The sequence below is a fragment of the Psychrobacter sp. TB20-MNA-CIBAN-0197 genome, from assembly GCF_040309765.1.
Classification (GTDB): Bacteria; Pseudomonadota; Gammaproteobacteria; order Pseudomonadales; family Moraxellaceae; genus Psychrobacter; species Psychrobacter submarinus.
Map to the genome: position 1 here is coordinate 57,672 of NZ_JBEOPC010000007.1, position 44,846 is coordinate 102,517.

A 44,846-nucleotide genomic window follows, 5' to 3' on the forward strand; every position below is an offset into this window, starting at 1 on the left:
GGTCACTGATTTTTGCTGACTGCCCACGTGGAACGAAACTCCATAAGGCACTAAGCCAAGCTCTTTAGCTTGGATGAGCAGATCAACGGCCATATCAGGATGGCAACCAAACTTGCGCGATAATGGCCATTCAGCAGTGTCTGAGCCTTCTACCAAAATACGTACAAACACCTTTGAGCCAGGAGCCTGCTCAGCGATATTTTTGAGATCTGCTTCTGAGTCGGTTGCATACAGATCGATACCTTTATCAAAAGCGTATTTTACATGCTTTGCTTTTTTGATGGTATTGCCATAAGAGATACGCGAGGGCGCCACACCGCAGTCGAGCACCCGATCCAGCTCATAGATGGACGCGCAGTCAAAGTTTGAACCTAGCTCTGCTAATAGCTCAATCACTTGCACCGCAGGGCTAGCTTTCATTGCATAATGGACTTTTGCTTCGGGAAACAGGCCAATCATTTCATTGAATTTCAGTTTGATACGATTCAGATCAACGATCAAAAAAGGCGTGTCGCGACCCTCAGCGGCTTTGGTAAATTTGCCCCAAGCAGCAGGGTCAAAATATTGGTCAATTTTGATCATAGTCATAGCAATAAGCCTTTAGTAAAGATAAAAAAGAGGAAAGGGGTTTTTAGAAAGGAGGCATAAAAATGCATGTCAACATGAAGGTTTTGACATGCACTCAAAGGTTCGCTATTTAGACATTTGTAGCTTCAGGCTGTTTTGCGGCTTGTTGGCTTTGCTTTTCGCGTATCTTAAGCACTTTTTTGACTTTATCGCGGGCGCGAGTTTGTTTTAGGCGTGATAGATAATCGACAAAGATAACCCCATTGAGATGATCCATTTCGTGCTGAATACAAACAGCGAGTAAGCCTTCTGCTATCTCGTCAATAGCCTCACCATCAGCGTCTAAAGCTTCGATACGCACTTTACTTGGGCGCTCAACTTTATCATAGACATCAGGAACCGACAGACAGCCTTCTTCATAAGGCTGCTTTTCTTCGACTAGTGGCGTCACTTTAGGATTGATAAAGACCATGGGAGTATCTCTGTTTTCAGATAAGTCCATCACGATCAGTTGAATATGGCGATCCACTTGCGAGGCGGCAAGACCGATACCATCAGCGGCATACATAGTTTCAATCATGTCACTGATTAATGTTTTTATCTCAGCATCGACCTCTTTTACAGGGGCGGCGATAGTGCGCAAGCGCGGATCAGGGTAACTTAAAATAGGGAGTACTGCCATAGTGGCTTACCTCAGTCATGCAAATAGAATTGGCGTTATTATAAGGTAAATGGGGGCAAAAGTAACGATTATCAACAACTTGAGGTCGATTTCGTATTAGTAGATTTATGGGCAGTAACTAAAGCCTTCATAAAAAAAGACCTTATAATAATAAGGTCTTTTCAAATCGAGAGTGTAGCTAAACACTTGTTATAAAAGTGCTTATATTATACGCGGCGTTTATTGACAATCATCTCATACAAGAAGAGTAAGATAATAGCGCCAATCACTGAGAATATCAGACCGATAAAGCCGCCATCAGCATCGATACCGATTAGACCGGCAATAAAGCCACCAAGCATTGCACCTACAATACCGAGTACAATAGTCATAATCCAGCCCATCGCATCGTTACCTGGCTTAATAGCGCGCGCTAATAGACCTGCGACTAAACCAACAATGATCATCCATATAAAACCCATTATTATTCTCCTAATTGATTGAATGAATACATTGTAATCACTCCTTCGCCAGAAGAGTAAGCACGAAATGTTAGTAGTGTAGGGGCTGTGTGATAAAAGGTCCTGATTTGCTATCATTTGAATTGAATGCGTAAAGGGCTTGTAAAAACGATAAAAAAAGCGCCACTCACAATTTGAGGACGCTACATAGACTATGGCATGAGCTAAGAGTAAGGTTATTAGCGCTGAGTCGTTGCCAATGCTGCTAATAGGCGTTGGTGAATACCTTCAAAACCGCCGTTGGACATGATGATAATAGCATCACCCGCTCTAGCATGAGTAGTGAGATGCTCGATTATAGCGTCGGTACTACCAAGCACTTGCTGATTGCTTAAGTTGCTATTATGCTGCTGCGCTTGCGCTATGACGTCTTTGAGGCCCCACTCAAGGCCTGTAGGCTCGTACCAAAGTGTCTGATCGGCAAGCGCGGCCGAAGACGCTAGGCTGTCTTGATGAATACCCATCTTCATCGTGTTGCTGCGCGGTTCGATAACGGCCCAAACCTTTTGATTAGCCATTTTCTTTTTGGCACCATCCAACGTGGTGGTAATCGCGGTCGGATGATGAGCGAAATCATCAAAGACTAAGATATCCCCCACCTCACCGATCAGCTCCATACGCCGTTTGATACCGGCAAACTCAGATAGTGCGGCGCAGGCAGTTGCGATATCGACGCCAATATCATAAGCCGCTGCGATAGCGACTAGCGCATTATTGACATTATGCAAGCCGTTCATCGCCCAATCGACTACGGCCGTATTAATACTAGCCGCTTCATTACCAGCTATATTTTTAGCGCGTTTATCGCCATGAAAGCTCACTTCAAACTGGCTACCATCAGCACTGATAAGTCGGGCTTGCCATTCGCTCTTAGCTGCCGCGGTTTGAGCTTGCGCCGGATTCTTATCAGTATTATCGACAATAGAGGTGCGCCAAACGGGCGTCCAAACGCCTTTAGCTAAGGTATCTTCGAGGCTTGGCGTATTGACTGGCATAATAATTTGTCCGCTGCTCGGGATCATACGCAGCATATGATGAAACTGCGTCTGAATCGCTCCTAGATCAGCAAAAATATCAGCGTGATCAAACTCCAAATTATTCAAAATAGCGGTACGCGGGCGATAATGTACGAACTTTGAGCGCTTATCAAAAAACGCTGAATCATATTCGTCGGCTTCAATAACAAAGTAACCTAAATCCGAGGTATTTGTAAAATCAGCGCCTAAGTAGCTACTATGAGCGAAGACTTGTTGTAGACGCTTATCATCAGTATCGACTAACGGCACGCCGCCAATCAAAAACCCGCTATCAATCCCAGCATATTGTAATATCCAAGCGAGCATCGTCGTCGTTGTGGTCTTACCATGCGTGCCCGCCACTGCTATCACATGGCGCGATTGTAGTACTTGCTCCGATAAGAACTGCGGCCCTGAGGTATAGCGCAGTCCTTGATTGAGCATATACTCGACCACATCCATCCCGCGCTTCATCGCATTACCGACAACGACCAACTCAGGCGCAGGCTGTAGATGCTCGATATGATAGCCTTCCATAATCGTCACGCCAGCCTCTTGTAACTGAGTGGACATCGGCGGATAGACATTGGCATCTGAGCCCGTCACTTCATGCCCAAGCTCGCGGGCCAATAAGGCTAGTGAGCCCATAAAAGTGCCACAAATACCAAGAATATGAATATGCATAGACGTTTCGCACCGAATGATAAAAAGAGAAGAGTAAGTCGTGATATTTAGGACATTATTGTAAAGTAAAGCCTACGGTATAACCAATAAAATGCGTAAAAAAACGCCTAAAAAAACGCCTAGTCTATAGGCGTTAACATTATCTAAAGTTTACCGATTATTAGGGCGTGTTGAACATTCGACCATGGCACTGACAGAGACTATTTTTTAGGCGATTTGCAGATAAAAATGGTAAGTTTAGTCGTTCTAAGCGTCTATTTTTATCAATAAAGCGGCAAAAAATAGTCCTGTCCCTGTTGTTGTAGTTAGGGCTGATGCTAAAATCGCCCTAGTCGTTGCGAAAATCTAGCCAATGCAATAAGCATTATCTGCAATTTTCACTTAGACTAGAACTATTTTAGCTATCAGCAGTGCGCATTTGTGAATGTTCAACACGCCCTATTATGAACCAAAAAATATATACAAAGACTTATATTACTGGCGCGATAACGTGTAGTCATCGTCAGCGATGTTGTTATCATCTAGTAATACTAAATGGTTATTTTGAATAATATAGCTCTCTATACGTTGATCATCGTAAACAATCGTGATCTTGTCATCATCTTGACGATAAATACCGTTTTCAATTAACGAGTCGGTCGGCTCTTTTGGATTATCATAAATACTGGTTTTTACCACAGAGCCATCAGCAAATAAGTTTAGCAACACCTCTGTGCTGCTACAAAAAGAGCAGGGCATTACTCCCTTATAATCACCGATTAAAGTAGCCTGCATTTGACTGTCGTTTGTTGTAGTAGCATCCGAAGATGAGCGATCTACGGAGGATTTTCTATCCGATTTAGCCGTACTAATCAGCGACTCATCCTCTTCGCTACTAGTCCCATCGCTATTTGAGTTGGGGTCTATGGTCTCCTGCTCTGCAGCAATAGCATCGCTCTGCTTACTTGCAATCATCATTCTTTTATCAGTGCTAGGAGTCGAGGAGTGGCTATCACAGCCCGCAAGTAAAGCACAAATAGACAAAGGTAATAAGAGTTTCAAAGTCGAGCGAGAGCCACAATGAGCAGTCGTTGTGGCAAATTTAGAAAAAGAATATATCATGATCTTACCAACAGCAAACAGATGAGGATTAAGTGCAAGCTGACAACTAAGGTTAGCTCTACTTACAAAAGCTAGTATTAATGTCATTTAAGATGACAAGAGTGGCAAAGTAACCATACCTGCTTCTGATGTACTCACAGGACTGGTGTGCAGAGCCTTATTGCCACATTTTGTATATCTTTTGAAGATAAACGATTATTTATTCACCATCAACGGAAAAATATTATCGTAAGATAACAAACTGGAATGACCAAAATGTGTGGTTTTTGTTATAAAAGGAGGAGATTTGTATTTTAGGATTTGCCTCTCAGTGACAGACTTTTGATAAAAAAGTTACTGATACAGAGGACATTAATACGTAAAAGATAGAGTTAAGCGGTGATGCTGCAGCGAGACTGCGGGAGTACTAACTGCTAACTGCAGAAGTAGAAGACACTAAGCGAGGTTGCTATTTAGGAATAAGTTAGTTTAGGCATAAGTTAGTGCCGATTAGCCCGAGTGGGCACTATCAGCACTGATAGCACTGACAGCCTTTAAGTTTTTGAACGCAATATATTCATCAGTATGAGCAAGTGAACGATAATAAGAAAGCTAAAAAATATCAAAGATTGCTCTGGGATACTTAAACCCAAAAATGTCCAGTCAATAGTAGCGCACTCTCCAGAACCTGCGAACACTTGTTTTAGTACTTGCTGCATCGGTAGCGTATCAAGCCAATAGTCTAGGCCAGGGCCACAAGCAGGCACTTGATCAGCTGGCAGATGCTGGAGCCAGACATGACGAGCAGCAACGCCCGTCGCCCAGCCAATACCGACTAAGCTACCTAACCACAGACCAAACCTGATAAGTTTCGATTTTGGATTAAAAATAGCCGCTACGAGCGCAAAGCCGCCCATCACCATCAAACCGATACGCTGAAAGATACATAAAGGACAGGGAGAAAGCCCCATAGACTGCTGCAAAAAAAACAAGGCATAGCCCATGCCGATAGCGCTCATAATTACCAAAAACACTTGCATACTGCGATAAGAGGGTAGGCTTTGCATCAAATAAGTACTCTTAAAATAGGGGCTGGAGCTATGATTAGTAGCTAATTATGGCTGATTTCAGTTAAATGACTCATCCGCTAAGGCCATCTAGGCTTAACGGTACTGCTCAATGAAGTCCATAAAGTCTTCGGTGTCATTGGCTTCGATCTCGCTTTGTTGCAACAGCGACTTTTCAGCCAATACTTCATATTTTGCCTGCATATTAGGGCTTAAAGTATGCTGAAGGATAGCATCGCGATGCTGCTGCGCTAAGGTAAAGCCTAACTTCCACATACTGCCTAAGCGCATACTATCGGCATTAACTTGTGCTGAGATGGTCGACTCTGAATTACTCGCTTTACCTTGCATCAAAGCTACTGCTACGCGGTAATCATTACCGCCATGATGGGCGTCAAGTAATGCGGCTAGCGGTTGCATACTTGATAAATGTGCCAGCATCCAGCTTTGTAGCGACTGCTCTTCGCCATTATTTAGAATATGTAGATTATCCGAGCGGCCTTCGTTAACTACGCGCTCTAGATTAATCGCCAGCTCCTCTTCTTCTGCCGGCAACAAATCTGGCGACTCATTGAGTAAGCAGTACAGCGCCATAACCTCTAAGAAGCAAGCGCTTGAGAGGCGAATACCTACATCGCTATAAGGATCTAAGTCGATGGCACGAAATTCCACATAAGCGATACCGCGACGCTCTAGCGCTTCTGTCGGCGTCTCACCACGCGCGGCAATTTGTTTGGGGCGAATAGGACTGTAGTATTCGTTCTCTATTTGCAATATATGATCATTGATCTGGATAGGGTTACCCGCTTCATCATTTAGCCCAAGTGCCTTAAAGCTCTCATGCGGCGTTTGAATCGCGCGGCGTAGGCCTGCGACATACTCAGTGAGATCGTTATAGCGGATATCCAAATGTTCTTGAACGCTATTGGTATAGCCAAGCTTCCCCATACGTAGGCTCGTGGCAGCTGGTCTATAATAGGTTGACTCGTTCATCAGCTCCAAGTCATGCTCGCGGCCTGAGATGAAGCAAGGACAGACGCTAGGGCTAGCGCCTAGCAGATATAGAACTAAGCTTGTTAAGCGCTTAAAGTTACGGATGAGGCCTAAATACTTCTCGTTTTTGAACTCGGTCAGCGTCTGCGTCTGCGCGTCTGCAAGCTGCTTTTGCCACTGTATAAATAAACCATCGCCAAAAGATAGGTTATAATGCAGCCCCGCAATCGTCTGCATACGGCGACCATAACGAATACCAAGTCCACTACGATAAAGCGTTTTGAGCTTACCGGTATTGGAGCTACCATAATCAGCCAGTGGAATATCGGCATCATCTGCTGAGAGCATACAAGGCATAGACAACGGCCACATCAGCTCACCCTCTGGCAACGCCTGATAGACTAAGACATGCAGCTGACGCAGCATAGCCAAAGTATCTTTTGGCGTCGCTCTTGGGTCAGTGATAAGCTCAAGTAGACTCTCAGAGTAGTCCGTAGTGATGAACGGGTGGGTCAATTTTGAACCAAGCTTTGAAGGGTGCGGCGTTTGTGCCAAAAACCCATCTGATCTAACGCGCAGACCTTCTTTTTCGATACCGCGCAGCATGCCCATCAATAATTGGCTATCAAACCAACTTGGTATTTCAAAATCCACAAAGCTACTTGCAAAATTACTCATAATAGTCATCTATTGTTATTCATTATGGTAGAGCAACCCTTTACTAAGATTGGTTCAAATAGGGTTTGCTCAAATAAAACCGGCGCAAAACTGCAGCCAATTTGGCACTGTCGTTGCTATAAACCGTCGTCGCTATCAATTATATCAAAAGAGCGCTCCGTTTAGTTCAAAAGAGCGCTCCGTTTAGTTCAAAGTCAGTTTAGCCCAAAGATAATGCAAAAACCACGCACAATTACAATTTCAGTAACCTTCAGCGGTGAAAAAATCAGTTGGCTTAGCCAAAAAAGCACCTATAAAAAATAGATGCTTTAATAAAAACGTTTGATAAGCGGGCAGTGAAAAAAGCATTGTTAGATAGAAAACGAAGAGCCGCAGCCACAAGACGTGGTTGCATTGGGGTTATCTACGATAAAGCGCGCGCCCTCTAGCCCTTCAGTATAGTCAACGGTAGAGCCTTGTAAGTACTGATAACTGAGCGAATCGATCACCAAAGTGACATCACCATTATCAAAATTGGCATCGTCTTCATTCATATCACTGTCGAATCTAAAGCCGTAAGAAAAACCAGAACAGCCGCCGCCTGTCACATAAACGCGCAGCATAAGCTCCTTATCGCCTTCTTCTTCGCGTAGACGGCGCACTTTTTGGGCCGCGCTATCGGTTAGACTTAGCATAGTAGGATCGACCGGCTGACTAGCGCTTGGATCATATTGAGTAGTAGTTTGGGTCATAATCACCTCATTAGCGAATGCTTAACTGCTTGATGTCAGTAGTGTTTTGGCAGTATACCATAATTGGGGCTAGGCTTAACTTATCAAGAGTGATAAGCGTGTTTGATAAAACAGATAGACGATATTGAAATAAGTCTGACACCCCTCAATAAATGACTTAAAAATGAAACAGTTATTTATAAATAATGGTTTAATCGTTTGCCTATCCGCCAGTCGTTTGAAATAATAGCCACCAATTATGGCTGGCTTTGGCCTGTTTTTCTGTAAATTTTCATCATTGCCTCTTATAACTATTGACCTGCTAGCGACCGACTTAATCAGCTATTGATCGAATAATTGAGCGAATAAGTGCCGTGGTCGCTATAACTCCTGTGAGATAAAACCCCTTATGATCGAATTTAAAGACGTTAGTGTTCGCCGTGATGGTCGAGTGCTTTTCTCGGACGCCAGTTTCCAGTTGCACCCCAATCACAAAATAGGGCTGACGGGTAACAACGGCACCGGTAAATCAACGCTATTTGCCTTACTGTTGACACAAATGGGCGTAGGCGATACTGAAGTGACGCTCGATAAAGGCGAGGTGAGCATTCCTGAGAGCTGGCAGGTCGCACACATGGCGCAGGAAGTGGGGGCAAGTAGTCAAACGGCCATTGATTATGTCCTAAGCGGTGATGAGCAGTGGTATCAGCTCAATGAGGCGTTGAGTGATTTGAGCAATGTTAGCGATGAGCAGATTGGTATCTTGCATCAGCAGTTCGACGAGATAGATGGCTATCGTACGCCCACCAAAGCGGCGCAAATTATGGCGGGTCTTGGTTTTAAAGCCAGCCAACATGAGCAGCCGGTAGAGGGCTTTTCAGGGGGCTGGCGCATGCGTCTAAACCTCGCCAAAACCTTGATGAGCCGTGCCGATCTGATGCTGCTCGATGAGCCGACCAACCACTTAGACTTAGATGCTATTTTATGGCTTGAGACTTGGATCAATCAGTTCACAGGTTTAGTCATCGTCATCTCGCATGATCAGACTTTTTTGGATGCCACTGTCGATCATATTCTGCATGTCGAACAGCAAAAAATCACTCTCTACACCGGTAATTATCAGCAGTTTGTGCGCACCCGTCACGAGCGTATGGCGCAGCAGCAGCAAGCTTATGAGAAGCAGCAAGCAACCCGTGCGCACTTAGATGACTTTATCCGCCGTTTCCGTGCTAAAGCCAGCAAGGCTAAGCAAGCCCAAAGCCGTATCAAGCAGCTTGAGCGCATGGCGGAGCTGTCACCGATGATGGCGGATAACCCCTTTTCATTTAAGTTCTATGAGCCGGCGCACATGAGCACGCCGCTGATTGAGATGACCAAAGCTGACATCGGTTATAGTGATATCCCGCTGCTACATAATGCTAACGTACAAGTCACCCCAGATACGCGCCTCGGCTTACTCGGTATGAATGGCGCAGGTAAGTCGACTTTGATTAAAGCGTTGGTTGGTGAGTTAAAGGTACTCTCAGGCACATACCAAGTCTCTGATACTCTCAAGCTTGGCTACTTTAATCAGCATCAAATGGACGCTTTAGACGCCGCCGCCACACCGATGCAGATGCTACGTCGCCTCGCGGGCAAGACCTCTGATGCAACATTGCGCTCGTTTTTGGGCAGTTTTGATTTTCGTGGCGAGCGTATCGATACCCCAAGCGAGCTGTTCTCAGGGGGCGAGCGCGCACGCCTGACCTTGGCATTAATCGTTTGGCAGCGTCCTAACGTGCTCGTGCTCGATGAGCCGACTAACCACTTAGACTTACAAATGCGTCAAGCTTTGACTTTAGCGCTACAAGGGTTTCAAGGCGCGGTCGTGCTCGTCTCGCATGATCGCGAACTGATTGCTAACGTCTGTGATGAGCTCTATCTCGTCCATGACGGCCGGATCGACGAGTTCGCAGGCGATATTAGTGATTACGGAAAGTGGCTAGCGGAGAAGCGCAAACAAGAGAACGCGCAGGATAAAAATAGCAATAAACAAGCTAAAGACAAAAAGGCGCAAATGACTTTGGTTTCACGTGAAACGCACAATGCTGCTAAAAATAAAGAGGTTAAGCATAGTGAGTCAGTACAGGCTACAGCGACAACTAAAGCTGAGAGTCAGACGTCCAAAAACCCTGCTAGTACTTTGAGTAAAGAAGAGCAGCGTAAGTTGGCGGCTGAGCAGCGCAAACTGACCGCGCCTATACGCCGAGAAATCGAAAATACCGAAAAGGCATTGGCGAAGCTAGATGAGCAGCTAGCAAGCTTGGAGACTGAGCTTGCCGATACTGAGCTTTATGAAGCGCACCGCAAAGCCGACTTGATAGCGCTGCTTAACAAGCAAGCTTCGCTACAGCAGCAACATAACGATAAAGAGGAGAGCTTATTAGTAGCGATGACAAGTTTAGAAGAGATGGAGGCTAAGTTTAATTAAAATACCTGCTCAAAACTTTGAGCGAACACAAAAAAGGAGAGCTAATGCTCTCCTTTTTTTATACGATTGGGGTTTTTATATGATTGGGTCTTAAGACTTAAAACATTCGCGCGACAGGTTACTGTCTACGATATTTACCATCACCGTAAGAGAGTACTTTCATAGTCGTCGTACAAAGTTGGCAGTTTATCTTACCAGCAGCGCCTTTAGATAAATCTAAGATACGGCCGGGTGTAAAAGGACCTCTATCCGTGATTTTAACTATCACACTCTGCTTCGTCTTTTGGTTAGTTACCTTAACTTTAGTGCCGAACGGTAAGGTTTTATGTGCGGCGGTCATGGCATTCATATTGAAAATACTACCACTAGCGGTACGCTTACCGTGGAATTTACTACCATAATAGCTAGTATTACCAGCAAAAACGGTGGTACTCAGCGCTAATGACAACATGATAACTAAAGACTTGATTAAATAAGACATTTAACACCTATACGTAATTTATAAAATAGACAGATTCTCTTGCCTATATTATTTTCACTCCCTATGAGTGTAAACATTGCAGTATTTTACAGGATAAAGCTTGCTATATCCTTACAGATGTGTAAAAAATAAGACAAGTCAAATTGCAGTTAGCTTATAAGCTATTGATTCATAACCAAAGTTAATATCTTAAAGATTTCTATACAATGTAACTGGCAAACTTAAATCTACCCTGAAAATCTGTGTCGAGGCTGTTGATTACAAAGCCCCAAAAAGGTCGTAGCCATTGAGTAAAATTGATATTGTAGAAAAAAGTCTTATTATAGAAACAGATGATTCTAACTTTATAGCGTTTAATAAAATTTTCTCAATAAAATGATAAGGAAAAATAATGGCAGAAAAAAACTACTATGACATTTTAGGGGTAAAAAAAGACGCCTCAGACGCCGATATTAAGAAAAAGTATCGCAAACTAGTCCGTCAATATCACCCTGATGTCAGTGACGATCCAGATGCAGATAATAAAATCGCTGAGATTAATAACGCTTACGAGACACTTAGGGATAAAGATAAGCGTAGCGAATATGACGCTATGCTAGACAATCCTTTTGCGGGCCAAGCTGGTGCTGGTGGCTTTGGCGGATTTGGCGGTCAGTCGGCAGGCGCGCAAGGCGGCTTTCGCTGGGAAGATATCAAAGATCAGTTCGGTGACGGTGAAGCCTTTGGCGGTGGCGGTTTTCGTTTCGATGATATTTTCTCAGCTTTTGGGCGCGGTGCTCGCGGCTCTGCGGGCCAGTCGGCTGGTGGACCAAGTGGTTTTGATCAGTTCGGTGGTGGTTTTGGCCAAGATAGCAAAGGCCAAGATCAGCATGCTGAGATCAGTGTCGATCTCGCTTCGGTCTATAGCGGCGACGACTATAGTATTAAGTTAAATGTCCCTGTCCGTCAGCCTAATGGTAGTGTGGGTTATGAGAATAAAACCCTGAAGATTAAAATTCCTAAAGGCATCACTGATGGCAAGCAAATCCGCCTAGCAGGGCAAGGCGCTGCCGGTATCGGAGGTGGAAAAAACGGAGATCTATTCCTTAAAGTCACCATCACTGCTGCCGATAATATTCGCTTGGAAGGCGCTAATGTTTACCAAACGGTGAATATCACTCCGTGGGAGGCGGCGTTGGGCGAAAAAATCAATGTCACGACTCCTGCAGGTAAGCTCGGCGTCACTATTCCGAGTAATAGCAAATCAGGAAGTAATCTGCGTTTGAAGGGCAAGGGTATCCCTGCAAAACAAGCGGGAGACTTATACTTGACCCTAAATATCGTCAATCCAGAAGTCACCACGGACGAAGCTAAGCAAGCTTATGAGCAGCTAAAACAAGCCTTTGCTCATACTAGCATCAGTCGCTAGTGAGCAAAATGGTCATAAGAGAGCTAAAGTTAGACAGATGATGAGAGATATAGCATAAACGAGGATAATAATGATGAAACACTCGCCTGAATTAACCGACATAGTTATGAGTTTTGATGAATTAGTGTCTGCTTGTGGTCAAGAGCCGCAGTGGGTTATCGCCTTAATAGAAGAAAATATCATTGAGTATGATGTGCCTGAGAGTCAGCAGTTCACTGGCTATCAGCTGACCACCGTGCGCCGTGCCTCACGTCTTAGTCGTGATTTTGAAGCGAGCGTACCGGCTATTGGTTTGATACTTGAGCTGTTAGATGAAGTGGAGCAGCTGCGTCAGTTTAAACGCCAGCTGGAGATGCAGACGCCTGTGATTGAGGTCGAAGTAGATCACTTAAAGTAAGCTATTGAAAGCTTAAACCTGACTTGCATACAAGTTTCAAAGTATAAAAAGGGCACCTGAGTGCCCTTTTTTTTGTCCTTGAGTTTTGATTAAAACGTCGTTAAAGCTTAATACGCTAACGGGCGTATTTGGGATCAGCAGCAGCGGTGAATAGTATATCGGTTGACGAGTTAAGCGCTGTCTCCGCAGAGTCTTGAATGACGCCAATAATAAAGCCAACGGCCACCACTTGCATCGCAATATCGTTAGGAATGCTAAATAGACTTGCGGCCAATGGAATGAGCAGTAATGAGCCGCCAGGTACGCCCGACGCGCCGCCAGCACTGACTGTCGCCACTAAGCTTAGCAATAAAGCGGAGGCAAAGCTGACCTCAATACCCAAAGTGTGCGCAGCAGCTAAGGTGAGCACATTAATGGTAATCGCCGCACCGGCCATGTTAATAGTAGCACCGAGCGGAATGGTGACTGAATAAGTATCTTCGTGCAGACCAAGCTTGTGAGCAAGGTTCATATTCACAGGAATATTAGCCGCTGATGAGCGGGTAAAAAAGGCGGTAATACCAGACTCACGCAGGCAAGTCAGTACTAGCGGATAAGGGTTTTTGCCGGTTTTGACTAATACAATTAAAGGGTTAGCAACTAGAGCGATAAACAGCATACAGCCAACCAATACCATCAAAATATTGGCATAGCCTTTTAGCGCCTCAAAGCCTGTTTCAGCGACAGTATTGGCGACCAACCCTAAGATACCAAAAGGTGCGAGGGCAATGACCCATTTGACCACTTGTGATATCGCATCAGCAAAGTCGCTCACGACACCGCGCGTAGTATCACCAGCTTGACGCAGCGCAAAACCGATAATAATCGCCCATGCTAAGATACCGATATAGTTGGCATTCGCTACAGCGTTGACAGGATTGGCCACTAGGCTCATGAGCAAGTTGGTTAGCACCTCTTTTAGATTGGCAGGCGGTACTTGCTCGATATTGGCATTGACTAGGACCATCTCAATCGGGAACAAGAAGCTGGCACCAACGGCAGTCAATGCGGCCAAAAAAGTGCCAAACATATACATAATAAGGACAGGTTTGACGTAGACCTCATCACCACTGCGCTGCTTACTGATAGCGGCTAATACTAATACAAACACGAGTATAGGTGCTACGGCTTTGAGCGCGCCGACAAATAAAGTTCCTAATATTCCTAAAGCTATACCAGCGCTAGGGGCCAGCCAGCCAATCAGCACACCCAGCACCAGACCGACGATAATAAGCGGCACTAACCCTATCCGTTGATACATTGCTATCAATGAACGCATCTTTATCCCTCTAATAAACGATAATCAAAAAATACAAAGCCTATAATAATCGAAAGATAGTAGCATTTTTTGTGATATTCACCTAATGCTCTGCGACCTCGAGAGCGCAATAGCTAAGATGATAATCAACTATATAGATGTTTTAGATGCGCTCGAAGTAGAGCGACTAATGACAGAGAGGGTTTTATTTGTGAAGATTAGCGGCTGTTAAAGCTTTTATACTTTAAAATGAGTGAGCTCATAATCAAGCTGTTGGTAGTGTTTATATTTATAACGGCCTTGGGCGACGCTAGCATCATCGGGTAGGATAATCTCTAGCAGACGGCTAGGCAGCGCGTTGCTCGTTGACGAGATATAATCATTGATGGGGCGGGGAGTGGTATTGATGACGATACCGCTAAAGTCTGACGGCAGCTGTGATGCTAAGAGCACAGGCGCTGCAGAATTGTTATCAGTACTCGCCGTCGCCTCACTATTGCTAGCGCTTAAGCGCTGATGCGGAATAAAGCTTGCCGCATCATTGGCCCATAACGCTTCATCAAGCTCGCTCAGCAGTTGTTCATTATCCGACAGAATAACCAGCGACTGTGTGCTCTTATTTAAGGCAGTTTGAGTGAGCTGACAAATAAAGCCCAAGAAATCTTGGGCTTTACTCGCGCTTAAGACATAAAAACTAACGGTTAGTTTTGACATGTTTGGTACTTAAGCCTTATGAAGTGTCTGATCATACAGCACTGTTTATGCCATATCGACGCTGTTTTTGAGATATTGCATAAATAGAGGGACTGGGCGACCGGTAGCGGCTTTTTCTTTACCAGAGTTCCATGCGGTACCAGCAATGTCCAAATGTGCCCAGGCTTGGCCTTCTTCTACGAAGCGCGATAAGAAACAAGCAGCAGTGACGGCGCCAGCACCTTTACCACCGATATTTTGCATGTCGGCGATAGGTGAGTCAAGCAATGACTGATACTCATCATCTAACGGCATGTGCCAGATAAGATCGCCTGATTGAGCGCTAGCATTCTCAAGCTCGAACAGTACGTCTTCATCATTACTAAACACCGCTGAGCGCACGTGACCTAAAGCGACGACGCAAGCGCCAGTCAAAGTGGCCACATCGATGATCGCTTTTGGATTATAGCGCTGGATATAGCATAGAGTATCAGCTAGCACCAAGCGGCCTTCAGCATCAGTATTTAAGATCTCAACTGACTTGCCATTCATGGCTTTGACGATATCACCAGGACGCGTGGCTTCCCCTGACGGCATATTTTCAGCACAAGCGAGCGCGCCGACGACGTTAATAGGCAGACGCGCTTCACATAGCGCTTGGATAGTACCCAAGACTGACGCTGAGCCGCCCATATCAAATTTCATCTCATCCATCGCCGCGCCTGGCTTGATAGAGATACCGCCGGAGTCAAAGGTGACGCCCTTACCGACTAATACAATAGGGGCATCACTGTTGCTGCCTTTTTTCGTATTGGCTTTTAAAGGCAGCTTATCTGCAATCGCTTTTAGACCAGCTTTGGCAGCGCTGCTAGCGTTATCGCGATAACTGGCTGAATGGTTAGCGGTAAATTTCGACTTACCTTGATATTCCATAATCACCAACTTGCCCTCGCGGACTGAGCCTCTAGAGACCGCTAAGAAGCACTCCATACCGAGCGCTGACATCTCTTCTTCACCTAATACAGTGACTTTTAGGATATCAGAGTATTTTTTGCCCAGCTCCTGCGCTTGCTCTGCCATATAAGCTGGGAAGCAGATGTTACCTGGCTCATTAGCGACATCGCGAGTCAAGCTTTGACCGACAAACACTGACTGCGCGAAGTCTAAAGCGGACTGCAAGCTATTATCAGCGAGCAAGTAGATATCAGTTAATACCGGAGCGGTTTGCTCTGATTTGTATTTATCAAAGCGATAAGTCGCTGCTAGCAGGTTCAGAGCAAATTGGCTAAACTCGTTTTCTTGTAGAGCATCGCCGAGCGCGATAGTTAAGGAGGCGACGCGTTTTTGCGTTGATTGATAAATGGTCTTAGCGATTTTTTGTAGTGCGCTGTGGTTGAGCTTATCTATGGCGCCTACGCCAACGATTAATAATTGTAGCGGATTGGCTTTAGTGGTTTTTTTATCACCAGCTAAGGCATAGTCAGCGACCGTTTCGCAGGCTTTGCCACTGAAATGTGAGACTGCCATCAACTGCTCAATACGCTCTTGATACTCTGTCAATGAGTCGCTTGCCAAGATGTTTTTGTTATTATCGACTAAGACCACTAAACAGCTCGAGTCTTTGTCTTTGGCTTCTTTTTTTAGTATTTTTTGGGTATGCGTTTTTGGCAGTTGTGCGGTTAGCTTAATATTCATATAGTTTTGTCCTTATTAGAGTTATGAAAAACAAGAATGCTGAGCAAAGAAGGTCGTGAACCTACTACAGCTTATATGACAGTCTAACATATTGATGACAGCGCGACTGTTCCGTAAGGGTTAGATAATGTTATTTGTGACTGTTTAGATAGAAAGCGTATCGTACTTTTACACACTTTTCACCGTCATTTTTTATAAAAACATGCTAGCATTAGCAGTTACGTTTGACGCTTATACTCGCTTTGCCATATTTACCAAAAACTATAAAAAAGCCAAAAGATCGCTTATGAGCTTGCACGATACGGATGTATAACCACTTATCCTTGCAAATGCCAACCCTTATTTAAGAGTCCTAATTGTGATATTACGCCGCTACATGACCCGTCAAGTTGCCTCAACGACCGCTTTGGTATTGGGGTTTTTGGTGGTGATGATGCTCGGTGGCCGTCTGATACGTTATTTTGGGATTGCCGCTGAAGGCAACTTAGATATCAGCTTATTATTCACCATTATTGGCTATAATCTGCCTTACTTTTTAGAGCTTATTTTACCTTTGGCGTTTTTTATCGGTTTGATGCTCGTTTTTGGTAGGCTTTATGTGGATCAAGAAATGGCGGTGATTAATGCCAGCGGCGTCTCACGCGGGAAGTTAGCTCGGCTGATAACACCACTGATTTTGGCGTTGTTTGTGGGTGAGGCGGCTTTGTCTATAGTCGGTAAGCCTTGGGGAGTACGCTCCTCAGAGACGATTTGGCAGCAGCAAGCTTTGACTAGTGCTTTTGATTTAATCCGCCCGAAAGAGTTTATCAGTAGCGGTAATTATCATCTGTATGTGGGCAGTCTGAGCGACGATAAAACCCAGCTGCAAGATGTGGTGCTGATTCAAACACAGCCCAAAACACAATCGGCAAAACCTGCCAGTAATGGCGCTCAAAGTGTGTCAGCTCAGACAGCCCAAGAGTCCGAATTGGTTGAGCGCTTGCCTGTTGAGGATTTACCAAAAGAGCTGATTGATAGCGCCAATCGGGCTACGAGTAAAGACACGATTACCTTGGCTCGCCGCGCAGAACAAGTAGAGAGCAGTGCCGGCGGCGTTACTCAATTGGATCTGTTTCAGGGACGGCGTTATGAAGTCGGCGCTGGTAGCCTAAAATACAATCAGATCGGCTTTGATCGCTACCGTATTACTTTGACAGAGTCCGAAGAAGAGGTCGTCAGCGAAGACAATATCGAAACACAGGCGATCGTTCCCTTATGGCAAGCGGCAACAGGCAGTATGGCGGTCAGTACTAGCGAGGCTAGGCTCGCCGCCCAAGGCGAGCTTGGCTACCGCTTAGCACTGCCTTGGCTGATGATTATCGCGCCTATGCTTGCGGTACCGCTCGCGCAAGTACGTCCGCGTCAAGGACGCTGGCTACGATTATTTCCGGCCATCTTACTCTTTGTGAGTTGTGCGCTCGGTATCATCTCTTTAAAAAACGCTGTCGCTAAAGGCAATGTGAGCGTTTGGTCTTATGCTTGGTTGATAGTAGGGTTTATGGTGTTAGCACTTTATATGAATTGGGGCAGCCGTATCCAGCATCGACTGCGCTTTCGGTTGAGCGAAGATAAGCACGACGATTTAGGTTCTATAAATGACTCAAATACAGGAGCCTCATAATGCGCTCCTCACTGTTTGCCGCAAAAAATAAAGGCTTGTCATTGTCAAAGCCACCCAGTCGACTAAAAGTGCTCGGCCGTTACGTCAAGCTTAACGCTTTGCTAGCGATTATCGCCGCGGTACTTGGGCTATGGGGCTTACAGGTGTTATTTTCTTACTTGTCTGAGCTTGATTCGCTCAGCGATAGCTATACGATGGGCGAGGCGCTCAAATATATCTTTTATCGCTCGCCTTACTTTTTAGAGCAGTTCATTCCGACGGGCGCGCTGCTTGGCGCTGTGGTGGGTCTTGGACTATTGGCTAATAAGAGCGAGCTTGTGGTCATGCGCGCCTCAGGCGTCAGCGTCTATCGTATCGTGGGCTGGGTACTCCAGCCGGCTTTATTATTCGTCATCTTAGCGTTGTCTATTAACCAGTTTGTATTACCTACGAGCAATCAGCTGGCCGATGAGATTAATGATGACGATAGCAGCGCGCTGATTACCTCAGTGCGCGGCTACTGGACCATGCAGCCAAGTTTTAGTAGTTTAAACAGTGCAGACGATGAGACAACACTGCAAGCGAATGGCAGTGACATTCTCTACATCGATTATGCTGATGTCGAAGGCAATATCGGTGAGGTCAAGCGTTGGCATTTGGATAAGAATGGCAACCTACAAACTGCTATCCGTGCTGAGGGCGGCCAGTATACAGGGCGTCAACTAGTCGGGCGCACAAGCGATAACAAAGACGAGCAGTACCGCTATGACTGGCAGCTCAATAACATCACGAGGCTGACCATCAATCAAGGCTTTCAAAGCAGTCAACAGCTCGCTACTACAGATACCTTGAGTCTACCTTTTGCGCCTGAGTCGGTGTATCTGCTGACCCGCGATGCCGAAGATTTGTCCTTGACCCAGCTATACGCACATCGTCAGTTTATGCAGCAGCAGGGTAAGCGGTCATTGACTCACGAGCTGGCGTTTTGGCAAAAACTGCTATCTCCGCTGTCGATATTATCGCTGGTGATCGTCGCGTGCTCCTTTGTCTTTGGCTCACTGCGCACTCATAGCTTAGGCCTACGTATTGTTGTTGCTTTACTATTCGGGCTACTGTTTAGCTATATTCAAGACTTAGTTGGATTTGTGTCGTTAGCCACGGGCTTTTCGCCATTTTTAATGGTGCTACTGCCAGTTATTGCTAGTGCGGCGCTTGGAGGCTATTTACTAAAGCGGCAAATGTAGCTGGCCCATGTAGCCGGCGAAATGAACCACTCAAAGCAAAAATCCCGCTAAAACGAATCAGTATTAGCGGGATTTTGCTGAGTGCGGTTTATTTCTATTAAGCGTAAAAACTATTCTTTCACCGCCATAGTAATGGTATAAGTCTTGCCTTGCTTGACCTTATCGCTATTACCGAACACCTCGGTAAATGAGCGCTTCATAAACTGACGTAGGCCATTGATCGTCACCACATAAAAACGCCCGCCCTGACGCATCCGTGCATAAGCATCGAGGAAGTACAGATAATGCTGCTCTTTACCGACCTTGGCCGGTAAGTTTGACATGACGAGGCTAAAGTCTTTGTCCGCCGCCACTTGGTTAAAGCCGTTTGATAAATGCACATCGACATTGCTAAGAGCGTTTTTTTCGCAGTTACGCCGCGCATACTCCACCGCCATAAAATCCTTGTCAATCAGCGTATGCTGACCATTCGGGCACTCGCGCGCCGCAGTCATGCCAAGCACGCCGTAGCCACAGCCTAGATCTATCGAGTCATCATCAGCCTGAAAATCGACGTGATCGAGTAGCATCAAGCTACCATCATCGAGCTTTTGCGGCGAAAATATACCCCAAGTCGTCACAAAATCAAAAGGCTTACCTAGTACGTCATCCGTAAAATGTATATCTTCGCGCCAGTGTTTGGCTTTTTCTAATAACTCTGCAGGGGGCTGATGACTCATAACATTCTCGTATAGGATTATAAAAAGGGTAGTGCGATATCAGCATCTTACTCACGATAAAGTACGCACGGTATGACGAGTATTGTAACGGCAACCGCGATAAATTTCAGCGCCGATTGCGCAGCGCGTGCATTATTTTTGATGATCACTGGACTTGAACGGCTCAGAGAACTGCAATATCAAAAAGCTCACCACCGACAAAATAATCGCAATCTCATAACGACTATACGCAACTGAGATACCGATAGCGCCTGTGTTCCATAGTCCTGCTGCCGTCGCTGTTCCTTTGACACTGCCGCTACTCTTAAAAATAGCGCCACCACCGATAAAACCCATACCTGTAATAATGCCATACATGATACGCGCCTCGGCATCGCCTTCTGAATAGATGTCGCGGCCGACAAGCATAAAGGCACAAGAGGCGACAGTGACTAAGGGAAAGGTGCGCAGGCCCGCGCCGCTGTCTTTCATCTCCCGATTCAGCGCAATCGGTAAGGATAAGATAAAATCAATCCCTAATTGAAAGAAATGATACTTCATCAAATCCATATCAATATCGAAGCCAAACATAACTCACTCCCTGTCCTTAAATACCACATTCTCTAAATTTATTATAATCTCTAAATTCATTATAAAGAGTGTAGCGATAACGGTGTCTGTTTTCAGTTAGGAAGCGTTAAACGAGAGAGGTATGTATGGCATAAGTATGAGGAGCTTATCCTGCTATCCGCTTGTATCTGCCTTGCCACTGGCGTGCGGACTATCGTGTCTAGCGCTGTTCCTGTTACCTCGAGACCATCCCAACCTTTTCTTTAAAACATGATCAAACACAAAAGGCCCAAAAGGTAAAAACGAGCCGAGCACCCCAGCAGGTAGTGCCCAAAGCGGCATTTTAATTTTGCTCGCCGCAAACAGCAGCATCAAGATATAAGCGATAAATAATACGCCATGCGCCATGCCAATATATTTCACTGCCTCAGGAATGCCAAGCATATATTTTAGCGGCATGGCGATGCCTAGTAATAACAAAAAAGACGTGCCTTCTAAATAACCTAAAATAGTTAGGTTCTTAAGTAGAGAGTTTTGCGACTTTGTTAGCACAGGCAGGGTAGAGGATTGCGCGTATGACATTATTTGTTCCAGTTAGGATAATGAAGAATGGGTTTGTTTTATCTCAGGCAGGTTGTATTCGAATAATGGATAAGTCTTTGTAGGCTGGGCTTTTAGCCCAGCGAATACGTGAGTTAAGCTAATACACTAAAATTATTTTTCTATATAAAAGTAAACTAGCGAGTAGGGTAGGCAACAGCGTAACCCACCAAGTTTAGAATACAGTTATAAGAAAGGTGGGTTACGTCTTAACCGCATTCTCTTCGAGAATTTGTTAAGTCTAACCCACCCTACACCAAGCTTTTACCCTCTCTTCAATACCCTAGCCGCGCGGATGGTGCTCCGCATGCAACTTCTGCAATCTTGCTGTCGCCACATGAGTATAAATCTGCGTCGTCGATAAATCACTATGGCCTAATAACAATTGTACGCTACGCAGATCCGCGCCATGATTGAGCAAATGAGTAGCGAAGGCGTGGCGTAGCGTATGCGGGGAGAGCTCTTTATCAATGCTAGCGACTTTGGCGTACTTCTTGAGCAAGTACCAAAAATTCTGCCTAGTCATATAGCCGCCTTGCGCCGTCAAAAACACCGCTTGGCAGTTACCTGATTTTAGATGAGCGACCAGCTCGCCGCGACCATGACTCAAATAATCTTCCAGCGCGTCCGCTGCATATTCGCCTAGCGGTACGAGACGGGTCTTATTGCCTTTACCGGTGATTTGTAGCCAGCCGGCGTTGAGATTGACTTGTTCAAGCGCGAGATTAATCAGTTCACTAACGCGTAGACCACACGCATAGAGCACCTCTAGCATGGCTTTGTCGCGTAGACCGAGTGCGGTGCTAGTATCAGGCGCGGCAAGCAGGTTATCGACGTCCGCTTCCGCTAAATCTTTAGGCAGCGGTCGTCCCAGCTTAGGACTTTTGATTCGCTCGCAAGGGTTGTCTTCGCGTAGGTTACTGGCGATCATCCACAAGTAGAATTGGCGCAGACTTGAGAGCATTCGCGCTTGCGTGCGCGGCGTTTTACCCTCGGCTGCGAGCTGTGATAAGCAGTGCAGCACCTCATCGCTTTGCCACTGGGTCAGTGCTTTGTGATGCGTCAGCTCACAGCTTCGCAAGTCGCGGACATAAGCGTTACGCGTACGAGTCGCTAAGCCGCGTGCGAGCATCGCTTGACGAAACTCCGTCAGGTAAGCTGGCTCGTCATCGACGGCAAGGGCTTTGGGCTGACGTTGTTGTACAGCGCGATCACGGCTCATAGAAGGGTACTCGATAATAAAATACTAAACACTTTGCAAACACCATAGCGAAGTAATTTCACTACTACGCGCTGTGTATAAAGGGTCAGACTTATCCTGACTACGACCGTGCTTGGGCTGAGTATCGAGACGATATTTCACTGCTAAGCCAGCATCTGCAATCCACCCCAATAATTCATCACGACTACGTAGCTGTAAGTGCTCCGCTAAATCAGACAGAATGAGCCAAATCTCGCCATGCTGAGCTAAGTGCGATTTTGCGCCCTGCAAAAACCCTTTTAACATTGCGCTGTTAGCATCGTAGACCGAATACTCTAGTGGTGAGGTCGGTTTAGCTGGTAGCCAAGGCGGATTGCAGACAATTAGATTGGCGAGTGGCGCGTCGGTTGGGAATAGATCAGCTTGCTGCAACTGTATATGAGCTAGCCCTTGGCGCTCGAAGTTATCTTGAGCACAGGTTAGCGCGCGTGGGTTTACATCCGTCGCTATGATCTGTTTGATACCGCGCTTTGCTAAGATAATAGCCAGCAAGCCTGTGCCGGTACCTATATCATAAGCGACATCGAAAGCTTTGGGCAAAGGCGCATCGAGCAATAGCGGCACGTACTCATGACGAGTTGGCGCAAAGACCCCGTAGTGCGGGTAAATGGATAAGCCGAGCGCTTTGATCACTACGCCTTTTTCGCGCCAGCCAGCTGCTCCTAATGCGCCTTGCAAGTCGCGAAATGACAGCACACATGACTGATTCTCTTTATCCAATGGGCCAAAAGCGGCTAAGCAAGCATGGCTCATATCAGGCGCACGGCGTAACGAGCTGACATAATCAGCATTTAGCTCTAATAGTAAGCGACTTAAGATACGCGAGCGCTGGGCGGTCATTTGACGCTGCTGGTGAAAGAGATTTGGTAGGGTTTGGGAGTCTGATTCAGTTGAGTTTTTGGCTTTATTAGCAGCTTTTCTTGACTTGCGTTTGGCAGAATTATTTTCAGTACGCTCAATGCGCCGAGTGATGGCCTGCAATAGTTGCCGCGCATTATGAAAGTCGCCGCGATAGAGCATAGACGTACCAGCGCAGGCTAATCGATAAGCCTCATCGGCAGTGGTTCTGTCATCGACGATGACTATTCGCCTAGGTGTAGGATGATCGCTAGCCGACAGCCAACGAGCCAGGTGTGAGGTGTCGTTCTCGTGCCACTCTACATATTTTTTTTCGGTTAGTAACACATGATGTACCTTTTACTAATGAATGATGTTTTTAGGCGGCTTTAGTTAAACGACCTCAGTTTTGCGCGTTTGATAATACTTATGATGGGGCTTTTAATAGTGCTTATGACTCCCGCTTATCTTAACTAAGCGCTTTTTTTCTTGACCAAGTAGCGATATAGAGTGGCGCTGGTTGGCGCATCCTTATCGCTATCGATAGTAATTTCATCAGGATCCACTTCTAAGTTTATGTCTTCGGCTAAGGTTTCTTGACTCAAAAACTCATGACCCAAGTGCCGACAAAAGTTAGGAATATCGCGCGTTGTTGCCGGGTCGGTTGCGAGTATTTCGATGACATCACCGCTATCGGCTTTGCGTATGGTGCGGTGCAGCATCATGACCGGCTCAGGGCATATCAGCCCTTGAGTGTCGAGATGATGATTGATTGGCGTAGGCGTAATAGGAGTCGTCATAGTGGTTTTTTAGTCATAAAAAGGTTAAAGATAATTTAAGCTATCTAATTTATAAAAAGTATTGCGACATTTTTGAAGTCAAAATTAGCTTTGTTCAAGCGTTTCGGTTTCTTCTTCAGCTTGTAAAAAGTCAAAGAAGCGCTTAAAGCTGACTTTGAATAAAAACGCCACTCCAAGCCAAGAAGCCAATCCTAACCAAGCGGTATCGGCGAATAATAAACCACCGAGTAATATAACCGTCGAAACCCCAATAGTCATAATTACCATTGACGATTGACTGAGGCGATAGCGGTAGATAATAAACGCATCATACAAAGTGATAGGAATGGTCAAAGCTATCAATATAAACGGTAAATTGTAAAACAAGCGATACAGCAACTGATTGTCATGAAAGACTTTAATACTAGCAATAGTGCCAAAGACCACAAAAGCGACCAGCGCCGCGTAAATCATATAAATGGCGATTTTATTGGCTTGCTGTGCGCCTTTGATACGGGCGATAGCTAGCGGCGGTATGCCATAAGTGTTGGCTTGCTTGGGCTCAATGCTCATAAGATCAATTGCTTATCTATTAAGGTAAAAAGGCGTGTATTAATCGGGCTTGATACTATCGATAGCTATTGCGCTGCTAGGATCGGCAAAATAAGTCGAGAGCAAAATACAAGCTGAGATGTCATCGATAGCGTCGCGCTCGTGGTCGATCCAGCCATTATCCCACGCTATAGCGCGTGCTTCTACTGACGTTAAGCGCTCATCGCACAGACTCACCACGACCGACATGTGCTGCTCCATCAGTCTATGTGCCAAGCGGCGAGCGAACTTATGCGCGCGGCGAGAGAGCATCGAGCGACTGCCATCCATATTCAGCGGTAGACCGACGATGACTTGAGTGACACCCCAAGTCTTAATGATGCCTATCAAATTATCCCAGTCCGGCTGACCGTTATTCATGGCCAAGATATCAAAGGCGCGCGCGGTTTGGGTGATACTATTACCCAGTGCCATGCCCATCTTTTTTACGCCGTAATCTAAGCTTAAAATAAGATGCTCTTTTGGTTGCACGTCTAAGGCTGCCAGCGAGTTGCTGCTGTCAGCGTTTGCAGCCTCTACAGCCAGAGGTTTATGTTCATTAATTGTCATACTATCTACCCTAATAAGAGCGTTTTTAACTGATCACGCATGACCGATATCACTACTTAGATAATCAAAGTTTACCCCAAGCTTATCAGCCGCCAGCTGCCAACGCGCATCAAAAGGCGCATCAAACAAAATATTAAGATCGGCGGGGCAGACGAGCCAGTCGCCATTATTGAGCTCATCTTCCAATTGTTTTTTGCCCCAGCTGGCGTGACCCAAACACAGCTGATAATGGCCGACGCCTTGACCGACAGCGATACGCTTGAGTACATCTTGGCTGGTGGTAATACAGACATTCTCTGATATGGCAAAAGAGGACGCCCACTGCGGCTGGCCGGTATGCAGCACAAAGCCAACCTCAGGGTACATAGGGCCGCCCTCAAGCGCTAAATCTTCCATCACTTGTGGGTCGGTAACTTCGATGTGTAAGTCCTCTAGAAGCTTGCCTACGTTGGCTTTTTCTAGGGGACGATTGACCATCAATCCGAGCGCCCCGTGCTTATCATGGCGACAGATATAGATCAGCGCCTGCTCAAACCTTGGGTCTGGCAGCTCAGGGGCCGCAATCAAAAAGTGATGAGTCAAATTGGTAGTAGACATAAATACAAGGACAACATAAAAGGGTAGACACTACTATATGGCGATGTTAACGCGAAAATCAATAAGGGTTTTTAGGCAAACGCTAGCGGTCTCAAAGCCGCTATTTGACGTCAGTTAGTAAGCTGCGCGCGTGATCGCGGGTGACCTCAGTGATCGTGACCCCACCTGACATTCTCGCCAGCTCATCGACTTGCGCGCTACCGGTCAAGATGACAAGCTCGCTTTGGGTCTGCTCGTGATGATGCTTTTGTACTAAGATATGCTGATGCGCTTGCGCCGCCACTTGCGCTTGGTGGGTAATGGCGAGTAGCTGCTGAGTCTGCCCGAGGCTACGTAGTAACTCACCGACCACTTGCGCGGTACCGCCGCTGATACCGACATCGACTTCATCAAAGACCAGCATAGGTTTGGCGGCATTATTATCGCTACTGGTCGCTTGCAGCACTTGCATCACCAGCGCCATTCGCGACAGCTCACCACCTGAGGCAATCTTATGTAAGGGCTGCATCGGCATACCGACGTTAGCGCTAAACAGGAGCTCGATATCGTAGCAGCCTTGCGCATTGTAAGCGGATTCAGTTGGTTTTTTAGTAAACATAAACTCGCAGCGGGCATTAGGCAGTGCTAAAGGCTGCAGCTGCGTCACTAGCTGCGCGCAGATAGTAGGCGCAGCTTGGGTCCGTGCTTTATGTAGGGCTTTAGCATTAGTGAGGTACTCTCGCCAAGCCTCTGAAATTTGCGCGGCTAACGCATCGCTTGTCGGCTCGTTTTCTAGCTGCTCTAGTTGCTGTTGCCACTCATGAGCTTCATTGATTAAGTCACTGGCAGGCAAGCTATGTTTACGAGACAAGCGATGACCGAGGCTGATTAGATTATCTAAAGTCTGCAGGCGCTCAGGATCGGGCAGTTGCTGCTCAGCGTAGTCCGTCAGCATCGCGGTGACTTCCGTGATTTGCTGCTGCGCTAGATGCAGCTGCTCGGAGGCTTGCTCAAAAGTCTGACTGACACCGAGCTGATTGTCACACAGCTTAATCGCTTGACCGAGCAAGGTCATGACATCAGGCTCATCGCTATCGTTATCGAGCAGATGTAGACCGTGACTGGCCTCTGACATCAGCGCTTCGATGTTTGACAGCTCTTCGTGCTCGGCTTCGATTTCACTATAATCAACGGCGAGTAGGGGCGCGATATCAGCTAGTTGGCTTTGCAGCAACTGAATGCGATCTTGACGCTGGGCGGCGCGGCTAGAAATCTCATCAGCGCGGCGTTTGAGCTGCTGATAATACTGATAGCTAGTAGCAGTCTGTTCAGCCAGTGAGGTGGTTTGTGCCATTGCATCTAACCACTGCACCACAAACTGAGGTTTTAATAGCGCTTGCTGGGCGTGCTGGCTATGGATATTTACTAATAATACGCCTAAGCTTTTGAGCTCCGCTAAGCTTACAGGCGCGCCATTGAGCCAAGCTTTTGAGCGGCCATTGTTACTCAGCTGGCGGCGAATGAGTACTTCAGGCTCAGCCAATTCGCGCCCGCCTGCCGCAAACCAATCGCTAACGAGGCTATTATGAGTCACATCGAACTGCGCATAGATATCCGCGTGCGGCGCGCCATGGCGCACCATCGAGCTATCCGCTCGCTCGCCTATACACAAAGATAGCGCGTCGAGCAGTAGAGATTTACCCGCACCCGTTTCACCAGTGATAACATTGAAGCCTTCGGCAACGCTTAGCTCATGCTCAGCGATTAGCGCAAACTGGTACAAGGTTAATGATAATAGCATCAAAGCCTCTCATGGCAGACAATAATAAAGAGCGTAGCTCGCGAATAATACCTCTTCGTTAGCATACTAACGCAGTCGTTAGTTCGATGACAAAGAGCATTATTATAGGGGAATATAAGCCGATATCAGCAAATAGATACAATTTTATGAAGGCGTTTGCCTATTGTCAGGATACCGTCTTGGGCCTTTAGCGACTATAATAATTTTTGCTTATTTTACAATACTCTAGCGCTGACTAGCGACTTTTTTATTCTTAAAAATGATATTAAAGTAGGCCTGTACAGTCGCAAGCTTAGACTCTACAAAGAGCAAGGGTTTGAATAAATTAACGAGATTTCATTGCCGCTTTAACAAACTTTATAGAAATAATGTGGTAGCATTATCTCATCAAAATACAAACGTACACTTTATTAATAGTTTATTAATAGTCATACCGAATCACAACTATCAAACTATAAAAATGGTAACACTGAGCACTAAAGTGCATCGTCGTTTATCATTGCCATTTAGAGTGGTCGTCTAGCAGTGTTGTCCTGTTGCTAGGCTGTGTTCATGGCCTTTGCGATTTGGTAAAGCAGGCACTAGGGCGTGTTGAACATTCGACCATGGCACTGACAGAGACTATTTTTTAGGCGATTTGCAGATAAAAATGGTAAGTTTAGTCATTCTAAGCGTCTATTTTTATCAATAAAGCGGCAAAAAATAGTCCTGTCCCTATTGTTGTAGTGAGGGCTGATGCTAAAATCGCCCTAGTCGTTGCGAAAATCTAGCCAATGCAATAAGCATTACCTGCAATTTTCACTTAGACTAGAACTATTTTAGCTATCAGCAGTGCGCATTTGTGAATGTTCAACACGCCCTAGTCATCGTCAGTCTATTAATATTTTGATGAAGCACTTATTTTTTAGTTTAGCAATAATTATTTGATAAGGAAGCCCCTATGTCAGCGGCAAAGTTTACCAATGTAACCGTCAATGCTCAGGCCACCATATCCTATGATGGACGGTGTTCTAGTCACACTATCATGTTTGAGAGTGGTCAACATAAGACCTTAGGGGTTATCCTTCCCTGCGACAGTAGCGTTGAACAGTACCACTTCAGCACTAATACCTCTGAGCGTATCGAAATCATCAGCGGTGAATGCGAAGTCAAAATCAATGGTGACGAAGACTTTAGCTACTACCGTGCTGGCCAGTCTTTTGTAGTAGAAGGCAATAGCAGCTTTAATTTGCGTACCGAAGAGATTGTACAGTACGTCTGTCATTTAGAAGGGTAGGGGTTCTCATAAGCGTGAAGTCATTGAAAAAGTGGCAGGGTTTAGAACAAGGCTCAATTAACTTGGTTCAGTGACTTACCTTCACAGTGACTTAGTCTAATAAATTAGTTCAATGACTTACTTTTAGTAGAAAAAATCAGTACATAAAAACCCGTGCATAAGAAAAGGCATATAAAATCAGCAAGGTTTTATCTGTCTTTTTTTATTTTGGCTATTGGCAAACAAAGCGTTACTAAGCGCTTGAGAGCCAGACTCATTTGTTAGGGCGTGTTGAACATTCGACCTTGGCACTGACAGAGACTATTTTTTAGGCGATTTGCAGATAAAAATGGTAAGTTTAGTTGTTCTAAGCGTCTATTTTTATCAATAAAGCGGCAAAAAAGAGTCCTGTCCCTATTGTTGTAGTAAGGGCTGATGCTAAAATCGCCCTAGTCGTTGTGAAAATCTAGCCAATGCAATAAGCATTATCTGCAATTTTCACTTAGACTAGAACTATTTTAGCGATCAGCAGTGCGCATTTGTGAATGTTCAACACGCCCTAGTGATATTATTCAATAGGTTCAATTATGGCAAAGCCCAACTACTTTTATGGTATTCATGCTATCGATGCCCTCTTAGAGCATCGTCCGCTAGATGCCTTAAGTCTATTCGTGCAGCAAGGCCGCGAAAGCGATAGCCATGTTGCCGCTATTATGGCAAGCGCGCAAGATAATGGCGTCAGCATTCAGCCCACACAAAAAGATAAGCTCACGCAGTTGTGTGGTAGCCCGCAGCATCAAGGTGTCGTCTTGCATGCAAGACCGTTGGCTTTTGCTGATGAAGCGGTGTTAGATACTGTAATAGCGCAGGAAAGCTGCTTATTACTAGTGCTCGATCAGATCACCGACGCTCATAACTTTGGCGCTTGTTTGCGTACTGCAGTAGCGATGGGTGTGGATGCGGTGGTTTGTCCTAAGCATCATGCCGCAAGCCTAACCCCAACGGTAGCTAAGGTCTCTGTTGGCGCCGCTGAGATGATGCCGATTATCAGCGTGACCAATTTGGCGCGTATGCTTGCTCAGATTAAAAGTGCTGGTGTTTTCGTCTTTGGCACAGCTCTAGATGAGACCGCAAAACCGATACATGAAGCGGATATGACCGGTAAGACGGCACTGATTATGGGCTCTGAAGGGGAAGGTATGCGCAGGCTGACGCTAGAGAGCTGTGATGAGCTGGTCTATATCCCGATGTCAGGCAACGCGCATGGTAATTTGCAAAGCCTGAATGTCAGCGTAGCGACTGGTATGGCGTTATACGAGATCAACCGGCAGCGCACTACTTAAGCTGCTGGGCTAGGGCAAGATAGGTCTGATGTAGAGGCTCAAGCTGCAAATGTAGCGCAGCGATATCACCATCATTAACGACGACATCATCAGCATGACTATTGCGCGCTTCACGGCTGAGCTGATTGGCCATAATGGCCTTAATCTTCGGCACACTTTGCGCGTCTCTTAAGCTTGCGCGTTCAAGTTGCGTGCCCTCGCTTGCATCAACGACTAAAATGCGCTGACATAGATTAGCCAGACCCGCTTCAGCGGCTTCTATCAGTAGCGGCGCTGATAGGATGATATACTCAGAAGTACTAGCGGCCAGCTGCTCTTTTGCCGCCTCTCTTATCGCCGGATGGGTAATCGATTCAAGCTCAATGAGCGCTTCAGGGTGAGTAAAGACATGCGTTCGCACGGCTGCGCGATCCATCTCTCCTTTTCCATTAATAACCCAATCGCCGAATTTTTTTTGAATCTTACGTAGAGTAGCGCTACCTTTAGCGACTACCTCATGCGCGATGACATCTGCGTCGATGATATCTATCCCTTTCGCTGCAAACCAATCGCTAGTCGCGGATTTCCCACTGCCTATACCACCGGTCAAACCGATGACTAGTTTATTATTTTTATACTTATTTATAGTCTGCGGGCGAGCAGCAGAGCCGTGAGCGGGTTGCGAGAAGGAGCGGTCATTGATAGTCATAAAAGTAACTTAATTTAGCCAATAGAATAAAAAAGCGCGAATATCATTGAAGATAATATCCAAGCAAGAGCATGATGAGATTATAATCTTAACGGTTATAACGAGTAAGGATGTAGACATTGCTTTACTGTCTTGTAAGCCTAGCGCACGCCATCAGGCGTACATGCCCAAATACCAGTTAATGATGTCCGCTCCATATAATAAAGCGATAATGCCGGCAACAGCAATATAAGGTCCAAAAGCGAAAGGCTTACTTTCACCTTGCTTTTTCATCAAGATAATACCAACGATGGAACCCAATAAAGAAGATAAGAGAATAATTAAAGGCAGCATCATGGGCCCAAGCCAAGCGCCAAGTACTGCTAGCAGCTTAAAGTCGCCTTGACCCATGCCATGCTTTTTGGTGATGAGATAAAAGACTTTCACCACTATCCATAATGATAAAAACCCAAGTAATAAGCCCCAAATCGATTGCGTAGGACTCACAAACCAGCCTTGCGAGTTCACCGCAAGTCCCAGTCCTGCTAAGGGGAAAGTCAGCCTATCAGGCAGCAACTGGGTATCGAAGTCTATCCCCGTTAGCGCAATTAGCGTCCAGACCAGTATCAGTGCGGATAGGCCAGTAGCCGACACGCCAAAATGATAAATAACGAGTGCAGAGAGCAGGGCAGTTACTAGCTCCACAACAGGGTAGCGCACGCCAATACTCGCTTGACACTCAGAGCAGCGGCCGCGCAGCGCCAACCAGCTGACTAGCGGTATGTTCTCATACCACTTAATCTTATGAGCGCAGTGCGGACAACGCGACGCTGGACGACTGAGAGTAATAGGCGTATCGTTTGCCACTGCTTGCGCCAAAACCGCCGACTGCTCAGGCGTGATATCCGGCTGCTGCGACATAAATTCACTACATTCTTGTCGCCAAGAATAAAACATCATCAGCGGCATACGATGAATCACAACATTCAAAAAACTGCCTACACACAGGCCTAATAACCCAAACACTATGAGCGCCGCGCTCATATTATTTTGTAATAATTCTAGCAATTGCATCAACACTGGCCTTTAAAGGGTTGCTTTGGGTGACGGTTTTAACCTACCACAGAACCCATCTGGAAAATCGGTAGATACATAGCAATGACAAGGCCACCTACTAGTACGCCAAGCACCGCCATAATCAGTGGCTCCATCAGACTGGTAAGACCATCGACTGCATTATCAACTTCACTTTCATAGTGGCTAGCTACTTTATCGAGCATCTCCTCCAAACTTCCTGACTCCTCACCAATACCGACCATCTGAATCGCCATACTAGGAAATAAGTTGGTTGAGCGCATCGAAAACTGCAGCTGCTGACCGGTTGCCACGTCGTTTTTGATTTGCTGAGTAGCATTGTAGTACACCACGTTATTCGTCGCGCCAGCGGTTGAGTCTAGAGCATCGATTAGCGGTACACCGGCGGCGAAAGTCGTCGATAAGGTACGAGAGAAGCGAGCAATAATCGCTTGATAAGCGATGTTGCCAAAGATAGGCAGTCTTAGCGTCAAACGATCTAAGGAATCGCGGAATTTTTTTGATCTTTTTTTCGCTTCAGAAAATCCAATAATAGCGGCACCAATGATGACAATTAGTACAAACCACCAAGACTGCATCCATTCAGACATGCCAACGACCATTTGGGTGAAGGCAGGAAGTTCTGCGCCAAAAGAGCTAAACAAATCTGAGAAGACCGGCACCACTTTGATCAGCAAAATCATCGTCACAATGACCGCGACCACAATAACCGCGATCGGATATTTCATGGCTTTTTTGATTTTTGATTTAAGTATTTCGCTTTTTTCTTTATAGGTGGCGACGCGCTCAAGCATCGTCTCAAGCGCCCCTGATTGCTCACCAGATTCTACGAGCGAGCAAAACAGGTCATCGAAGTAGCGGGGATGTTTACGTAGGGCAGCGGCAAAGGTGCCACCGGCTTCGATATCGGCTTTAATTGATAACACCAAGTCTTTCATACTTGGGTTATCTAGCGAGTCCGCGACAATCTCAAACGACTGTGTTAAAGGAATACCCGCTTTAATCATGGTTGCTAGCTGCCGCGAAAAGATAGCGATATCGATAGGTTTGATGGATTTTTTGAAAGTAAATAAAGCTTTTGGCTTTTTCTTGATGCCTTTGACTACGATACCTTGCTTACGCAAAGTTGCTTTGGCCAGCTCTAAGCTTCGACTGGTCGTCTCACCTTTGACCTTTTGTCCACGGCGATTGACCCCGTCATAGACGAAATCTAGCAGCATATCCGTTTTCGCTTTAGCCATGTGTCTCTCCTAAAAATCTATCTGACTGGGGCAGTCTAACAGTCTAAGCTATGTAATAAGCCATATAAGTTAGCCATCGACGTTCTTTGTGCTTAAATAGCGACTCAGGTGTGGTCGCTATTGAGCCTTAAAACCAGCAAGTCTTGCAATGAGTCAGTTTACCGCTATCAGTCTTTGTAAGCTATCGCTATCGTCTAACAAGACAAGAACTTAGCAGGACATAAGTGAGCAAGACCAAAGCCTATTTTATAATAAAATGACCCTTGTAGTGAGTGCTCATTTTATTTCGCTATCGGCCTACAAAATGCGCTCAGTCTTTGACTCGCCACTTTTTTACTCACTACTACGTTTTTATTCAGAAGTAACACGCAGCATTTCTTGAATAGTGGTTGTGCCCTGTAGCACTTTCATAATACCGGAACGCCGCAAGTCACGAAAGCCGGTTCTAAGCGCGGCATCCTTAATATCGATAGCGTTGCCATCCTCCATAATGATGCGTGAGATCTCCGGATTCACTTTCATAACCTCATAGATACCGACGCGACCTTTATAGCCTTCACGGCATTCATTACAGCCGACCGGCTCATAAATAATATGATTGGGGTTGTCCAAATCATTATTGGTAAAGCCAATCTCCAGCAGGCTTTGACGTGGAACATCGATAGGCTTTTTGCAGCTTCCACATAAGCGCCGCGCGAGTCGCTGGGCTATGACTAAGTTGACTGAAGTGGCAATATTAAAAGAAGCTACACCCATATTTTTTAGGCGCGTTAAGGTCTCAGGGGCGGAGTTGGTATGTAAGGTGGAGAGTACCAAGTGACCGGTTTGCGCTGCTTTGATAGCAATCTCAGCGGTCTCTAAGTCTCGAATTTCACCAACCATAACGATGTCTGGATCTTGACGCAAGAATGACTTTAACGCAGTGGCAAAAGTGAGGCCGACCTTTTGATTGACGTTGACCTGATTGATACCTTCAAGGTTGATCTCGACTGGATCTTCAGCGGTCGAGATGTTGGTCTCGCCGGTATTTAGGATATTGATACCGGTATACAGCGATACCGTTTTACCTGACCCTGTCGGACCGGTGATCAGTATCATGCCCTGCGGCTTATTAAGCGCTTCTAAGAACATCTCCTTTTGATCTGGCTCATAACCTAGCGCCTCAATACCCATCATCGCTGATGAAGGATCCAAAATACGTAAAACAAGCTTTTCACCAAACAGCGTTGGTAAGGAGCTTACCCGAAAATCAATGGCTCGGCTTTTAGAGATCTTTAGCTTGATACGGCCATCTTGTGGCACACGGCGCTCAGAGATGTCCATTTGTGACATGACCTTTAGACGCGCCGCAATCTTGCTGGCAAGTTGCACAGGCGGATTGGCCATTTTTTGCATCACTCCATCGACCCGAAAGCGCACTCTATAGCTTTTTTCATAAGGCTCAAAATGCAAGTCGGAGGCGCCCATACGGATGGCATCGACTAGCATTTTATTGATGAATTTGACGACTGGCGCTTCATCGACGCTAGTATTGAGCTGAGTCTCGCCATCCTCATCCTCGTTACTCTCTTCAAAATCGACATTAAGATCGCTATCTGCAAAGCCACTAAAGCTCTGCATCGTGTCAGCATATATGGTCTCAATGCGCTGTTTGAGTTTGTCCTCTTCTACGATCACGGTGGCGACTGACAGGCGAGAGTTAAACGCTATAGCGTCAATAGCGTCGATACGTGTGGGGTCGCTTAGCGCGACAAACAGCTGCTGTCCGCGTTTGAAGATAGGTAGGGCGTTAAACTTACGCAGGATATTCTCATCGACCAAATCTTTTGGCACGATGTCTGCTTCTAGGGCATTAAGATCAAATAAAGGGTCACCAAACGACTTTGACAACAGATTAGCCAACTCGTAAGCATCAGCCATTTTATTCTCTACTAAATAAGGCACAAGCCCTATTTGCTGCTGCTGCGCCTCGGTTTGCGCGGTTTGCATGTTCGTTTCGCTAACCACACCTGCACTGATTAGTTGTTGCGCCAGACTACCAAAATTGCTGACAGCGGTAGACATAAACCCTCCTTGATGCGGCAGCTGCCAAAAGTGACAACCAATATAAATTATTTTGGGTATTAAATATTTGACGCCATGGATTCATTTTATAGCTTTAACGTATCTAATAAAACTGATTCAGCTAATAGCACGAACTTTCGAAACTTATTAGCCATTTTTATAAGCCATACAAAAAGTTTTGAATAAAGTTTTGAATTTAGGGTCAACGATTACCTCGTCCTAATTATAGGCAAAAATACCGTAAAAAACAGAACTGTTTCAGACGCTAGAGAATATAGAGTTTATTTCATACTGATATAAGCATATCTGAACCTTTTATAGGGACAACCTCTTATACTCATGAGGTAATCAAAAAAGAGGGATACGATAGCTAGTGCTAGCGCTTTATACATCGTAAGCGACTACTATAGCACTCGCCAAATATTTGTTATACTGGCGCGCAGACTAGCCATATTGGCAATGACAGATGACACAAGGTAGATGAGTTATGCAGGCTTGGGTAATTGGCAATTGGAAACAAAATCCGGCAACGAGCAAAGACGTCAATACATTACTAGATAATTTGTTGGTAGCGTCTGAGGACAGAGGTGCCGACAACCCGTATTGTCATCTTATGGTGGCGCCAAGCTGTGTGCATCTTGCTGCTGTCAGCGCGCGCCTGCAAAACGCATCTATCCAAGTGAGCGCGCAGAACATCAGTGCGCATAGCGCTACAGTCGGCGCCTATACGGGAGATTGCTCAGCGCAGCAAGTCGCAGATGCTGGAGCGAGTTGGACGCTTTTGGGTCATTCGGAGCGTCGGCAATATCATCACGAGTCTAATGATAGCTTACTAGCCAAACTAAAATGCGCTTTTGCTCAAGGCCTTGGGGTGGTGCTATGTATCGGTGAGACTCAAGAGGAGTATGATGCCAAGCAAACCATTAGTGTACTTGATGAGCAGCTAGCAGTTGTCGAAAGTTTGCTACAAACAGACTCTGTACAGACTCAAGCATTAGCTGAGCGTTTGATTATCGCTTATGAGCCGGTTTGGGCCATTGGCACTGGTAAAGTACCTACGGTGAGCGAGGTCAGCGCAACTCATCAGCATATCAAACAACAAATCGCCAGTTTTGCGCCAAAGTCACCAGAGGTCACTGTATTATACGGCGGTAGCGTCAATGCTGATAATGCGGATAGCTTTGCTGCAAGCGCTATGATAGACGGCGCGTTAGTAGGCGGCGCTTCACTAAAAGCCGATAGCTTTTTAGCGATAGCCGACGCTTTTAGTCGCGCCAAAGGCTGAATGCTAAAGGCTAAAAGTTAAGAGCATAGCAAAAATAGCGCTTGAGAACGACGATATATTGGCAGGCGCAGATTGACTGGTATCAAAACGCCTTGTCAGTCGATGAAAGTGGGTTTAACACCGCCCTTGTAATCGTGTACAATGCGCCTTATTTACAGTCTTTGTTTTATAGCCTTCGTAATTTATCAGTCGTCACTATTTTTACCAGTCGTCACTATGCGGCAGAAGAGGACCCCATGTTTACTTTTATATTAGCCTTGCATATTATCGTGGCCATTGCCATGATTGGCTTGATCTTGATACAGCATGGCAAAGGGGCTGATGCTGGAGCTTCTTTCGGTGCCGGCTCTTCTGGCACGGTTTTTGGCGCGGCGGGAACCGCTAACTTTTTGACTCGTGCGACAGCGGTGCTGACGGTGATATTTTTTATTACTAGTATGGTATTAGCCGTGCATGCTCGCGAACAAGCGGAAGATCAGTTTCGTTTAGATGCGCCAGTTTCAGCGCCGCAAACCCCGCGTCCATTGACGCAGAATCCTCAGCAGTAGTTATTTTTATACGCAGGCCTTGCTATTTGTAAGGGTTAGTTTTACAATGCTTGCCTGTTTTTACGATGTTTTATCTTAGTGATGCCAACCTCAAGCATGACGCTTATTATTAATAAGTAAATAAGATAGAAGGTTATAGCAGTAAACGATAGCCGTTATTTATACCAGTAGACGGTTAGCGATAAGCGATTGTGGTGGAATTGGTAGACACGCCATCTTGAGGGGGTGGTGGCGCAAGCCGTGGGGGTTCAAGTCCCCCCAATCGCACCAATTAAGTAAGTAGTTTGTACTTTAGTTGTGTTAAAGCAATGTCGTTATAGCAATCTTTGATTTGAAGTTTATTTCAGATAAAGATTGACAAGGTGATAAACCTTCCCTATAATATGCATTCTAAATTGTTGCGGGGTGGAGCAGTCTGGTAGCTCGTCGGGCTCATAACCCGAAGGTCGTTGGTTCAAATCCAGCCCCCGCTACCACTTTTTAATACTGATGTTTGTACACTAATATTCTGTTGTATTGAGATATCAGTGTCGATTAGCCCACCATTATGTTTGTGGGTTTTTTTGTATCTGCGGCTCAGCATTATTAGTGCAGTACTATCAGTATAATGTCAGTATCTACTATACGTTTTAGCTAAGAAGAATAGGGTTAATTCGATACTCTAATCCTAAATGACAGCGCAAAATACTTGTCATCATTTGCTACCAGTCCTTGCTGATTGCTATGTTACGATACTCGTAAGCAATACTATCTTCTGCTCTATTCTTTACTATGTTGTCCTTGAAGATAACAATTTAATCCCTAATATGATTCACTAGGTACTAGCGGCATTGAGTATGACAACCAGCCTCTATGGTGATCAGTGCGTCGTGACTAAAACTACCGATAAGTGAACAGGAAAATATAAATAGATTATGAAGCTTTCGACCAAAGTTGCAGAGTTAACTACGATTATTGAGCCTGCTGTAGCGGCTTGTGATGTCTCGCTATGGGGTATTGAATTTACGCCGCAAGGCAATCGCTCCTTATTGCGCATTTACATTGAAGCGTTGCCTGAAGAACAAGCACAGGACAAACACGTCACTATTGAGGATTGCGCAGCGGTCAATCATCAAGTAAGCGGTGTACTAGAAGTACATGATCCTATCGCTGGCGAATTTGTACTAGAAGTGTCTTCTCCTGGTTTTGATCGTGCTTTTTTCTCAGATGAGCAGATGCGTGAATATATCGGCCAAACGATAAGTTTGCGTTTGATCTCTGCGATCGGGCAAGGCGACAAAAAACGCCGTAAAGCCACCGGTAAGCTCGATAGTATGGACGATACCTCTTTACAGCTGACCACCAGCGATGGCGAGCGCTTTGAGATTGCACTAAGTAATATTGACAAAGCTCACTTAATTTATGAAGATGATTAATGCTTAAGATTAGCAAACAGATAACAACATTTAAGCCAATTATAAGATGATAGGACAGGTATAGCATGAGTCGTGAAATTTTAACGGTAGTAGAAACCGTCAGTAATGAAAAGGGCTTAAATCCTGAAGATATCTTTGAAGCTATTGAAGATGCTTTAGTAGTCTCAACAAAAAAGAAGGTCTATACCGAGCAGCCTGAAGTGGCGGTTCGCGTCGCCATTGACCGTGATACTGGTGATTATGATACCTATCGCTATTGGACAGTAGTGGCGGATGAAGACCATGAGATGCCAGCGTGTCAGCTCGCTATTACTGATCTTGATCAAGACGAATGGTCTATCGGCGATGTAAAAGAAGAGCAGATAGAATCAATTGAATTTGGTCGTATCGCGGCCACGCAGGCAAAGCAAGTTATCATTCAAAAGATCCGTGAAGCGGAGCGGGCGCTAGTAGCGGACGCTTTTGAGCCGCGTATTGGCGAGATGATGTATGGTGAAGTCAAAAAACAAACTCGTGATGGCTACATTATTGATTTAGGTGATAACGCTGAAGGTTATCTATCACGTGATCAGATGTTGCCCCGTGAGCAGCTACGCGTCAAATCGCGTATCAACGCTATTCTTTATCATGTCAACCGTGATAACCGCGGCGCGCAGTTATTATTGTCGCGTACTCATCCTGAGATGCTCTCAGCCTTGATGCAAAAAGAAGTGCCGGAGATCGCAGAAGAGATTATCGAGATTCGTAATGTCGCTCGTCTGCCTGGTACTCGTGCTAAAATAGCTGTAAAGACCAATGACAACCGTATCGATCCGGTCGGCGCTTGTATCGGTATGCGCGGTACTCGTATCCAAGCGGTGCAGCAAGAGCTTGATGGTGAGCGTATTGATGTGGTTGTATGGTCAGATGATCCAGCACAATTTATCATCAGCGCCTTAGAGCCTGCCGATGTGAGCAGTATTATCCTTGATGAAGATACTAAGACCGCTGATATCATTTTTAGCACGAATGATCAGCTCGCCCGCGCTATTGGCTCACAAGGTCAAAACGTGCGCTTGGCTTCTGAATTAACCGGCTATAAGCTCAACATGATGCTAGAAGAAGAGTATCAGCAGCGTCAACAAGATGAGACCAAAGCCTTTATCGATCTTTTCTATGATCGCTTAGAGGTTGATCAGGACCTAGCGCAAGCCCTTGTCGATATCGGTTTTACGAGTATCGAAGAGGTAGCTTATGTACCGGTTGAGACTTTTTATGATATCGAAGGGTTAGATGACGAAGCGATTGACATGATTCAAGAGCGCGCTAAAGAAGTCGTCATCGCAGATGAGCTGGTCAAACAACAAAACATGAAAGAGCCTAGTCAAGAGCTGCAAGATCTAGAAGGGATGACTGTCAGCTGGGCCTATAAAATGGCGCAAAAAGATATCATCACCGTTGATGATTTGGCAGAGCAGGCTGTATTTGATATCGAAGATATCGAAGGCTTAGACTCCGAGACCGCAGGTAAGCTTATCATGAAAGCTCGGGAATCTTGGTTCAATGAATAGGTATTAGAAGCATACCGCTGTCTTTTGGTGGTATGCTATCGATAACTAAAGGCTGGCTTGCGACATAAAAATCAAAACCAACCTAAGCACAATCATTTGTAGCCAACAACTGAATTGAATATATAGCAAATAATAGACAGTAGGTGATAATCAATGGCAGATAAGACCGTCAAAGAACTGGCAGACATGGTAGGCAAAACCGCTAGTGCTGTACAGCAGCAGTTGCAGGATGCTGGGCTACCTGCTCGCGGGGAGGATGACTCAGTCACCGAACTTGAGCAAGAGAAGTTGGTGGCACATTTAAAACAAAGTCATGGCCAACAAGAAAAGCGTCGCATTAGTCTCAAATCTAAGACGACAAGTACCGCTCGCGTGACTGGCTCTTCAGGTAAATCTAAGAGCGTCAATGTAGAGGTGCGTAGAAAGAAAGTATTCGACAAGCCTAATCCAGAAAAAATGGCTGAAGAATTAGCGGCGCGCGAACAAGCAATGGCTGAAGCAAAACAGCGCGCTGAAAAAGAAGCCGAAGAGCGTAACGCGGCTAAGAAAAAAGCCGAAGAGCGTCAAGCAGCGACTCTAGCTGCGATGCGTGCAAGCTTAGGCTCTAGCAAAAATTCAGAAGATAAGAGCGATGATGTCGCTGCCTCTGTTGTGGTCAAAAAAGGCGGCAAAGCGGCAAGCGAGATCAAAGCAAAAGAGAAGAAAAAAGTCGCGGCTACTAAGCCAAAAGTTGAAACGGCAGCAGAGCGTAAAGCTCGCGAAGCTCGCGAAAAAGAAGAAGCTCGCTTACGCAAAATCGAAGCCGAAACTCGTCAAGCCCAAGCAGAAGAGGCGCAAAAGCGTACGCTTGAGCAGATGCGTAAAATGGCCGGTAAATATACCGACCGTGAGCCAGTAGCAGAAGTTCGTAAGGACGAGCCATTGGCTAAAGGCTTAGTGGGTGACGCACTAGAGGAGTCATTCGAAAAAGAGCGCCGCGAAATCAAACGCGGTGCTAACAGTACCGGTGCTCGCGGTCGTCGCCGCAAAAACCAAGAAGAGCGTGAAATCAAAAACCGCAAAAACGGTTTAAGCTCTTCACAATCAGGTCAGCATAAGTTTGAAAAACCGGTCGAAAAGATTGTCTATGACGTCGAAATCGCCGAGCAAATCACGGTATCGGACCTTGCTCAGCGCATGGCTGTCAAAGCCCGTGAAGTGACCAAATTGCTGATGAAAATGGGTGAGATGGCAAGCGAATCTGATACTATCGATCAGGCGACCGCCAGTCTTATCGTTGAAGAGATGGGTCATAACCCCGTTCCGGTTAGCGATACCAAAGTTGAAGACGACCTACACGAAGCTGTCGATGAGCGCAGTAGTAACGTGCAGACGCGTCCACCGGTCGTCACTATTATGGGTCATGTTGACCATGGTAAGACCTCGCTACTCGATAAGATCCGCGAAACCAAAGTCGCTACCGGCGAAGCGGGCGGCATTACTCAGCATATCGGTGCCTACCACGTAGAGACTGATCGCGGTGTGATTACCTTCTTAGATACACCAGGCCATGCTGCGTTTAGCGCGATGCGCTCACGTGGCGCGCAAGCGACTGATATCGTTGTCTTGGTCGTGGCCGCTGATGACGGTATGATGCCGCAAACGGCAGAAGCGATTGATCATGCTCGCGCTGCAGGTACGCCTTTGATTGTTGCTATCAACAAAATGGATAAGCCAAGCGCTGATCCAGATCGCGTGCTAAACGAGCTGACAACCAAAGAAGTGGTTTCAGAAGAGTGGGGTGGTGATACACCTATGGCGCGTATCTCGGCCAAAACAGGTGAAGGCATCGACGAGCTACTAGAGTTTATTAGCTTACAAGCCGAGCTTATGGAATTAGAAGCGCCAACTGACGGTGCCGCTCAAGGTGTAGTTATTGAGTCGAAGCTCGAAAAAGGCCGTGGTCCAGTAGTCAGTGTCCTAGTCAAGAAAGGTACGCTCAAGCAAGGCGATCTAGTGCTAGCCGGAGAGTACTATGGTAAAGTCCGTGCTATCACTGATGAAAACGGCCAACGTATCAAATCAGCCGGTCCTTCTATACCAGTTGAGATCTTGGGCTTACCAGATACGCCAGCGGCGGGTAGTGAATTCTTAGTCGTTTCTGATGAGAAAAAGGCTCGCGAAGTCGCTGATTTTAGAAGCAACCGTGAGCGTGAGCAGCAGCTTGAGCGCCAGAACAAAATGCGCCTTGAGAGTATGTTTGAGCAGATGCAACAAGGCGATGTATCTTTCTTAAATATCGTGCTTAAGACCGATGTTCGTGGCTCGCTTGAAGCTTTATTAGCAGCCTTGAATGAGCTATCGACTGATGAAGTCAAAGTCCGAGTCATTAGCTCAGGCGTTGGCCCTATCTCAGAGTCGGATGTCACGCTGGCTGAATCTAGCGAAGCGGTATTACTAGGCTTCAACGTTCGTGCTGATAGTACGGCGCGCCGTAAAGCGGATACCGCTAACATGGATATTCGTTATTATAGCGTTATCTATGGCCTAATCGACGATGTCAAAGCCGCTATGAGTGGCCTATTAGCTCCTGAGCATCGCGAGAAGATCTTAGGTGTTGCTGAAGTGCGCGAAGTGTTCCGCTCTAGTAAGTTCGGTGCGGCGGCAGGTTGTATGGTTGTCGAAGGGACGATCTATCGTAATAAGCCAATTCGCGTCCTACGTGATGATCAAGTTATCTTCACCGGTCAGCTGCAGTCACTGCGTCGCTACAAAGAGGATGTCAATGAAGTGCGTACTGGGATGGAATGTGGTCTAGCGGTTCGTGGCTACGATGTTGAAGCGGGTGATAAGATCGAAGTCTTTGAGATTCAAGAGTTCGAACGCACGATCTAAGCTTAACTATTAACTATAACTGGCTTAAGCGTCTGCATTATCGCTAACGTTTAAACTTAAGCTCTAATAATTAAGCTCTAATAAGCAGTTACTAGGCCTACCAGGTTCATCCTGCTAGGCCTTTTTTACCGCAATTAGTCATAGCGTTATAAAGACAGTTATTTAAATACGCCAAACAGCAGTAGTTGGTAGAAAGTATAATAGAATAAATCACAAAAGTTAAAACTAGGACAATACTATGAATCAACGTTTACAGCGTCTATCAGATCAAATTCAGCGCGAGCTTGCGGTGCTTATCCGTGATGAAGTCAACGACCCTCGCTTGACTGGCTTTGTCACCATCTCTAGCGTCAAAGTCAGCTCTGATCTTGGCTACGCGGACGTCTATGTCACTATCATGGAGCCTGAGCTCAACGATACGATGACTAAGACCAATCATGAAGAGAGTGTCAAAGTGCTCAATAAAGCTGCTGGGTTTTTGCGCACTGAGCTGAGTCATACTCTCAAAACGCGTACCACGCCGCGTCTGCGTTTCCATTACGATGAAGTGACTGCTCGTGGTAACTACATGATGGATTTGATCAATCAAGCAGTAAGCAAAACTGAGCAAAATGAAGACGAAGTTGAAAGCCAAGAAAATGACCAATAAAAGCACAGTACCAAGACAAAAAGTATCTGGCGTTATCTTAATCGATAAGCCGCAAGGCATGACCTCACAGCAAGTGGTGTCAAAAGTGAAGTACTTATTTCAGTCGCCTGCACACAATAGTAAAAAGGCGGGTCATACCGGCACCCTTGATCCGATGGCAACCGGTCTTCTCCCCATTTGTCTTGGAGAGGCAACAAAATTTAGTCATTATCAGCTCGATGCCGATAAGTCTTATCAAGCAACGATACTGCTTGGTAGTCAAACGGACACTGGCGATGCTGATGGTCAGGTTATCGCGCGAGCACAGATTCCAGAGCTAGATGCAGATACGCTACAAAATATGGCTCAGCAGTTTATAGGCGCGCAGCAGCAAATACCGCCGATGTATTCAGCGCTCAAAAAAGACGGCAAAAAGTTGTACGAGTACGCCCGTGCTGGTATAGAGATTGACCGTCCTGCACGCGATATCGTCATAACTGCGCTAACTTTGACTCAAATTGATACCGATAAGATCGACCTGGTCGTGACTTGTAGCAAAGGTACTTATATTCGGGTGCTAGCAGAAGATATCGTTAAAGCACTAGGCACCTTAGGACACCTAACGGCACTACGCCGTATGCAGGTCGGTAAGTTTGATAGCGAGCAGGCTATTGATATTCCAAGCCTAGAAGCCTTGTCTTTAGATAGCCGCTTTGAGCAGCTGTTGCCAGTAGATGCGTGCATCGATATTGCCGCTGCAATGTCATTAGATGATAAGCAATGTCAACGTCTACGTTTAGGTCAACGCCTAAATGTCATTGAGCAAATTGACAAGCCTTTAAGAGATTATATGCTACAAAGCTTATCTCATGAGACTCAGGCAAAATTAGAAGACGAGCCTGCTGACCGTAATAATGAACAAACCCCTGAGTATGAGCTTCCTGTCGATATCAGACTGCTAGATGCGCAAGGCCATTTTATTGGCTTAGGCGCTATCAGTCTCAATGGACGCCTACAACCTAAGAAAATGATTTATCTATAACGATAATATCAGTTACTAGTGAATTACATTAATCACATACTCATACATTTCATTGCAGGTTTTGTGTATAACGAAACCTGCTTTTTTTATACAGTAGTTAAGTCAGCTCAGGAAAGCTTGGCATAAAAATAGAAAAACAAGAAAAATTAAAACAAGAAGAAGTAAGGATGAAAAATTAACTTAGATTAACACATGAAGTGCAATACCAAATGCAAGGTGAAAAAAAGACCTAGATGCGCTAGCATCAAAGTTTTT

General features: G+C 45.7%; 40 protein-coding genes and 2 tRNA genes (1 of these 42 only partly in view). 16 read left to right on the top strand and 26 right to left on the bottom strand.

Annotation, left to right across the window (positions count from 1 at the left end; all coding sequences use genetic code 11):
• The 8 genes from AAEY83_RS03535 to erpA form a co-directional block, all read right to left on the bottom strand.
• A protein-coding gene (locus AAEY83_RS03535; RefSeq protein WP_025645383.1) for a type III PLP-dependent enzyme crosses the window boundary here: on the bottom strand, window positions 1-582 show its beginning. It extends 594 nt beyond the left edge of the window; only the first 582 of its 1,176 coding nucleotides appear in the window; its start codon is at window positions 580-582; its stop codon lies beyond the left edge, outside the window.
• Between the two features lie 115 nt (window positions 583-697).
• Window positions 698-1,249 carry a peptide deformylase gene (gene def, locus AAEY83_RS03540; protein ID WP_025645385.1) on the bottom strand — a complete coding sequence of 184 codons (552 nt, stop codon included), beginning with the start codon at window positions 1,247-1,249 and terminating at the stop codon, window positions 698-700.
• A gap of 206 nt (window positions 1,250-1,455) precedes the next feature.
• Window positions 1,456-1,710, bottom strand: a complete 255-nt coding sequence (locus AAEY83_RS03545) for a GlsB/YeaQ/YmgE family stress response membrane protein (RefSeq protein ID WP_025645387.1) — start codon at window positions 1,708-1,710, stop codon at window positions 1,456-1,458.
• A gap of 218 nt (window positions 1,711-1,928) precedes the next feature.
• Complete coding sequence (mpl, locus tag AAEY83_RS03550; RefSeq protein WP_025645390.1) at window positions 1,929-3,449, bottom strand: UDP-N-acetylmuramate:L-alanyl-gamma-D-glutamyl-meso-diaminopimelate ligase; 1,521 nt, start codon at window positions 3,447-3,449, stop codon at window positions 1,929-1,931.
• A 474-nt stretch (window positions 3,450-3,923) separates the two neighbouring features.
• Complete coding sequence (locus AAEY83_RS03555) at window positions 3,924-4,550, bottom strand: copper resistance protein NlpE N-terminal domain-containing protein (protein ID WP_198013341.1); 627 nt, start codon at window positions 4,548-4,550, stop codon at window positions 3,924-3,926.
• Window positions 4,551-5,083: 533 nt separating this feature from the next.
• On the bottom strand, window positions 5,084-5,596 hold the full coding sequence (locus AAEY83_RS03560) for a disulfide bond formation protein B (RefSeq protein ID WP_025645394.1): 513 nt from the start codon (window positions 5,594-5,596) through the stop codon (window positions 5,084-5,086).
• A 96-nt stretch (window positions 5,597-5,692) separates the two neighbouring features.
• A complete protein-coding gene (gene gshA, locus AAEY83_RS03565) occupies window positions 5,693-7,267 on the bottom strand; it encodes a glutamate--cysteine ligase (protein ID WP_025645396.1) in 1,575 nt (524 codons plus the stop codon).
• A 350-nt stretch (window positions 7,268-7,617) separates the two neighbouring features.
• Window positions 7,618-7,941, bottom strand: a complete 324-nt coding sequence (gene erpA / locus AAEY83_RS03570) for an iron-sulfur cluster insertion protein ErpA (protein WP_037059055.1) — start codon at window positions 7,939-7,941, stop codon at window positions 7,618-7,620.
• Window positions 7,942-8,386: 445 nt separating this feature from the next.
• On the opposite strand from erpA, the gene AAEY83_RS03575 reads away from it, so the two are divergent.
• Entirely contained in the window at window positions 8,387-10,447 is a 2,061-nt protein-coding gene (locus AAEY83_RS03575) for an ATP-binding cassette domain-containing protein (RefSeq protein ID WP_025645400.1), read from the top strand.
• A gap of 118 nt (window positions 10,448-10,565) precedes the next feature.
• On the opposite strand, the gene AAEY83_RS03580 is transcribed toward AAEY83_RS03575, so the two are convergent.
• Entirely contained in the window at window positions 10,566-10,928 is a 363-nt protein-coding gene (locus AAEY83_RS03580) for a septal ring lytic transglycosylase RlpA family protein (RefSeq protein WP_025645402.1), read from the bottom strand.
• Window positions 10,929-11,319: 391 nt separating this feature from the next.
• On the opposite strand from AAEY83_RS03580, the gene AAEY83_RS03585 reads away from it, so the two are divergent.
• Both AAEY83_RS03585 and AAEY83_RS03590 read left to right on the top strand, forming a co-directional pair.
• Window positions 11,320-12,336, top strand: coding sequence for a DnaJ C-terminal domain-containing protein (locus tag AAEY83_RS03585; RefSeq protein ID WP_025645404.1), 1,017 nt, complete (start codon window positions 11,320-11,322; stop codon window positions 12,334-12,336).
• A gap of 73 nt (window positions 12,337-12,409) precedes the next feature.
• Entirely contained in the window at window positions 12,410-12,733 is a 324-nt protein-coding gene (locus AAEY83_RS03590) for a chaperone modulator CbpM (RefSeq protein ID WP_025645407.1), read from the top strand.
• Between the two features lie 115 nt (window positions 12,734-12,848).
• On the opposite strand, the gene sstT is transcribed toward AAEY83_RS03590, so the two are convergent.
• The 3 genes from sstT to AAEY83_RS03605 form a co-directional block, all read right to left on the bottom strand.
• Window positions 12,849-14,051, bottom strand: a complete 1,203-nt coding sequence (sstT, locus tag AAEY83_RS03595) for a serine/threonine transporter SstT (RefSeq protein ID WP_025645409.1) — start codon at window positions 14,049-14,051, stop codon at window positions 12,849-12,851.
• 216 nt (window positions 14,052-14,267) lie between these two features.
• A complete protein-coding gene (locus tag AAEY83_RS03600) occupies window positions 14,268-14,744 on the bottom strand; it encodes a DNA polymerase III subunit chi (RefSeq protein ID WP_025645411.1) in 477 nt (158 codons plus the stop codon).
• Between the two features lie 45 nt (window positions 14,745-14,789).
• Window positions 14,790-16,418, bottom strand: coding sequence for a leucyl aminopeptidase (locus tag AAEY83_RS03605; protein WP_025645415.1), 1,629 nt, complete (start codon window positions 16,416-16,418; stop codon window positions 14,790-14,792).
• Window positions 16,419-16,794: 376 nt separating this feature from the next.
• Between AAEY83_RS03605 and AAEY83_RS03610 the strand changes: the two genes are divergently transcribed.
• Together AAEY83_RS03610 and lptG are read left to right on the top strand one after the other, a co-directional pair.
• Window positions 16,795-18,078 carry an LPS export ABC transporter permease LptF gene (locus tag AAEY83_RS03610; RefSeq protein ID WP_025645417.1) on the top strand — a complete coding sequence of 428 codons (1,284 nt, stop codon included), beginning with the start codon at window positions 16,795-16,797 and terminating at the stop codon, window positions 18,076-18,078.
• Window positions 18,078-19,301: an LPS export ABC transporter permease LptG gene (gene lptG, locus AAEY83_RS03615; protein ID WP_025645420.1), complete on the top strand. Its 1,224-nt coding sequence runs from the start codon at window positions 18,078-18,080 to the stop codon at window positions 19,299-19,301. The genes AAEY83_RS03610 and lptG overlap by 1 nt, the downstream gene beginning before the upstream one ends.
• 110 nt (window positions 19,302-19,411) lie before the next feature.
• Here lptG and AAEY83_RS03620 read toward each other — a convergent pair whose 3' ends face one another.
• The 10 genes from AAEY83_RS03620 to recN form a co-directional block, all read right to left on the bottom strand.
• A complete protein-coding gene (locus tag AAEY83_RS03620) occupies window positions 19,412-20,020 on the bottom strand; it encodes a class I SAM-dependent methyltransferase (protein ID WP_025645422.1) in 609 nt (202 codons plus the stop codon).
• Window positions 20,021-20,152: 132 nt separating this feature from the next.
• Complete coding sequence (locus AAEY83_RS03625) at window positions 20,153-20,590, bottom strand: MgtC/SapB family protein (protein ID WP_025645423.1); 438 nt, start codon at window positions 20,588-20,590, stop codon at window positions 20,153-20,155.
• Window positions 20,591-20,743: 153 nt separating this feature from the next.
• The gene (locus tag AAEY83_RS03630; protein ID WP_025645425.1) at window positions 20,744-21,151 is read right to left on the bottom strand and encodes a DUF3817 domain-containing protein; all 408 of its coding nucleotides are present in this window, start codon (window positions 21,149-21,151) and stop codon (window positions 20,744-20,746) included.
• Window positions 21,152-21,452: 301 nt separating this feature from the next.
• Window positions 21,453-22,391, bottom strand: a complete 939-nt coding sequence (gene xerD, locus AAEY83_RS03635) for a site-specific tyrosine recombinase XerD (protein ID WP_025645427.1) — start codon at window positions 22,389-22,391, stop codon at window positions 21,453-21,455.
• 24 nt (window positions 22,392-22,415) lie between these two features.
• Entirely contained in the window at window positions 22,416-23,615 is a 1,200-nt protein-coding gene (locus AAEY83_RS03640) for a methyltransferase (RefSeq protein WP_025645430.1), read from the bottom strand.
• A 125-nt stretch (window positions 23,616-23,740) separates the two neighbouring features.
• Complete coding sequence (tusA, locus tag AAEY83_RS03645) at window positions 23,741-24,067, bottom strand: sulfurtransferase TusA (RefSeq protein WP_025645432.1); 327 nt, start codon at window positions 24,065-24,067, stop codon at window positions 23,741-23,743.
• Window positions 24,068-24,151: 84 nt separating this feature from the next.
• Window positions 24,152-24,619 (bottom strand): hypothetical protein, encoded by a 468-nt coding sequence (locus tag AAEY83_RS03650; RefSeq protein ID WP_025645434.1) that lies wholly within the window; start codon window positions 24,617-24,619, stop codon window positions 24,152-24,154.
• Between the two features lie 39 nt (window positions 24,620-24,658).
• Window positions 24,659-25,207, bottom strand: coding sequence for a Holliday junction resolvase RuvX (gene ruvX / locus AAEY83_RS03655; RefSeq protein WP_025645436.1), 549 nt, complete (start codon window positions 25,205-25,207; stop codon window positions 24,659-24,661).
• A 33-nt stretch (window positions 25,208-25,240) separates the two neighbouring features.
• Window positions 25,241-25,804, bottom strand: a complete 564-nt coding sequence (locus AAEY83_RS03660) for a YqgE/AlgH family protein (RefSeq protein ID WP_351058498.1) — start codon at window positions 25,802-25,804, stop codon at window positions 25,241-25,243.
• Window positions 25,805-25,904: 100 nt separating this feature from the next.
• On the bottom strand, window positions 25,905-27,584 hold the full coding sequence (gene recN / locus AAEY83_RS03665) for a DNA repair protein RecN (RefSeq protein ID WP_025645438.1): 1,680 nt from the start codon (window positions 27,582-27,584) through the stop codon (window positions 25,905-25,907).
• A gap of 940 nt (window positions 27,585-28,524) precedes the next feature.
• Here recN and ppnP point away from each other — a divergent pair.
• On the top strand, window positions 28,525-28,860 hold the full coding sequence (ppnP, locus tag AAEY83_RS03670) for a pyrimidine/purine nucleoside phosphorylase (protein ID WP_025645440.1): 336 nt from the start codon (window positions 28,525-28,527) through the stop codon (window positions 28,858-28,860).
• Between the two features lie 566 nt (window positions 28,861-29,426).
• Window positions 29,427-30,182, top strand: a complete 756-nt coding sequence (gene rlmB / locus AAEY83_RS03675) for a 23S rRNA (guanosine(2251)-2'-O)-methyltransferase RlmB (RefSeq protein WP_025645441.1) — start codon at window positions 29,427-29,429, stop codon at window positions 30,180-30,182.
• Here the strand turns inward: rlmB and coaE are convergent.
• The 4 genes from coaE to pilB form a co-directional block, all read right to left on the bottom strand.
• Complete coding sequence (gene coaE, locus AAEY83_RS03680) at window positions 30,175-30,870, bottom strand: dephospho-CoA kinase (protein ID WP_025645443.1); 696 nt, start codon at window positions 30,868-30,870, stop codon at window positions 30,175-30,177. The genes rlmB and coaE overlap by 8 nt on opposite strands.
• A gap of 153 nt (window positions 30,871-31,023) precedes the next feature.
• A complete protein-coding gene (locus tag AAEY83_RS03685; RefSeq protein WP_025645445.1) occupies window positions 31,024-31,923 on the bottom strand; it encodes a prepilin peptidase in 900 nt (299 codons plus the stop codon).
• A 38-nt stretch (window positions 31,924-31,961) separates the two neighbouring features.
• Window positions 31,962-33,185, bottom strand: coding sequence for a type II secretion system F family protein (locus AAEY83_RS03690; RefSeq protein ID WP_025645447.1), 1,224 nt, complete (start codon window positions 33,183-33,185; stop codon window positions 31,962-31,964).
• Between the two features lie 351 nt (window positions 33,186-33,536).
• Window positions 33,537-35,249 (bottom strand): type IV-A pilus assembly ATPase PilB, encoded by a 1,713-nt coding sequence (gene pilB / locus AAEY83_RS03695; RefSeq protein WP_025645449.1) that lies wholly within the window; start codon window positions 35,247-35,249, stop codon window positions 33,537-33,539.
• A gap of 487 nt (window positions 35,250-35,736) precedes the next feature.
• Here pilB and tpiA point away from each other — a divergent pair, with 487 nt between their 5' ends.
• The 9 genes from tpiA to truB all read left to right on the top strand — a co-directional run bounded on the left by tpiA (window position 35,737) and on the right by truB (window position 44,591).
• Window positions 35,737-36,534, top strand: coding sequence for a triose-phosphate isomerase (gene tpiA, locus AAEY83_RS03700; RefSeq protein WP_025645451.1), 798 nt, complete (start codon window positions 35,737-35,739; stop codon window positions 36,532-36,534).
• Window positions 36,535-36,770: 236 nt separating this feature from the next.
• The gene (gene secG / locus AAEY83_RS03705) at window positions 36,771-37,082 is read left to right on the top strand and encodes a preprotein translocase subunit SecG (protein WP_025645453.1); all 312 of its coding nucleotides are present in this window, start codon (window positions 36,771-36,773) and stop codon (window positions 37,080-37,082) included.
• A 185-nt stretch (window positions 37,083-37,267) separates the two neighbouring features.
• Window positions 37,268-37,352 (top strand) — tRNA-Leu (locus AAEY83_RS03710).
• 129 nt (window positions 37,353-37,481) lie between these two features.
• A tRNA-Met gene (locus tag AAEY83_RS03715) sits at window positions 37,482-37,558 on the top strand.
• 438 nt (window positions 37,559-37,996) lie between these two features.
• Window positions 37,997-38,497: a ribosome maturation factor RimP gene (rimP, locus tag AAEY83_RS03720; RefSeq protein WP_025645456.1), complete on the top strand. Its 501-nt coding sequence runs from the start codon at window positions 37,997-37,999 to the stop codon at window positions 38,495-38,497.
• A gap of 65 nt (window positions 38,498-38,562) precedes the next feature.
• Window positions 38,563-40,047 (top strand): transcription termination factor NusA, encoded by a 1,485-nt coding sequence (nusA, locus tag AAEY83_RS03725; protein ID WP_025645458.1) that lies wholly within the window; start codon window positions 38,563-38,565, stop codon window positions 40,045-40,047.
• A 153-nt stretch (window positions 40,048-40,200) separates the two neighbouring features.
• Window positions 40,201-42,921: a translation initiation factor IF-2 gene (gene infB / locus AAEY83_RS03730; RefSeq protein ID WP_025645460.1), complete on the top strand. Its 2,721-nt coding sequence runs from the start codon at window positions 40,201-40,203 to the stop codon at window positions 42,919-42,921.
• A 238-nt stretch (window positions 42,922-43,159) separates the two neighbouring features.
• Window positions 43,160-43,570, top strand: a complete 411-nt coding sequence (locus AAEY83_RS03735) for a ribosome-binding factor A (RefSeq protein ID WP_025645462.1) — start codon at window positions 43,160-43,162, stop codon at window positions 43,568-43,570.
• Window positions 43,560-44,591 carry a tRNA pseudouridine(55) synthase TruB gene (truB, locus tag AAEY83_RS03740; protein ID WP_037059044.1) on the top strand — a complete coding sequence of 344 codons (1,032 nt, stop codon included), beginning with the start codon at window positions 43,560-43,562 and terminating at the stop codon, window positions 44,589-44,591. Before AAEY83_RS03735 ends, truB begins: the two co-directional genes overlap by 11 nt.
• Window positions 44,592-44,846 lie beyond the last annotated feature (255 nt).

What these genes read in the sequence shown, in the direction of transcription:
- ppnP (WP_025645440.1), top strand. Translation starts at nt 28,525, where the DNA reads ATGTCAGCGGCAAAGTTTACCAATGTAACCGTCAATGCTCAGGCCACC.
- AAEY83_RS03620 (WP_025645422.1), bottom strand. Translation starts at nt 20,020, where the DNA reads ATGAGTCATCAGCCCCCTGCAGAGTTATTAGAAAAAGCCAAACACTGG.
- AAEY83_RS03600 (WP_025645411.1), bottom strand. Translation starts at nt 14,744, where the DNA reads ATGTCAAAACTAACCGTTAGTTTTTATGTCTTAAGCGCGAGTAAAGCC.
- erpA (WP_037059055.1), bottom strand. Translation starts at nt 7,941, where the DNA reads ATGCTAAGTCTAACCGATAGCGCGGCCCAAAAAGTGCGCCGTCTACGC.
- rimP (WP_025645456.1), top strand. Translation starts at nt 37,997, where the DNA reads ATGAAGCTTTCGACCAAAGTTGCAGAGTTAACTACGATTATTGAGCCT.
- AAEY83_RS03690 (WP_025645447.1), bottom strand. Translation starts at nt 33,185, where the DNA reads ATGGCTAAAGCGAAAACGGATATGCTGCTAGATTTCGTCTATGACGGG.
- AAEY83_RS03605 (WP_025645415.1), bottom strand. Translation starts at nt 16,418, where the DNA reads ATGAATATTAAGCTAACCGCACAACTGCCAAAAACGCATACCCAAAAA.
- rlmB (WP_025645441.1), top strand. Translation starts at nt 29,427, where the DNA reads ATGGCAAAGCCCAACTACTTTTATGGTATTCATGCTATCGATGCCCTC.
- tusA (WP_025645432.1), bottom strand. Translation starts at nt 24,067, where the DNA reads ATGACGACTCCTATTACGCCTACGCCAATCAATCATCATCTCGACACT.
- secG (WP_025645453.1), top strand. Translation starts at nt 36,771, where the DNA reads ATGTTTACTTTTATATTAGCCTTGCATATTATCGTGGCCATTGCCATG.
- ruvX (WP_025645436.1), bottom strand. Translation starts at nt 25,207, where the DNA reads ATGACAATTAATGAACATAAACCTCTGGCTGTAGAGGCTGCAAACGCT.
- def (WP_025645385.1), bottom strand. Translation starts at nt 1,249, where the DNA reads ATGGCAGTACTCCCTATTTTAAGTTACCCTGATCCGCGCTTGCGCACT.
- AAEY83_RS03580 (WP_025645402.1), bottom strand. Translation starts at nt 10,928, where the DNA reads ATGTCTTATTTAATCAAGTCTTTAGTTATCATGTTGTCATTAGCGCTG.
- AAEY83_RS03555 (WP_198013341.1), bottom strand. Translation starts at nt 4,550, where the DNA reads ATGATATATTCTTTTTCTAAATTTGCCACAACGACTGCTCATTGTGGC.
- truB (WP_037059044.1), top strand. Translation starts at nt 43,560, where the DNA reads ATGACCAATAAAAGCACAGTACCAAGACAAAAAGTATCTGGCGTTATC.
- AAEY83_RS03560 (WP_025645394.1), bottom strand. Translation starts at nt 5,596, where the DNA reads ATGCAAAGCCTACCCTCTTATCGCAGTATGCAAGTGTTTTTGGTAATT.
- infB (WP_025645460.1), top strand. Translation starts at nt 40,201, where the DNA reads ATGGCAGATAAGACCGTCAAAGAACTGGCAGACATGGTAGGCAAAACC.
- gshA (WP_025645396.1), bottom strand. Translation starts at nt 7,267, where the DNA reads ATGAGTAATTTTGCAAGTAGCTTTGTGGATTTTGAAATACCAAGTTGG.
- AAEY83_RS03660 (WP_351058498.1), bottom strand. Translation starts at nt 25,804, where the DNA reads ATGTCTACTACCAATTTGACTCATCACTTTTTGATTGCGGCCCCTGAG.
- AAEY83_RS03685 (WP_025645445.1), bottom strand. Translation starts at nt 31,923, where the DNA reads ATGCAATTGCTAGAATTATTACAAAATAATATGAGCGCGGCGCTCATA.
- AAEY83_RS03735 (WP_025645462.1), top strand. Translation starts at nt 43,160, where the DNA reads ATGAATCAACGTTTACAGCGTCTATCAGATCAAATTCAGCGCGAGCTT.
- coaE (WP_025645443.1), bottom strand. Translation starts at nt 30,870, where the DNA reads ATGACTATCAATGACCGCTCCTTCTCGCAACCCGCTCACGGCTCTGCT.
- AAEY83_RS03610 (WP_025645417.1), top strand. Translation starts at nt 16,795, where the DNA reads ATGACCCGTCAAGTTGCCTCAACGACCGCTTTGGTATTGGGGTTTTTG.
- AAEY83_RS03650 (WP_025645434.1), bottom strand. Translation starts at nt 24,619, where the DNA reads ATGAGCATTGAGCCCAAGCAAGCCAACACTTATGGCATACCGCCGCTA.
- AAEY83_RS03585 (WP_025645404.1), top strand. Translation starts at nt 11,320, where the DNA reads ATGGCAGAAAAAAACTACTATGACATTTTAGGGGTAAAAAAAGACGCC.
- lptG (WP_025645420.1), top strand. Translation starts at nt 18,078, where the DNA reads ATGCGCTCCTCACTGTTTGCCGCAAAAAATAAAGGCTTGTCATTGTCA.
- tpiA (WP_025645451.1), top strand. Translation starts at nt 35,737, where the DNA reads ATGCAGGCTTGGGTAATTGGCAATTGGAAACAAAATCCGGCAACGAGC.
- nusA (WP_025645458.1), top strand. Translation starts at nt 38,563, where the DNA reads ATGAGTCGTGAAATTTTAACGGTAGTAGAAACCGTCAGTAATGAAAAG.
- AAEY83_RS03545 (WP_025645387.1), bottom strand. Translation starts at nt 1,710, where the DNA reads ATGGGTTTTATATGGATGATCATTGTTGGTTTAGTCGCAGGTCTATTA.
- recN (WP_025645438.1), bottom strand. Translation starts at nt 27,584, where the DNA reads ATGCTATTATCATTAACCTTGTACCAGTTTGCGCTAATCGCTGAGCAT.
- sstT (WP_025645409.1), bottom strand. Translation starts at nt 14,051, where the DNA reads ATGCGTTCATTGATAGCAATGTATCAACGGATAGGGTTAGTGCCGCTT.
- AAEY83_RS03590 (WP_025645407.1), top strand. Translation starts at nt 12,410, where the DNA reads ATGAAACACTCGCCTGAATTAACCGACATAGTTATGAGTTTTGATGAA.
- AAEY83_RS03575 (WP_025645400.1), top strand. Translation starts at nt 8,387, where the DNA reads ATGATCGAATTTAAAGACGTTAGTGTTCGCCGTGATGGTCGAGTGCTT.
- pilB (WP_025645449.1), bottom strand. Translation starts at nt 35,249, where the DNA reads ATGTCTACCGCTGTCAGCAATTTTGGTAGTCTGGCGCAACAACTAATC.
- mpl (WP_025645390.1), bottom strand. Translation starts at nt 3,449, where the DNA reads ATGCATATTCATATTCTTGGTATTTGTGGCACTTTTATGGGCTCACTA.
- xerD (WP_025645427.1), bottom strand. Translation starts at nt 22,391, where the DNA reads ATGAGCCGTGATCGCGCTGTACAACAACGTCAGCCCAAAGCCCTTGCC.
- AAEY83_RS03625 (WP_025645423.1), bottom strand. Translation starts at nt 20,590, where the DNA reads ATGTTTGGCTTCGATATTGATATGGATTTGATGAAGTATCATTTCTTT.
- AAEY83_RS03630 (WP_025645425.1), bottom strand. Translation starts at nt 21,151, where the DNA reads ATGTCATACGCGCAATCCTCTACCCTGCCTGTGCTAACAAAGTCGCAA.